Source organism: Bartonella sp. CL100XZDX (assembly GCF_042195375.1).
In the GTDB taxonomy this organism is placed as follows: Bacteria; Pseudomonadota; Alphaproteobacteria; order Rhizobiales; family Rhizobiaceae; genus Bartonella.
The window spans coordinates 1-46,084 of record NZ_JBHIOH010000062.1 but is presented as its reverse complement, the minus strand read 5'-3'; the positions used below and the strand labels follow the sequence as shown (position 1 = coordinate 46,084).

Genomic DNA, 46,084 nt, shown 5'->3' with positions numbered 1-46,084 from the left:
CCATTTTCTTGCAGGTGGAGAGGTAAGACGCATAGAGAAGACGCGCCAAAAGCTTAAGTTTTTGATCAAGACGTTTTGCTCTATGGAAAGGGCAACAGTGCTTTTAAAGAGCTTGGGGTGGAGGGGGGAAATTGAAAGAAAAGAGGGACATCTATTTATTTACGAGACCGTTATTTATTTACGAGACCGCTAAGGACAGTTTCTCTCTCTGGATGAAAAAGGTTTTGTGCAATTTGGTTATGGAATTGTGAGAGGTGCTGGTATTCATGCGGCGGCTTGCCAAATAATTAATCCTTATCATTTTGAGGCTTTATCATTTTGGGGGGGCCAGATTGACAACGAGGCATTGAGGCAAAGGGGTAGATTTTAAGGCAAAGAGATTGAAAATTTTTGAGGAAAAGGTAAGCGTAGGGCGTGTACGTCGTGTGCTTGAGGAAGCTTTAGATAAGGGCGATGACTGAGGTTGATCTGGGACTGAGGTTGATCTTGGCCGCGTGTTTGGGCTTTCAATAGAGCACCCTTCCTTGGGAAAAGGAAATTGTGCTATCTCTCAAGTGGACTCTTCTTTACTTGCACACCCTTGGGGCTTTGGTATTGAGGGCTGATGTTAACATTTGGCAGCTTTCTCATAAAAGCTTTATGGAAGATGAAAGTTTTGGCTTTGAAAAAAAATATCGAAAAAATCAATTTGGGCCGGTTTTGTTGATGATTCAAACCGTCATAAAGACAAAGCAACCTCGTTACGATTTTCTTGCACTCGTTTGCTTCTTCTTTGGAAAGCAGCTTATCTTCCTGAAAATAAAAAGAGCACTTAGAATTTTAGAGTCAGAGACCCAAATTTGTGCAATAGAAGAAGATATTTTTATGAAAATTTGATCGAGGAGAAAAGAGAAGCCTTAAGACAGCAGAGGATATATTGTGGGGAATAAAAACATGATGTTTGAAGTTGATGAAAAAAAAAGCACCCCTGATATTGTCTTTATAAAAGATGAGGGATACAAACGCTTGATATTGATGAACCCTCATCCATTGTGAGGACGAAAGCTTCGGTTCATGAAAATGGCTTGAAAATTGAAACAAATGAGGGATAAAAAATGAGGGGCAATGGAAAAAATGTATCATTGGATGAAGAGTTACGGTCTTTTTCGCTGGAAGAAGCGTTTTTGACAAGCAAAAATTATAAAGTCATCTTTTGCATTGCTTTCATTATTACCGCTTTTAAAGTGGCACTCGTTATATTTTTTGAGTGGGATTTGACAGTGTGGTCGAATTATATCCTGTTCATTTTAACATTAATATTGGGTTTTATATCAATGCTTCTTTTTGTGCTCATTCCTGTTGCCTTTGTGGTCCGCATCATCTTTACGCGTTTGTTGAAAAAAAAGATTGATAAGTTGGATCAAGCACTCTGGAAGCAGAGAAAAACCGCTTCTCAACAAAACAGCGCGTGAAGGGAGGGCAGAAAATGAATACTGGTCTTTATATATTCTCATGCGTTGTAGGAGAGACCTTCTATTCGTGCGATGTTTGAAGGTGATGGAAAAAAATGCACCCCTGATATTGTCTTTATAAAAGATGAGGGATACAAGCGCTTGATATTGATGAACCCTCATTCATTGTGAGGACGAAAGCTTCGGTTCATGAAAATGACTTAGAAATTGAAACAAATGAGGGATAAAAAATGAGGGGCAATGGAAAAAATTCACCATTGGATAAAGAACCACGGTCTTTTGCGCTTGAAGAAGCGTTTCTGACACGCAAAAATTATAAAGTCATCTTTTGTATTGCTTTCATTGTGGCAGCTTTAAGAATGGCTCTTCGCTTCGTACCCATGTTGCTTGGGTGGAAGTTGGCGGAGTGGGAAGGGGATGTCGTGGCAGCTCTCTCGTTAATTATGGAGCTTATATCATGGTTTATTTTTTTGTTCATCCCTGTTGCCTTTGTGGTTCGTATCATTTTCACGGTTCTGTTGAAAGAAAAGATCGATATGTTGGAGCAAGCAATCTGGAAGCGGAGAAAAACCGCTTCTCAACAAAACAGCGCATGAAGGGGCAGGGAAAATGATAGATATTAAAATAATGGATATTGTTGTTGTACTCTCGTGGGGTGTGGGCTTGACGCTTTTCACGCTGCTTTCTGCTGTGGTCATGATGTTTATTTGGGCATTGTATTACTCTACTTTCAAGCGGGTGAGACTGTATTGCCAAGTGACAAAAGAATTAAGCCGCGTGCTTGAACAACCTGTCGCTTTTGAGCCGTCTAGTGGAGCAACGCCGATGATTAAGCCGTTATCTGAGGAAAAAGAGTTTTCTCTTTCTGATGAGGAAATCTTAACGATGGAAAGTGCAACGGCGCTTTTAAAGAGTTTGGGGTGGAAGGTGGAAATTGAGGGAAAAGGGGATCATTTGGCCACCTATTATTTACCAGATCGTGAAGTGCAGTTTCTTTATAATGCTGAGAAGGGGTATCCGCGATTTGATTGTGCAATTGCAGTGGTTTCTGGTATCCATGCGGCGGCTTGCCAAACAATAGACCCTTATAATTCTGGAGGCTTGATTGCTCTTGAATTGAGTTTTGATGTGAAGGGGTTGGAAATTTTTGAAGAAAAGGTAAGCGTTGGATGTTTACGCCGTGTACTCGAGAAAGCTTTAGATGAGGCAATGACTGAGGTTGATCTTGGCAAGATGCTTCACTCTCAATATAGAATCCTGCCTTGGGAAAACAAAACTGTGGTCTCTCGGTTGGCTTCTTATTCCCTGCGTTATCTTGCGGCTCTGGCTTTGATGGGTGATGTTGAAACCTTACACTCTTATCAGAAAAGCTTTATGGAAGGTGAGAAGCTGGGCTTTGAGGCAAGCATCGAAGAGGAGCATCTGGAACGCGCAATGGTGATTGCTCAGGCGGTAGAAAAGACAAAGCAACCCAGTTACGATTTGCTTCAACAGGCGGCAAAGGATTTTTCCATGGAGGTAGAGAGCTATGAATATTTTAGAGCTACAGATCCCAGTTTGTGCAATAGAAGAAGAGATTCTTATGAAAAATTGATCGAGGAAAAAAGAGAAGAATTAAGGCAACAGGGATATTTTGTTTACGAAAAGGACGCGATTTGTGAGGTTGATGGAAAAAACTATCGTCCCGATATTCTTTACATAAAGGATGGGGAGTTAGAATATATGGATGTAGAAATTAGGATTGATGAAAAAATTTATTGAGAAAAATAAAGAGTTTAGATAAGTTAAAAAGAGCTTAAACCTAAAAATAATGCGTAAAAAGCGCGAAGCGTAAAAGCAGAGGGGAACAATGCAGGAGAAAAAAGCAACATTTGAAGAGTCTTTCTTTTCATTTAGAAAATTTATGGTGTCTTCAGTGGAAAGGCGTAAAGGGGTGGGAAGGTGTAAAATAATAGGGTGCCGCTTTTTTATCATGTTTTGTACATGCCTTATCATGATGGCTTTAGAAGTTCCTGCGGGTGCAAAATCTCTGGTACAGCCGTTGCAATGGACAAGATGGGAAGAAATTGGTTCTCTTATTTTTCTCTTACCAGTGTTGATATGGTTTTGTCTTCTCACACCCCTTCCTATTTTGTGGGGGATTTGTCGTTTTAAAGAGCGTAAATTGGAAAAAATAAAGAAAAAACTAAAAGAAAAAATAAAGCAGCAAGAGATTAATCAATGAGGTTATACGCATGAGGGGTGAGATCGCGTTTTTTATTTTGTTTCTGCCGGTTGGATATTTTCTTCTAAATGCAGTTACAGTTTTTGCCATTTTTGTGAATATGATTATTGTGGTGCCTTATTATTCTTTAATCAAGCGTTTGAGGCTCTATTACAGAGTGAAAAAACAAAGACGTTTGATGAAAGAACATCCACAGCGTTTTTGTTTCTTTGAAAAAAGCGGAAAAGAAAAAGAGAGAGTGCCGCAAAACTTAGCACTAGAAACACAGATAAGTTTCTATTCGTTAAAAAAATGGCTCGCTTTTTCACGCAAAGATTATATCCTCCACGCATGCCTCTCTTTCATCATTATGTTTTTCAAAGCTTATGTCTATGTGATTTTCTCTAAAGGGATAGCTGCTAAGGTAGATGAGAGCAGATTTGAATATATTATCATTCTCTTGTTTTTCTGGTTTTTTTTATCGGTATGTATTTTTGCAACGATCCCTGTTGTTGTGATCCTTCGTGAAATTTTAACTCATCGGTTGAAAAAGAAAATTCAGCAATTGGAAGAAGTGACTGAAGCAACCCAATCAATCAATTTATAAAGGGAAGGGGATAAAATGCATTACGAAATAGCGGCATTTTGGACGGTGATTTTGATCATTCTGCTGGGGGGTGTTTTTGATTTTTTCTTAACAATACCCATTGTGGCACTGTATATTTCTTTTATCAAGCGTTTGATCTCGTATTACAAGGTTACCAAACAATTAAACGCAGCGCTGAAAAAGCGCATGTAGTGCTCGTGTCATGGGGGAGGCGTAAGTTTTAGATCATGCCATTGCTTCACGGCTTGGGAGGAGGGCATCGATTGTTTTTCTCATTTTACGCTGATCTCTGGGGGAAAAGGGCTGTTGGCAATGAATAGGCTGATGATAGGTTTGTAATAGGCTTGTATAGGCTTTAATGGGGCGGTTTATCGGAAGTTTGCTTGTTTTCTGTGAATTTGCAAAATCGTAAAAACGTGGAACTGTAAAGGCGCAGATGTGTGGTTGGTGAAAAGCTGTGAGGGTTTTGAGGTGGTTGGGGTAAAGAGGGTGCCAATGGAGGGGCTGGATTGTGAAATGCGTCAAAATTGGAATGGAGGAATGGAGGGCGCGCTGGTGTCATGGGGGAGGCGTAAGTTTTAGATCATGCCATTGCTTCACGGCTTGGGAGGAGGGCATCGATTGTTTTTCTCATTTTACGCTGATCTCTGGGGGAAAAGGGCTGTTGGCAATGAATAGGCTGATGATAGGTTTGTAATAGGCTTGTATAGGCTTTAATGGGGCGGTTTATCGGCAGTTTTGTTGTTTTCTGTGAATTTGCAAAATCGTAAAAACGTGTAACTGTAATAGGGTGTGTGGTTGGTCAAGGGCTGTGATGGTTGTGAGAGGGGGATAAGCCCGTGTGAGAAGGGTTAGAAAAACGTTTGGTTTTGGAGCTGTTGATATAGGCATGCTGTTTAGAGGCGTAAGGGAGGGGATTGTTCGTTCTCAAAGCCTATGATGTAAGAGAGTATGGGCTATTCAAGAGGGTGTTCGGGTATGGATAGAGATTGAAGGGGCACTGCTTCTTTGCAAAGCAGAGGTATTGATCATAAGTTTTGTTTATTCATATGTTTTTTTATGGCATCCAGTACCTGTTGGCTTATCTCCTTATGGGTCAGCCATCGTAAACCTTTGGGCGTTGTTTTTTGTCCTAATTGAATGGGGATAAAATCAACCTTGTTTTTGCGCGCGCACTCGAGGATCATTTGATCATGCATGTTGGAACCAAAAATATGAAGAATACATGGCGGTTTAGGCAAAAGAGCCAACTGCTCAATTAATGCGCAAGAAAATGCATAGGCGGGCGAATGAATCCATAATATGCAATATTTTAGATCATGCCATTGCTTCACAGCTTCTAAAAATTGCGCCTTTGATGCCGCACAATCATAATCCAACGACACACACAACTGTTTGTTGTGCAATGCCTCAAGCTGGACTTTATGGGAAAGAAAGCGTGCAGCAATAATCACTTCTTGCGGCTTTAGTGATTGATACAAAGGGGCAAGCATCCCTGTGCCCCCTACCACTAAATAACGATAGTGCGCATCCTTTTTTTTCATGCCCCCTCCCTTATTACTTTAAATCCCACCTCTTTGCTTTAAAAATGTGTACATTTCATCAGCAAGTCTTTCACAACGTGTTTGTACCTCTTCACTTGTAACTTTCCAAGTACGACCTTCATCATCTGAGGAAAAATCTTCGTTGGAAGAGGCGATTTGACATTGGAGTGTATAACCATAAAGCGTGTGCACCACCGGAACTAAATGCTCACACGGTTGTGCGCATTTTTTGGCCGTACTCCCATGAGAGATAAGCCCAACAGGTTTATTTAAAAAGGCATTATAGCTCAAATTATCAAGAGCATTTTTTTAAAACACCCGAATAAGACCCTTGATAAACGGGGCTTGCTAGAATAACGCCATCAGCCGCTGCAATAGTTTTTACAAACTCACGGACCGCAGCACTTGGATTAGCCTCTACCCGCTGATGATAATCGGGATCTGTCATCGGCAAGGGCTGTTCACGCAAATCAACCCACTGAAGTGATGCACCCCGCTTTATGAGGCAATCCGCTAAATAATTGGCTAAAGTTCTTGTTAAGGAAGGTTGACGCACAGACCCCAAAATAATTGCTATATTCAACAGGATTCTCCTTTATCTTTTCCCCACAAGCCTATAACGCAAGGCTTATAAAGAAGTGTGAGTAAAATGGCGCGTATCAATGCTGTTTATAAAGAGCAATTGTGCTGATATCGCATAGTTATAGAATCAATCCATGCTAACAAGATTGTTGACAAAACAACACCTCAAATTTGCAAGGGAATGTTAGTGCTTTCATTAATATTAAAATGCTTGATCTCAAGAATTGCGGCTGTCTCTCTGTCTTAGAAGCGCTTTTATGAATATATTCTAAGCTATTGGCTTGCAAGATCCCCAACGAAAAATGGAATATATCGTCATATTTTGATTTATAATGATCATTGATCCTTTTTAATTGGAATAAGAAAGTTGTAAGATTTTCTCATTTCAAATGCTCTTATTGCGCGATCATTTGCAAATCAATGGAAGTTCCTTTTTTCATGTCTTAAGTGGGGGGTCCGAAAACAATTGAGAAAAGAATAAAAATGCTTCTGTCTTTTCAAGGAATAAAGGCTATCGTAGAAGCTAGATAGGGCTGTTTTTGCGGCAGGGGTGGGGTTGTTGCAGGGAGCCTTAGGCTAATGGGGTTGTCCGTGTTGAGGAACGAGTTATGGCGTAGCTTGTTGCAAGGGAGGGTAAGGCTATTGTAGAGGCCGCAGGGGGCGTATATGAATGGTGCCGGATTACATTTTTTATTGAAACAATGGTGGTGATAGAGTTTATAGTAAGGGGATATATTCATGGGAGCGCTATTGTTATCCCCTTCATGGGGGCTGTTCATGAAATGGGGGTGATGCGCGTTGGTTTGCAAGTGTTGAGAGATTTCTTTAAAACAAGCACGTGAATTGGCAAAACTATTGGCAACATGAATATGCAATACGAGTATTTTCTGGGGTGTTCTGTTTGACGATAATGGATGCAATTGTGCTTTGAGAGATTATGCGTGTCGTTATAAAGTTAGGGACAAACAGTTGCATAAAAGGGAAGAGCAAATGAAGGGGGAAAATTCCACATTTTATAACAAACGGTGCTCTCTTTTTTTGGAAAATCATTTCGTTCTTATAAAGATCATATGATTATTTGTCTTATTTCTATCCTTATTGGGATAGGTTATAAAGCTCTTTTGATCCCATTAGAAGTCAAGTGGCCGTTGAGTGTATCACAGGATAGCACTCTTTTGGCGCTTTTTGTGCTGCGTGAAGTTATCATGGTGGTTGTTGTTGCCTTGATGCCTGTTTTATTGGTGCTTTATCTCATCTTAATGTATTTGTTGAAAAAAAAGATTCAGCAGTTAGAAGAGGTTATCCAGCAACGGGGTCACACAACCGATCAACAAAATAATCCGGTAAAAAACAATAGAGAAAAAATAAGCAGTTTTTTTATTGTATACTTTTGGTTGATATTTCTGCTAGAGGCCTTTTTTCCTGCGGGTGTTGTCATGCTCATTTTAGAATTTTACTATTTTGTTTTCAAGCAGGTGAGAACGTATCGTAAAGTGAGACGGGCATTAAAACGCGTAAGATAAAGAGAGTGACAAGGCGCTTTTGTAGCTATCGTGAGGGGGAAGAGGCAATGTTTGGAAGCTCGTGACACAAGAAAGAGGGGATGGTTGAAGAATCATTAGACAAAGAGGAGAGCCTATTTTCGTTTGTAATGAGGAGGATGCTCTTAATCATTGGGAAGAGTAACCGCGCTTTTAGAAAGTTGGGGGTTTTTGTTGAAAACAAGGGAAGCGCCATGCATCGCACTTTTCGTGGTTCTTAAAAGAGCGGGCATGAGATAAAGAAATGCGTTTTTCATAAAAAAAGGAAGAGCAATGAAGGGGAAAAATTCAGCATTTTATAATGGACTGCGCCATTTTTTCGAGAAAGATTATTTTTCTGTGCGAGAGCATGTTGTCATTTGTTTTCTCTCTCTCATTATTGAGCTATGGAACAGGATTTTCTTTCTTGAGCTATGGAACAGGATTCTCTCTCTCTCATCCTTGGATAGCAAAGAGTACAGCATTTTTTTCTCTTGAGTTGTGGAACAAGATTTTCTTTCTCCTATCCTTGGGTAGCAATGGGGAACGGACAGGGTGGTGGGATACACCTCTTTTTCTCTCTCTGTATGCGTTTTGGAAAGTTATTATAGTGTGTGTTTGGGTCTTGTTTCCAGTTCTGTACATACTCTTCATAACATTGTGGCTTTTGTTGAGAAAAAATACTCAAAAATTGAAAGAAATAAACCAGCAACGGGGTAAAATAACCGATCAAAAGGATTGGTATAAAAAAGGCGATAGAGAAAAATGGAGTGATATTCTTGTTACAATATTCGGTCTCGTGCTTCTGTTCGTGACACTGTGGGTTGCTTGTATTCCTATGATGATTTTACAACTTTATTATGGTGTCTTTAAGCAGGTGAGAACGTATTGCTGCTTAAGAAAAGAACTGAAAAACGTCTTGCAAGAACAGGATACAGCGTTTGAGAAGTCATGAGAGGGAAAAAATAATGAAGAAATTATGAGAGATTCAGCCTTTATAGGGATTGCTCTCTATACCATTTTGCCTCTGATATTTTTTGGTGCTCTTTCATGAGGTGTCCGTAAACCTTGCTCTAAGGAGCAGTGTTGAGGGTGGCATTGAGTGAAAGAAAAGCCGATTATGGATTAGTATTGATTTAAGGGAATAAGAGCCCTTGGGGTTTAGAGCCTAGAGTGAGTGCTTGGGACTTACTTTATCGTTTGAGGCGTGAGGAAGGAACGGTTTTGCTTGTAGGGGTGCGCGGTATATGGGTTGTTTTCGTATTTTTAGGAGCCTTGTTCATTCAAGCTTTGAAATGAATCCTATTGAAGTGGGGTTGCAGGGTGATTTTCTTGAAAATAAGAGAATTTTTGGGAAGAAAAAGCTGAATTGTGACTATTGTTTATAGATTGGTACGGTTTGAAAATCTTTATTGTTTGCAATGTGAGGAAGGTAAGAGGGTGGCAAGGTAGCAGGAATATTATAATTTTTATTATGACGCAAACCATAATGGTCTGTGTACTTTTCTTTATTCCGGTGGTATTTGGGTTTTGCATCATCATAATGCGTAAATTGGAAAAAAATCCAGAAACGAGAAGAGGCAATCTCTGTGTGATAGCAAATAGCTCTCTGTCGCACGGGTCTTTTCAAAGAGTGAGAGGGGAATACATGAAGGAGCAAAATTGGGCATCAGAGCAAGAAACGCATAAAGGAGCGCATTCTTTTTCGCTCCAGCACGTGTTGCTCTCAGCAAAGGATTATAAAATTATCTTTGCTATTGCGGTTCTCATTATCATGTGGAAAATGGTTCTAGAAATACCAGGTGTATTGAATTGGCAGCTGACAGGGTGGCAATATGTTGTGCATGCCGTTCTCTTTAAAACAACGGACATCATAACGGTTTGTGTTATTATTTTTATTCCGGTTATGTTACGGCTTCGCACCAAAGTGACGGGTGAGTTGCGAAAAAATATTCAGAAACTAGAAGAAGCAATCTCTGTGCGAGAGCACATAAGCTCTCTGTCGCACGGGCTTTTTTAAAGACTGAGAGGGGAAAAATGAACAGTGATCCTATAGTCGTATTTTTATTAGATCCCGGATTCTGGGTGATGATTGTTATTTGCATGATCATTATCATGCTTATTTTAGCTCTTTATACCTCTGTCTTCAAACGGATGAAAATGAATTTCCAAGTGAAAGGCGAGCTGGAAAGAGTGCTTAAAGAAAATGATCTTGCAACGCAGCAGTTTTGGAAAGATGAAGCTGTGGTGCAGAAGAGGCGTTTGCAACTAAAGGAAAAAGAGTTCTCTGCCGATTATGATGATGATGAAATTCTCACGATAGAAAGTGCAACAGGGCTTTTAAAAAGCTTGGGATGGTCGGTGGAAATCGAGGGAAAGGGAGATTATTTGGCAACCCTCTTTTTACCAGATCGTGAAGTGCAGTTTCTCTATAACGAGAAACGAGTGGAAGAATTTTCGCCTTTTGATCGCGGACTTTTAATTATGAGCGGTATTTTTGCGGCGGCTTGTCAGACGATTAATCCTCATAATTCTGGGGTTGTGCCAACGGTATTTATGAATTTTGTACCCAATGGATTGGAAATTTTTGAAGAAAAAGTGAGCGTCCAGCTTTTAAAGAAAGCACTCGATAAAACTTTAAAATGGACAATGGAAGATGATTCTTTGCATGAAATGTTTCGCTCTCAATATGGTATTCCCCCTTGGGAAAAAGACTCTTTATCTTGGGCAACGAATGATGACATAGAGCTTGCACCTTATGCTTTGCTGCATCTTGCTGCTCTTGCCTTACTTGGCGATGTTGAGACTTTAGCTTCTTATGACGAAAGTTTTACGGCAGGGGAGAAGCTTGGCTTTGATGAAACCATTGAAAAAGTCCATTTGGAACGCGCGATGGTGATCGCTCAAGAAGTGAAAAGGGAAGGAAAGTTCAGTTACGATCTACTGGAACGGGTTGCTGAGAAGTGGTCCATAGCCATGGACTATCAGCTTTTCAGAGTGAGATCCCCTAATACGTGTAATCAAAAACGTGCTTTTCATAAAAAATTAGTCGAGGAGAAAAAACAAGAATTAAGGGAACAAGGATTTGATGTGAGTGATGAACAGTTCGTGTTTGAAGCAGAGGGGGTAAAACATGCTCCTGATATTACTTATATTAAAGATGGTGAACCTGCATTTATGGATATAAAAATTGATTAGTGTTGTACTCTCCTGTTGAAGGAAAGCACTCTTATTTAAAAGATGTGAAAGCGCCATGATTGAGACGCTTTCACATCTTTCTTACCAGAGCCAAATAAAGGGCTCAAAAAATCAAGAATAATAGCCAAGATTTTAAAAAATAGACTGGAAATGGCTTGATCCTCAAGAATAGGGGGAAAAATCAATTATAAATTCTACTCTCTTCTTTAAGACTGTTCTGTTGTTTTGTTAGAAAATGCTCATAAATTATCGCTTATTCAAGTGCCTTATTCAAGCGGTATGAGGGAAAGGTCCATTGACTAAAGCGCTATGGGGGGAGCTTTAAGGGTTAGAGCCTTTGTCATTTGAGGGGAGAGGAAGGCAAAAATGGCATTTTTGAGCAGTGTTAGGGTCTTTTTCCTTTGAGGTGTTTTTTGTCTTTAAGAAGTTCTTGCCAATGAAGCAGCGCTTGTTAAGCTGCAACAACGTTTCAGTATGGTGATCTTGATACAAAAATTTATATGGTATTTTTGTGTTTTTCAGTCTGCTTCATGGAGATCTGTAAGCCAATCCGATGATGTAGGGGATGCATGGTCATTTTCTTGAAAACAGAGGAATTTTTGGGAAGAACAAGAAGAATAAAAGGAATTGCGGCTTCTCATTGATTAAAGCGCTATGGGGGGAGCTTTAAGGGTTAGAGCCTATGGGGGAGCTTTAAGGGTTAGAGACTTTGTCATTTGAGGGGAGAGGAAGGCAAAAAATGGCATTTTTGAAGGCAGTGATATTTGGCCAATAAAAATAAAAACACAATAAAAATTAAACTAAAAAAGGCCCCATTTAAAAAGGGCCTTTTTATTTAAGTTTTACAATATATACAAAATGTATATAACTTTACTTTAAGAACTTTTTGTATCTTATACTCTAGTAGAAACAAGTTGTATGAAATATATAATAATTGATCCTAAAAAACTAGCTATTGCATTCAATAAACTTTTTCCTTTCTCGTATATATCGTTTATTGATGCTTGTTCTGATGCGCTTCTATTACTGACTCTCAGTATATTCAATGTATCCGATGTGTCCCTTACTTGTTTAACAAACTGTAAATTTGTTTTCTCAATAGTATAAGGTGCAACAATAGGAGAGGGCTGTTTATTGACTATACGATCAGATTTTTGAATCGCGAGAGCTAAACCACTTGTGATAGCCCCCGCTATGAAAAAATATCTGATATTCATAGTTTTTCTCCTATATTTATTTCGATAAATAAATATCGATACGTATCATATATAAATTCGATTTAAATAACTATAGTAAAAATACAACAATCACAAAAAAGAATAAACTTTGTCTACATTTTGACAAAATTTACCCTTAATTGCCTTAATGAATTCTTTTAGATTCGATTTTATGAAGGCGTAAAAAGGTTTGAAAGCTCTGTAGGCAAGTGGAATCCCATAAGATGGGTGATACGGCAGTCGCTAGAAAACTTCCTTTTGTGCCTTTGACCAAGGATTCATAAAAATGAGGGTTCATAAAAATGAGATGCGATGAAAATTGAGTAAAACCTTTGAAGGGAAGGATTTACTCTATTGAAGGCGGAGTGAATCCTCTTATGGATTGGATACTGCCTTATGAGGGTTCGGCGGTATCCGTTGAGGGGAAGGATGCACTCTTTTGAGGGCTAGAGTGCATCCTCTCATGGATTGGATACTGCCTTATGAGGGTTTGGCAGTTTCCGTTGAGGGGAAGGATGCACTCTTTTTGAGGGCTAGAGTGCATCCTCTCATGGATTGGATACTGCCTTATGAGGGTTTGGCAGTTTCCGTTGAGGGGAAGGATGCACTCTTTTGAGGGCTAGAGTGCATCCTCTCATGGATTGGATACTGCCTTATGAGGGTTTGGCAGTTTCCGTTGAGGGGAAGGATGCACTCTTTTTGAGGGCTAGAGTGCATCCTCTCATGGATTGGATACTGCCTATGAGGGTTTGGCAGTTTCCGTTGAGGGGAAGGATGCACTCTTTTGAGGGCTAGAGTGCATCCTCTCATGGATTGGATACTGCCTTTATGAGGGTTCGGCGGTATCCGTTGAGGGGAAGGATGCACTCTTTTGAAGGCGGAGTGCATCCTCTCATGGATTGGATACTGCCTTATGAGGGTTTGGCAGTTTCCGTTGAGGGGAAGGATGCACTCTTTTTGAGGGCTAGAGTGCATCCTCTCATGGATTGGATACTGCCTTATGAGGGTTTGGCAGTTTCCGTTGAGGGGAAGGATGCACTCTTTTGAAGGCGGAGTGCATCCTCTTATGGATTGGATACTGCCTTATGAGGGTTTGGCGGTTTCCGTTGAGGGGAAGGATGCACTCTTTTTGAGGGCTAGAGTGCATCCTCTTATGGATTGGATACTGCTTTATGAGGGTTCGGCGGTATCCGTTGAGGGGAAGGATGCACTCTTTTTGAGGGCTAGAGTGCATCCTTTTATGGATTGGATACTGCTTTATGAGGGTTCGGCGGTATCCGTTGAGGGGAAGGATGCACTCTTTTGAGGGCTAGAGTGCATCCTTTTATGGATTGGATACTGCTTTATGAGGGTTCGGCGGTATCCGTTGAGGGGAAGGGTGCACTCTTTTTGAGGGCTAGAGTGCATCCTCTTATGGATTGGATACTGCCTTTATGAGGGTTCGGCAGTTTCCGTTGAGGGGAAGGATGCACTCTTTAAGGGCTGGAGTGCATCCTTTCCATGGATTGAATGCACTCTTTGGAGGCTAAAGTGCATCCATAGGGAAAGGCATATTCCATAAGAAACAGAGATAACCAAAAGATTTGTTTTTATATTTTTATTGATAGGTTGCTGTATTTGCGAGGGCTATTCATTCTTTATTCTCAATATTTAAGATGATTATGTGATAAGGGTTGTTCGTCAATACAATCGTAAAAGACGCTGAGCATTTTTATAAAAATTAAGATATTTTTGTGCCTTTTTCTTGTTTTTTTTGTGTTTACACAAGATATGCACGGCTTTTCAACAGTTTGTTTTTTTAGCTTTGCTAATGGCGTTGGCTAAACACTTCAATTGTTTTAACTGCTTCAATACCGCCTTAAAAAAACAGTGCTTTATAATATGACAAAATAAGCTGTATAACTTTTGATTCTTACGCGATGCTAGAAAAAGGGGAATGTTAGGAGAGATGTTGTCTATATTCTTAGCTTATCTCTTAAGGTAGGAAGATTAACATACTTTCCGGATCTATTTTTATTTGGCCGGATCTATTTTTATTTGGTTTGACGGTTAAAGAGCAATAGCTGAATGGAATCACGCTTGCTTCATGTTTTTATCCTCACGCTTTAGATTTTTTCTCATAGAGATTTTGTTTTTAATGGGGGATTTTGTTTTTAATGGGGTTTTACGCGAATCATGTAAAACAGAATGTTCTAAATAGAATATATTTGTGTTGCACATTTACGTACTTGTTTAAAAAACATTATGTTGTCTTATCATCACAATGATGTTGATGAATGGGGATGTTGATGAATGGGGATGTTGATGAATGGGGATGTTGATGAATGGGGATGTTGATGAATGGGGATATTGATGAATGGGATAATGGAGAAATCTCTTGCGAAGTGGATAAGCCCTTCTTTAAAATCTCATAAGGGGAAAGCCTGCACTATCATACTATTCGCGCCTCATGTGATGACAGCCTTTGGCTCTTGAGCGTGTTCATAAGAGGCATTTTGATTCTTTATCTTGCTAGTGTTTTATTTCATATGTCTCTCATGTTTGTAATGTGGAAAAGACAAGGTGTTGATTGATGCAACATGAAATAAATTTGAAATGAGAGAATCCCTATGATATCCGGGTCTCTTAATTTTATATGGATAACTGGAAATTATTATTATAAATCAAAGTATTACCGTGATACATCAACCTGTTGGTGGACTATGCGATAAAGAAAGTTATCCAGTAGTTAAGTCATTCTGTTATGTCGTAAAACACTGTCATTTGAAGTTTGGTGATATGAAGCAGGCTTCTTTGGATATGTTTTAAGTGTTTTTTTAAGGGCGTGGTGAATCTTTAAGACAGAGCAAGCTTCTGTTGCGCCTTGAGTTTAGCTGAAAATCCCTGAATGGAAACCAAGAGGAAATGGAAGCCAAGAGAGAAGTGTATCCAAGCTGTTTGTAAATCAGATTGAGTTAAGAATCTTTGTTCTTTGAGAATGAAACGCAAGTCAATTTGACAAAAGAATGATCTATTTTGCGGGTAGACCTTATGGAGGAATATAACAAAGCTCATAAGGAAGTGATTTAAGACAATACAGTCATAAAAAAGTACAGTTATAAAAAAAAGTCCTCCGTCGCAATTAGAGGAGCAAAGAGCAGGAGAATTTTAACATTGACTCGCAGGACGTGTCAAAAAAGAATAAATTCAAAAGGCCGTACTAAATACAAAAAATCATACTTAAAGAACCTACCACATTATAATTAGCAGAGAATTGAAAAAATAGCAATATAAAAAATACTTTTTACAAAAAATTTTGTCATTTTGCATTAAAACTTAACACTTTTTTCAATTGAATATTTGTTTTAAGACTCGATATTAATTAAACTATATTTAAAAATATTATGATACATGCAAGCATCTTGATAATATTCTTCAATCAAAAACGAATTAAGAGCCCCTCATGATTATAGGACTGATATGGGGGAAGGCTTTTTTTTTAAGAGTGTGGGGTGTATCTTAAGTATGTGTGGGGGGTGAAGTATTGTCCTTTTGGGTGTGGGGGGCAAGGTAATGAAAATGGGGGCGAGAGCTGCTCAATGCTTGAGCCCGTGTGGGGGAGGTTTCTTTAGAGGGGCGGGGGCAACATGGGAGGCCGCTTAAAATGGCGAGGAGGGGGATTATTCAAAATGTTTATGGTTTGCATATCCCCAATGAAATGCGAGCAAGTCTAAACAATCTCGTAAATGATCGGCAAGGGAGTTTTGTTTGCGTTTTGAAGAACTTAATTCTTTTATCGCTTGTCCATGGCCAATAACGCGTTCAAGCAGTGAATAGCCAAGAATACCCAGTTGAACTTTGATTGTTCTTAAATGATTGGAGGCTTCTATTTGACGTTCAATGGGGTGTATGTACCCTTGGCTACAGGAAACCTTTTCACGGGTGTAGTCAAGGCTCATGTGGAGATCGGCTTGGCTTTGACGCCAGTAAAAATAAAAACGTTCTGCCGCTTTATATTGGGCTTTGCTGAGATGTCCTTTCGCATATAAAAGTGCAATGGGATGGCTTTGTGCATTGGCAATGGCATTGATGGTGCGCGGGTTGCTGGAACTTTCTCGATGATTGGGTTTAAAATAAGGATTACGCGTTTCAACAGGGATTTCTTGCGTCTTTAAATGACCAATGTGCTTTTCTTGATTTTGATGATTAAGCGGGCAGGTTTGCATATTTTTTTTCTGCTTATGGGTCATAGCATCTCCTTAAAAATTTTAATTTTGCTTCTTTATGTTTATGCAAAGAAACGGGATTGTGCTGTTGTATGCTTGTTGAGGGATACGTTTTTATGTCTGCTTTTTGCGTGAGGGGAAGTTTCAAAAAAAGGGTGAGGGGTCGCTTTCTGTGGGTGTTGTCATCGTTTTATAGGAGAGGGGTTTATAGGGGAGGCTGTATGGGAGAAAAGTGTATTGTCTCGCGTGGATTTGCTTCTTGAAAGGATTGGCATTTTTTTTGCATGATGGGCGTTACCTTTAATTTTACTGCTGTGGGGGATATTGATGCCGCATGATTTGGTTTTTTTGCCGTGGTTGGGGTTTTCTGCTTTGTTGCTCTTGTCTTTGTTTCTATTTATGCGGCAATGAGGTTTTTCGGGGTTACAAGGAAGGACTTTTTTAAGAGTGGGGTGCTTGCATTCTTTGTTGGCGTGAGCTCTAAGTTTGTTTATGCGCAAGCTGAGCATTTTGGTTTGGCTCAGGTGTGGTTTTCAAACAGTTAGGTCTTTTACATTCTTTTTGGCGTTGTCTTTGGTCTTATCCTTGGTCTTATTTATCGTGGGGCAAAGCGTCTTGGGTTTAGGCTTTCATTCTTTGCAAAGGATTGATCTTTTGCTGCATTTTTGGCATGGTCTCTGATTTTTACTTAATAAAGGAGCGGGGCGTATGGTGGTTGCGCGGGACATGTTTTTGAAGGGGCTGGTGTTTTGCTGCGTTGTTGGAGCTGTTGTTGGATTGGCATATAACGGAGCCAAGCATATGGGGGGTCGCTGGTTTGTGATCTTTAACAATGGGGTGTTTGCGGGCATTATTGGACTTGTTCCTTTTTTTGCTTTGGAGGGGGGTACGCTGTATGCGTGTACTGTTGGGGTGGTGCTTAAAAAAATGAGCATTTTTCTGTCCCACGGGCGTGGTCTTTGATGTTCTTTCTGTGAGGGGTATTTGATGTCGAACGATTTGATGTTTTTGCAGTGGTTGGCACTTTTCTGCTTTGTTGCTCTTGTCTTTGTTTCTATTTATGCGGGAATAAGGTTTTTCGGGGTTACAAGGAAGGCTTTTTTAAAAAATTTGGCGTTGAGCTTCATTATTATCGCTGTCTCTAAGTTTGTTTATGGGCAAGCTGAGCACTTTGGTTTGACTTGGTTGTGGTTCTCAAACAAGTGGGTCTTCCACATTCTTTTTGGCGTTGTCTTTGGTCTTATCCTTGGGCTTATTTGTCTAGGGGCAAAGCGTCTTGGTTTTAGGCTTTCATTCTTTGCAAAGGATTGATGTTTTGCTGCATTTTTGGCATGGTCTCTGATTTTTACTTAATAAAGGAGCGGGGCGTATGGTGGTTGCGCGGGACATGTTTTTGAAGTTTCTGGTGTTTTGCTGCGTTGTTGGACTTGTTCCTTTTTTTGCTTTGGAGGGGGTACGGTGTGTGCGTGTACTGTTGGGGGGCTTAAAAAGAATGAGCATTTCTCTTCCCCACGGGCGTGGTCTTTGATGTTCTTTCTGTGAGGGGTATTTGATGTCGAACGATTTGATGTTTTGGCTGTTGTTGGGGTTTTTCTGCTTTTTTGCTCTGGCCTTGATTTTTATTTATGTGGGAGCAAAGCGTCGCTCTGTTACAGGGTGGATGTTTTGGAGATGGGTGGTGCTTTATGGCGTTGTTGCCACCTACCTTGGTTTTATTTATGTGGGCGTGGGCAGGCGCGCTGTTGACGGGGAGCTGCTCTTGAAGGGGGCGGTGTTTTCTTGCATTTTTGCAACTGTCCTTGGTTTGGTGCATCTGGGCGTCAAGAGCATGCCTGTTGCTTGGCAAGTGTTCTTAAAGGCGGTTATGTTTTGTTGTATGATGGGCTTTATCCTGTGGTTTGCTGCTGTGGGTGTCAGAGATATGGATAGCATAAGGGCGGTATTCTTAAAGGGATTGATCTTGTCTGTATTGTTGAAAGTGCTCTTGGGGTTCTTTATACGCGAGCAAAGTGATACGGTGTTACAGAGGTCGTTGCGTGCTTTGAATTTTGTGCTGTTTTCCTGCATTTTGGGTACTCTCCTTTGTTTTACCCGTCTGGGAGCAGAGAATCTAGGGTTGAGCTGGCTTTGGTTCTCGAAGGATTGGGTGTTTTTATTCATTTTTGGATTTACCCTTCCTTTTGTTTGTGAGGGAGCAAGGTGTGCGCGTGTTCTATGGGCTTGGTTTTTGAGGTAGCTGGTGTTTTTTTGCTGTTGTTGGTGGTTTCCTACCTTTTTATTGTTGTCGTTATTTGTACTTATAAAGTTTCCAAGCGCTTCGATATTCCGTGGTGGCGGGCGGCGTTTTATTGTATTTTTGGTGTTTCCCTCTTTTTGAAGGAAGTGCTGTTTTACGGTATTTTAGGAGTCGTCCTTTTTTTAGCTCTTTTGGGGATGGAGAGTATGGACATACCGTGGGGACTATTGTCCTTGATAGGGATCGTGTTTGCTGCACTGTTGGAGTGGTTCTTGATTTTGCATATGAGAGGGCGACAAGATGGAGTGGTGACGCGTTGTTTGTGGTTATTGAAGGGGGTGGTGTTTTGCGCCATTGCTGGAGCGATCCTTTTTTGTTTGCCTTTGGGAGCAGAGAATCTAGGGTTGAGCTGGCTTTGGTTTGCGAAGGATTGGGTGTTTTTCATTATTTGTGGATTGATCCTTCCTGTTGTTTCTGTGGGAGCAAGGCGTGCGCGTGTGAAGGCGGAGGCGTTTTTAAAGAGAGTGGGGTTTATGGGGTATTACAGATAACGTCGAGGGAATGATTGTTCAAAAGAACAGCGATAGCGGTAGGTTTGGGGATCAAACCAAAGCCCTATTTTGCCTTCAAAATCACCAGAACGTTGTTTGGCAATATTCATAATAACGCCTGGGCGTTTTGCTAAATCTGCTTTTTCTTGTGCTAGAGAGGCGGCAAAGATTTTATCTTCCAACGACCGATTGCGCCAAATGGTGATGATGTTAAAGGCATTGGCACCAATTTCTGAGGCGCCTTTAATGTCTTCTGTGCTGGGGATATCTTTATCCAGACCGCCTTTGCGGGCATGGGCGACAAGGTGAATATGCACACTGTTTAAAACAGCCCAATCAACCATTTTATAAACCGCTTGTTCTTGTCTTGCATAATCATCAGAGGCAATGCCAAGCCGCATCAAACTGTCGATGATAAATTGATCGCAGCCATAGCGCGCACGGCAATAGTCAAAGACTTCAAGCAAGGTATCTACGCTCGATTTGCCAACATGCTCATAAAGAATAAGCCCTTCGTCTAAAAAATGAAGAATCCGTTCAATCGTTTCTTTTGTAGGCTGTTCTAAGCCGCCCGTTTGTTTGGTTAAACGGCGAAGTGATTGTTCTCCTTTCATTTCTAGAGAAGCTAAGCAAAGGCGACTCTTTTGTGCAATCCAATGGGGAATACAGTCTGATAATAATTGGCTTTTACCTGCACCACTCGCACCACTCCAGAGCGTTAATTCTGCTGGGCGGAAATGCAATTTGTCCTTCAGTTTAGGATAGGGAACCGTATAACCAAGATGTTTTTCAGGCTCTGGCCAAAAAAGCCCAATCACTTGATCTTTATAGTCTGAGGCGCGCCGTAAACCTTCTGGTGCAAAGCTTTGTGCTGAGGAAAAGGCAGCTTTTATGGTGGCTTTATCGATCCCTGCGGTTAAACAATCATTGGCATCTTTGCGAGGTAAACGGACACGGTAGCAACGGTGGCGTCCAAGCCTGCTGGCAATCTCACGGGCTGCTTCTTCTCCGGGCGGATCCATATCGGTGGCTAAAAAAATCGTTTCAAAAGATTCTAAATGATCAAATTCATTTTCAATCCAGTTGTGTTTTCCTCCACTGCCTCCTCCAAAGGGAACAGAAACCGCCGGATATCCATAGGCGGCTAAGGATAGCGCATCAATTTCTCCTTCAGTGATAACAATGGTACGGTTTGTTGAAGAGAAATTGGGGAATGGCGCCTGCTGGGACGCGTGCGTGGCTGCCTGCTGGGATGTGTGCGGGGATGCCTGCGTGGAGGCGGGGTTGGTTGAGGCAGTGTTTTGGGGTGCCTGCGTGGAGGTGAGGTTGGTTGAGGCGGTGTTTTGGGGTGCCTGTGTGGAGGTGGGGTTGGTTGAGGCGGTGTTTTGGGGTGCCTGCTGAGGTGCGTGCTGGGTTGCCTGTTGGGATGTGTGCAGGGATGCCTTTGTGGAGGTGGGGTTGGTTGTGGCGGTGTTTTGGGTCGCCTGTGTAGAGGTGGGGTTAGTTGAGGGTACCTGCTGAGGTGTGTGTTGGAATACTTGCTGAGGTGTGTGCTGGGTCGCCTGCTGGGATGTGTGCGTGGAGGCGTGGTTGGTTGAGGGTACCTGTTGGAATGTGTGCGGGGATGCCTGCGTGGAGGCGTGGTTGGTTGAGGCGGTGTTTTGGGATGCCTGTGTAGAGGCGGGGTTAGTTGAGGGTACCTGCTGAGGTGTGTGTTGGAATGCTTGCTGAGATGCGTGCTGGGTTACCTGTTGGGATGTGTGCGGGGATGCCTGCGTGGAGGCGGGGTTGATTGTGGCGGTGTTTTGGGGTGCCTGTGTGGAGGTGGGGTTGGTTGAGGGTACCTGCTGGGGTGTGTTTTGGGGTGCCTGCTGAGGTGCGTGCTGGGTTGCCTGTTGGGATGTGTGCAGGGATGCCTTTGTGGAGGTGGGGTTGGTTGTGGCGGTGTTTTGGGTCGCCTGCTGGGATGTGTGCTGGGTTGCCTGCTGGGATGTGTGCGTGGAGGGGTGGTTTGTGGGGTAAAGGGCTTGCCAACCAAATAAAATCGGTTCACATTGGGAGGCTGTTGGTTTTGTTTTTGCTCCCGTTTGCACAAGCCGTTCTTTGACTAAAGCAAGGGTGCCGTCGGGTTTATAAAAGGGGAAAATGATTTTTTCGCCATTTTCTCCTATGCGGTAACGCTTTATAATCTCTAGAGGAATGCGGCGTTCTTCATGGAGATAGGTTTTTACAAGATTCTGCGGGCTCTGCCCTGTAGGAACCGGTGGACGGCGATAGGAACGATGGGGCGCCATAAAGGGTTTGGGGCGTGTCAGATTGAGAGTCGCGCGTGCTTCTTCTAAGGCTTGAGAGAGGCTAATGCCTTTGACTTCACACCAAAGGTCTAAAAGATCTCCTCCTGTGCTTTCTGCAAAATCATACCAAAGTCCTGCTTTACTACCACTTAAGCAAATCGATAAACTTTGACCAGCTTCACCACGTGTGTTGCCTACAATCCAATTGTTGCCTCGTTTGTGCCCTTGGGGAAGAAGCATTTCTGCTATTTTATCGGCTTGTGAGATAAGTTTTTGTTTGATTTCAAAAATTGTGCTCATGGTCATTCGTGATATTATTGTCGTTTTTCTCAAGATGTGGGAGGTGAGGATTCTGTTTTTGCTGTTCTCACCATTCGATCTGATCGTAAAGTCCCGTGATGCTATGGGGCTTGCCAGTTTACTTTGAGAGCTTCTTTGCCGCTCTTTTCTTGCCAATAGTCGCGAAACCTCTTGGCTTGCCAAAGGGCTTGACTCTCACTCAAACCTTTTTGAAATGGCTGTGTTGATGTCTGCTTGCCAAGAGCATGGGAAGTGGTGTTTTGAGAAAAAGGAGGAAGGCGGAAAGGAGGAAGGGGGTGAAAGGAGGAAGGGGGTGAAAGAAGGAATGATGCAAGAAGGTGGGGCGGATGCCTGTGAGGGTGTGGTGCATGCTGGAATCCTGTTGGGGTGTCTGTTGGGGTGCCTGTGTGGAGGGGGTGGGTTTGTTGCCAAAGAGTTTGCTGTTCATTGAGTTTTTCTGAAATGGCTGTGTTGGTGTTTGTTTGCCAAGAGCATGGGAAGTGGTGTCTTGAGAAAAAGGAGGAAGGCGGAAAGGAGGAAGGATGCAAGAAGGGTGGGGGTGGATGCCTGAGGGTGTGGTGCATGTTGGAGTGTCCTGTTGGGATGCCTGTGTGGAAGGGGTGGGTTTGTTGCCAAAGAGTTTGCTTTTCATTGAGTTTTTCTGAAATGGCTGTGTTGGTGTTTGTTTGCCAAGAGCATGGGAAGTGGTGCCTTGAGGAAAGGAGGAAGGCGGAAAGGAGGAATGATGCAAGAAGGGCGGGGTGGGTATGCCTGTTTTGAGGGTGTGGTGCATGTTGGAGTCCTGTTGGGGTGCCTGTGGATGTCCTTGTGTGGGGAAAACGCTTTTGTGATGAGAGCAAAATGGTCGGTGTTGACGCGTTTTGCTGTGTGAATCGCCTATCCAAGTGTTGTTTTGCCGCCCTTTGTTTTGTTCTGTGTTATTTTGTCCGATGCTGTTGTGATTTTGAAACATTTTTATCCCCGCGCGTGCTTGAAAAATACGTTGTTTTTGTGATGTCAAAAATTGTCATTATAGTTGATCAAACTGCGGTAAAGGGTGTCGTTGTTCTCAGAGATGAAAGATGAGGAGCTTCCCTGTTTTTGCTGTTCTTGCCGTTCGATCTCACGGCGAAACCAGTTGCGCCATGTGGCTTGCCAGTCTACTTTGAGAGCTTCTTTGCCGCTTTTGGCTTGCCAATAGTCGCGAAACTTCTTTTCTTGCCAATGGGCTTGGCTTTCACTCAAACCTTCTGAAACTGCCGCCTTGATGTCTGCTTGCCAATGCTCAGGAAGACGGTGCCCTTTGGCAACTGAGGAAGTGGTTTTTTTGTTGGTGCAAAGCGGGATGGAGGCAGAAAGATTGCTGGGGGGAAGAGTGGTGGCGGATTTTGTTTTTTCCCCCGTGACAATTTGCGCGATAGGGGCGGAGGTAAACTCGGCTTGGGGAGCAGTTAAAGAGGGGGCGTTTTTTTGCTCCGCTTCTTCTTGTGGAGGGGAAGAGAGAGGTGAATCAAGAGCCGATGAGGGGGATGGATGATCGCTTTGTTCAAAGTTCTCTTCGAAGGAAAAACAAGGCTCTGTCTCATCAAACAAAATTTTCTTTTCTAAAACACCGTAAGGTGTTTCCTTTTCTTCTGTCTTTTGAGCTTCTGAGCTTTGTGCAGCATCTTTTGGACTTTCGTTAAGCAGTTGTTGCATCTCTGCATTGATTTTTTTGCGTTTTTTTGCCGAAGAACGACCCGCAAAGGATTTTTGTTCAAGCAATTTTTCACGCTCTTGAAAAATATTTTCGCAACGCTTGTTCCATAATCCATTGGCTAAATTTAAAATCTTACCCTCTTGGATGAGCATTTCTAAAACATTAACAAAAGTTCGCTTGTCACAACCACAAAGACGCGCTAAACGTTCTTTCGATATTTCTAAAGGTCGTCCACGGGCATACATTTCATTGAGAAGAATCGTATAGATTCCAATTTCGTGTGCGCGCATCCCACGTACACCTCCTAGAAAGTCATTTTGATACCAACAAACATATGGAAGCCTAGACGATTCATAATGAGGAGTTTCTTGTTGATTAGCGTGTTTCATACTGCAATCTACTTTCTTCTTTTTTATACATTTTTATTGATGATAAAAGCTCAAATAAGGATTTAACTTGTGTTGCTTTTGGCTCTGTTCGATGATGACTAGAGGCTTCTTTACGACGCTTATAAATGATTGGCTGTGCTTGAAGAGCATGCAAACTTACGATTTAAGATTGCGGTGATGGAAAAAATAAAGAATACCACACATTCTCAACGTACTTGCTTTTGGGCAGAAGCTTTGGAGAGTGGTCTTTTATATCCTGTAGGGTGGTTAAAGTGTTTTTATGATCCAAAAATAAAAAAATTTCCCCCGAAAAAGTAAAATTTGTTTCCTTAATTTTATCCTTTTTAGAGGATAATGCAAGCTCGTTTTATAAAAAGGACGTGTTTTTTTAAAAAGACGCGCTATATGGTGAAATTATGAATATCGATGGTTGGCGTCAAAGATTAAGAATCGCTTTGGAAAAAAGTGGGCGGTCAAAAAGATCTATCTCCCTCGCTGCCGGTAAAGGCGCGGGGTACCTTCATTCTATTCTTTCTGAAGGAAAAGAACCAACAATCGAATCTCTCTCGCGAATTTGTCACGAAATTAATATCAGTATGAATTATATTCTTTATGGAAAAGGGGCTAGCCCTGAAGATAAAGAATTTATAGAGCTTATTTCGAAACTCTCTCCGCAAGAGAGACAGGCGATTTTAACTCTTTTGCGGCGGCCAATTGACGAAGCTTCAAAATAACTTCCTTCTGTGCTTTTGAATCAAGGCGACTCCAGTATTTTATTAATATTATATCACTCATTTTATCTCTCCTGTGTGTTTATAATTGCAATTTTGTAAGAACAAATAGAGAACAATAAAGGGACATGAGGGGAATAAAGAACAATAGATTTTTATTTACATATGTCATTTGAACCCCGTAAAGATTTAAAATATATCTTTTATGAAGGATAAAATGGTTGACATCTCTCCTATAGAGGATATAAGACTAACGCTATATTTAGTCTTGTCAAGACAAGGCTATGCTTTATCAACTATCTAAAGGGGGAAATCATGAAAAATATTTCATTCGTTAAAGAGGATGAAATCATTATCGTTTTATGCGAAGAGGAAAATCCTGGTACTTATGAAGGACCAATCGACGAAATCGAAGAGGTGCTCGAACTGATTGAAGAATGTGAAACTGTTTATAGAGTTTTACGACTCGATCTGACAACTTCTCATGCTGAAGATGTTACGGAACAAATCGCTGATTTTTATGTCGAAAATCATGAAATGAATGAAGAAAATACACAATTGCAGCCCTTCATTTTGAATAGTGAAGCTTATCATGCTTGTTTAAATGAAAGAGCGGCTTGCGATTATGAAGATAATCTCTATGGATCTTATGAAAAACAGCATCGTTTACGCCCATGTGATGTCTTGACAGATTATTGGTGGTAAACATGCCAAGTTATCTCAAGACTTCTTATCAAGGGATTCCGCTTTATTATGCTGGAAATATGCGAAATTTAATCAGACTCGAACCACAAAAACACAACGCTATACTTTTTATATCGCAAGAGGTGGCTCAGTCTATGGCAAAAAAATTGGAGGAAGAATATTGCCGCCATGATTTTTCCGTCGTGCAATAGCAGGGTTGAAAAAGGAAGCCGCAATGAAAGGGCCCAAGTGCTTTTTCATTGCGGTGACAATGGTGTGCATTATGCTTTCGTTCTTGGAAGGGAAGCTTAGGGGAAGCTTAGGGGAAGCTTAGGGGGGCTTTTGGGGAAGCTTAGGGGGGCCTTTTGGGGAAGCTTAGGGGGGCTTTTGGGGAAGCTTAGGGGGGACTTAAGGGAGCTTAGGGGGGAGCTTTGCGGGGGGGTTTTAGCCGACATGGGAAAGGGGGGCATGAAGAAAAGAGCCTATATATGAGAAATTGCGGACGCTTGTGTGGGGGGGGAAGTTGCTGGCTGGTTCATTGGGGGATAAGGCAATGGTGGGGCAGCTCGTCATTCAGTGACTTGGAGTGACACGGAAAGCATGCTGGAAAATAAAAATGAAGGCTTAGGGGGAAGAGAAGCAGCAGTACAAACAGGTTCCAACCTATAAAAAGGCACGTTCAAGGGGGAAAAGAGCCGGTTTTTGTGTTTTCGGGGCACGCAAGTAGGGAGCTTGGAATGATACGTAAAGCATGCTGGAAAATGGAAGAAGGTGTTTGACGGGGGAGGTCGTTAAAGCTTGTTTAGACGTATTGGGACAAAAACGGGGGGATTTTGGGAGCTTTTGTGGTGCGTGCTGGGAGAGCGCCGCAATGAAAGGGCCCAAGTGCTTTTTCATTACGGTGACAATCGTGTGCGTTATGCTTTCGTTTTTGGAAGGGAAGCTTAGGGAAGCTTAGGGGGGAGCTTTGCGGGGGTTTTCTTAGCCGACATGGGAAAGGGGGGCATGAAGAAAAGAGCCTATATATGAGAAATTGCGGAGGGGGGATGTTGAGGGGGGCAGCAGTTTTTGTGTTTTCAGCGGCACAATATTGAAGGATGCATTGAAGGATGTTGTCGCCTTTAGTCCGTGTGAGGGACACAGGCTTTAAAAATATGAATGTTTCAAAGAGGATATATTGCAAAAAACACTTTAAAGATGAAGGGGAGAAAGGTCATGCCAATTATTATCGATTGTATTCAAGGAACAGAAGAATGGCAGAAAGTGCGTAATGGTTTGATTACGGCTTCTTTGTTTGAGATGGTTATGGCACAAAAAAAACAGGGGCAAAAAACTTCACGCTATCAGAGTGTGATGATGAAATTGGCGGGAGAAAGAATTACAGGAAAAACCGTTGAGGAAGGAACAACGCTTTCTCAGCGACGTGGAACAGAATTAGAACCAATCGCACGACAGCTTTATGGGGAACTTACACATACAGAACCTGAATGTATTGGCTTTGTTTTGGCTGATGATCGCGGACAAGGGTTTTCCCCCGATGCTTTTGTGGGAAAAAATGGCTTATTAGAAATTAAAACAAAAAAACCTGAAATTTTGATCCCTCATTTCATGCAAAAGAATTTTCCAGCAGAACATAAAGCACAATGTCAAGGGGGATTATGGATTTCTCAACGCGAATGGGTGGATTTAATGCTCTATTGGCCGGATATGCCTCCTTTGATTAAACGGGCTTATCGTGATGAAGCGTATATTTGCAAGCTTGAAAATGAAATTAGCCGTTTTAATGAGGCTTTGGAGAAGATGGTACAGCAAATTAAGAGTGTTGGGACAGGTTTTCATCTAAGGACAGAAATTGCTTTGAAGGAGGGGGAAGAAAGGGTGCTTGGAATGAAGACAAAGCGTCTGCTGGAGGGCAAAACAAGAATGAGGCGGGCAAGAAAGGGATCGTGTGCAGCGTTGAGGAGAGGCAAAGTTCTATAAAAAGGAAAGAGCAGAGGGAGAAAAGAGCCGGTTTTTATGTTGGAGGAGGGTGCCAAACAGGGGGCGCAGGGAAGTGGGGAGCGTAGCGAACTTAAGGGACATGAATGTGAAAGCATGTTGGGAAATGGGGGGAAGAAAGGGTGCTTGGAGCGCATGCAAGGCGTATGCTAGAGAGGAAAACGAGAATGGGAGTAAGGCCAAGTGCTTAGAGGTATGGAGGTGTGATTTTGGGAGCTTTTGTGGTGCGTGCTGGGGGAGAGCGCCGCAATGAAAGGACCCCAGTGCTTTTTCATTGCGGTGACAATGGTGTTTCGTTTTTGGGGGAGGGCTTTGGGGGAAGCTTAGGGGAGCTTTTGGGGAAGCTTAGGGGGGGCATGAAGAAAAGAGCCTATATATGAGAAATTGCGGGCGCTTGTGTGTGTGGGAGGGGGAAGTTGCCGGCTGGTTCATTGGGGGATGATAAGGCAATGGAGGGGCAGGTCGTTATCCTGTGACTTGGAGTGACACGGAAAGCATGTTGGAAAATAAAAATGAAGGCTTAGGGGGAAGAGAAGCAGCAGTACAGACAGGTTCCAACCTATAAAAAGGCACGTTCAAGGGGGAAAAGAGCCGGTTTTTGTGTTTTTGCGGCACGCAAGTAGGGAGCTTGGAATGATACGTAAAGCATGCTGGAAAATGGAAGAAGGTGTTTGACGGGGGAGGTCGTTAACGCTTGTTTAGACGTATTGGGACAAAAACGGGGGGATTTGGGGAGCTTTTGTGGTGCGTGCTGGGGGAGCCGCAATGAAAGGACCCCAGTGCTTTTTCATTGCGGTGACAATGGTGCGCGTTATGCTTTTGTTTTTTGGGAAAGAGTCGTTTGAGGGGCGTTTTTTTAGCCGATATGGGAAAAGGGGGCATGAAGAGCCTATGCATGAGGAACTGTGGGGGACGTGTTGGGGACAACCGGTGGTTTAGGGAAAAAAGGGGGAAGCCAATGGGAGGGGGGCTATTCTTTGGGGTGTGTCAATTTCAAAAGCCGCTCATAAAGCATTTTGGAGATTAAGTGCGTCATTGAAGCCATTGATTTTGTAGCCATTGAAGCGCATGGTTTAAAGGATGGAGGATTTGATGAAGCCAATGGAGGCTGGGGGGAAAAATTGAGGCTTATAGAGAAGGCTTATAGGGGCAAGAAGAGAGAGGCAAAAGAAGAATAAAATGGTGCTGCGAGAGAGGATTGAACTCTCGACCTCTCCCTTACCAAGGGAGTGCTCTACCACTGAGCTACCGCAGCCCTTTTCAATCTTTGCGCTGTCTTGTGCCATATTGTCAGAAAATAGGCAAGAGAACATTTGTATATTCTTGCAAGAAAACGTATCTTATGTCATGACATATGTTTCTTATATGCTTAAATATTTAAGGTTATGAGTTGCTTGGATAGAAGCTCAACACTGTTTAAAAGGTTGCGCAATGACACAAATGTATCAAAAACAAAAACAAAATGAAATGAATCATCAAGATGAAAAAGCAAAACGACGTCAAGAAAGATTGGCGCAACAATTGCGTCAAAACCTGAAACGTCGAAAAGAACAATGCCGAAAAAGAGCACAAACAGAGCTCTAAAATGCAAAAAGCTCTAAAATGCAAAAAAATGTTTTTTAGTGAAGCTTTGCAACCAAACTTCTCAATAATTTGTTCTCATATTTAGAATGCGTTCTAAAACGATTAATAAAGCATAACTTCCCGAAGGGGGACAATCCTTTGGAAGGGCAGGCACAAAGGAAAAGAGGGAAAACACTATGGATTCTATTCAAATTGTTGGGGGAGAAAAACTTAAAGGAACAATTCCTATATCAGGAGCAAAAAATGCTGCCTTGCCTCTTATGATTGCGGCGCTTTTGACAGAAGAAACGCTTACTTTAGAAAATATTCCTCATCTGGCCGATGTCGAATTGCTTATTCGTATTCTCAATAATCATGGTGTGGGATATGCCGTTGATGGACAAGAGTTTAACGATGAATGTGTGAATTCAAGAACAATTCATTTTACGGCGCAAAAAATAGCCACAACACGGGCGCCATACGAACTGGTGAAAAAAATGCGTGCAAGCTTTTGGGTTATCGGACCTCTGCTTGCACGATGCGCAGAGGCTTATGTTTCGCTTCCTGGAGGATGTGCTATTGGAACAAGACCTGTCGATTTTATCCTTGAAGGACTCAAAACTTTAGGCGCACAGATTTCGATCGAAAATGGATATGTTCATGCAAAAGCGCCAAGGGGCTTAAAAGGTGCTCACTATCGTTTCCCTAAAGTCACTGTTGGGGGAACCCATGTGCTGCTGATGGCGGCGACAACGGCAAAGGGAACAACCGTTCTTGAGAATGCGGCTTGTGAGCCAGAAGTGACAAACCTTATTCGAACCCTGAATGCTATGGGGGCTCAAATAACCGGTGAAGGAACAACAACGCTTACAATTGAAGGGGTGAAAAAACTTAAAGGGACAAAAATACGCGTTATTGCTGATCGAATCGAAGCGGGGACATATGCAATGGCTGTTGCTATGACAGGAGGAGATGTCTTTCTTAAAAATGCAAATCCTAATCATCTCACAAAAGTGCTTAAGGTGCTCCAAAAAACAGGACTCGAGATTCAAATAGAACCTCAAGGAATTCATGTTAAGCGAAATCCAAAGAACACCAAAATTATGCCCGTTGATATTAAAACAGGACCTTATCCTGCTTTTCCAACCGATCTCCAAGCCCAATTCATGGCGCTCATGACACGGGCTGAAGGAACCGCGCATATTACAGAGACGGTTTTCGAAAATCGTTTTATGCATGTTCAAGAACTCAATCGCTTAGGAGCACAGATAAAGCTTGATGGGCAGACGGCAACCGTCTATGGAACAGAGAATTTGCAAGGGGCTCCCGTTATGGCGACGGATTTGCGTGCTTCTGTTTCTCTTGTGATTGCAGCGTTGGCGGCAAAGGGGGAAACAATCGTCAATCGTGTCTATCATCTTGATCGTGGATTTGAGAGATTAGAAGAAAAATTAGTCCGTTGTGGCGCAAAAATCCAACGTATCACAGTGTAAAGCTTTCAAAGATATGCCCAAAAGAATGGCTTTGAGAGGTTGCTTGGGGGGTGGCTGTTTGTGTGGGCGGGCCATGCTTTAAGGTTGCGCTTTGAGGGTGTTTTAGCACAATGCTTGGCTTTTAGGGGTGCTGGGCTTGGCTTGTGAGGCTGGGCTTTTGGGGGGTGGCTTGTTTGTGTGGGGCGGGCCATGCTTTAAGGTTGCGCTTTGAGGGTGTTTTAGCACAATGCTTGGCTTTTAGGGGCGCTGGGCTTGGGCTTGTGGGGCTTGGCTTTTAGGGGCGGCTGGGTTTGCTGGCGCATTTTTAATGATTTACTCTCTTGTTTGTGGAATTTTGGAGCCGTATATTCTTGATGGTTTTCTAAATAGCTCTTTCAAACCTCCACCTTTCAAGGGTATGTCAAGGGGATGGCTTTTGTGGCTGCTTTTTTCTTTTCGTAATGGTTGTCTTTTTTGAAGAATTTTGCCCCTCTAACAAGGGGGTAGAGATTATTGTCTCAGTGTCGTTTACGGTGCTTATAACACGGGGTTGAGGGAACCGCACGAAATTACAGAGATGGTTTTCGAAAATCGTTTTATGCATGTTCAAGAACTCAATCGCTTAGGAGCACAGATAAAGCTTGATGGGCAGAGGGCAACCGTCTATGGAACAGAGAATTTGCAAGGGGCTCCCGTTATGGCGACGGATTTGCGTGCTTGTTGTTTCTCTTGTGATTGCAGCCCTCTTATCTTGTTACATTGGCGGCAAAGGGGGAAACAATCGTCAATCGTGTCTATCATCTTGATCGTGGATTTGAGAGATTAGAAGAAAAATTAGTCCGTTGTGGCGCAAAAATCCAACGCATCACAGTGTAATTCTCTTCGAAGGTATTCGGTCTGCCTTTAAGGGGTTTGATCTCAAGAAGCAAGCTTTGTTCATTTTCTCAATAAACGCGGGGCTTATCTCATGGTTTTGGAGCTTTTACGAGCGGGTATAAAAGTTTGAGAGGCGGGTGGGGCTCATAAAACAAACAAATAGAGACTGTTTTTAAATTTTATTGCTAATTTCATGAAATTACTTTATACCTTAAAGGGTAACTTTGGTCGTCTACGCAACGATCAAGAGGGATTCAAAACCCCTAAAGTTCAGTACATAAGATTAGCCTACTCTTGTGGGTTTCCCGGGATTCCGGGAGTTTTTGCCATGTCCAGGTGCGATGAGCACTAAAAGCAAAAAAGCTGACTGAACTCAGTGTTTTTGACTCCCGGAATACCAATGCGAGGGCGCTCGCAACCGGCAGGGGAGCTTGAAGTGAAAGCTAAAAATCCACACTTTAACGACATTTCGATAGGCAGAAAAATTCGCTTTAAAAGAACAATGATCGGAATGTCGCAAAAGCAATTAGGCAGTCAGTTAGGTGTGACTTTTCAACAAATCCAAAAATATGAAAAAGGCTCTAATCGTATAGGAGCTGGGCGTTTACAGGAAATTGCTGATATTCTCAATGTTCCCATTTCTTTTTTCTACTCCGATCTCTCAACAAAAGAAAATGTCTTGTATTGCTGTGATGAAAGGATTTCAAGTAAAGAAGAGCATATCCTTTTGAAAAGTTTTAGAGAGCTTAAACCTAAAAAGCAGAAGGCAATTTTGTGTTTGATTGTCTCATGAGATAAAAACACTGTTTTAAATTTTATTGCTGGTCTCCAGAAATTATTTTATGAACAAGCACCAGGGTTCTCGTCGTACAATGTGGTTGAATGGTGGAACCCAAAGCCTGAAAATCCAAGATGAAACATTAGCCTGCTTTATAAGTATCGCGAGATTCCGGGAGTTTTTGCCATGTCCAAGTGCGCTCTAGCACTAAAAGCAAAAAAAGCTGATTCGAACTCAGTACTTTCAGACTCCCGGAATACGCATAAGAGGCGCTCGCAACCGGTAGGGGAGCTTGAAGTGAAAGCTAAAAATCCACACTTTAACGATATTTCGATAGGCAGAAAAATTCGCTTTAAAAGAACAATGCTGGGAATGTCGCAAAAGAAATTAGGCAGCCAGTTAGGTGTGACTTTTCAACAAATCCAAAAATATGAAAAAGGCTCTAATCGTATAGGGGGTGGGGCGTTTACAAGAAATTGCCGATATTCTCAATGTTCCTATTGCCTTTTTTTACGCTGATCTCTCAACAAAAGAAAATGCTTTGTATTACTGTGATGAAAGAATCGGAAGTAAAGAAGAGCATATCCTTTTGAAAAGTTTTAGAGAGCTCAAACCTAAAAAGCAGAAAGCAATTTTAAGATTAAATTTTCGTTAGAATCAAAAAAAAATTAAAGAGGCTCTTGCTAAATAATAAATTATTATATAAAGCTTTTTCTAGAGAAGGGGGTTAACATTTCTCCTCCCCCCCCCCCGCAGAAATGTCCAAATAAAACCTCCTTCTCATCATTTTAAAAATCACGAAAAATTTTATCCTTTATCCTTTTAAAAAGAGTGACTTATTTGTGCTAGAAAAGTTGCTGTATTAGGCAAATTGGAGGGCGGGGTGTTTTTAGGATTTGGGAAGGGCTTGAAAAATCATCTTGCCAAATAGAGTTCTCAAAAGGAAATCTTGGAGAGCAATCATCCAAAGGGCGCACAGTGGAGAGCGATCATCAAAGGGGCGGCTTTAAAAGAAGCTACCAAAAATCCGGAACTTCAGGCTTTAAATGAGGACCAATCCGTACCGCTGAGACCTTTTCTGCTAAACCGGTGCGATCTGAAATCTCAACCGCTAAACCACAAAGGGTGGCAGGACCACACGCCGGTTCAAAACGGTCTTGCTTCGTCTTATAAAGAAAACGGTGTAAGGGTTCTTCTTTATCCATTCCAAGAGAGGAGTTATAATCTCCACACATGCCTGCATCTGTTAAATAGGCGCTCCCACCTTCTAAGATCTGCGCGTCAGCCGTGGGAATATGCGTATGTGTGCCAACGATAACACTCACACGACCATCAAGAAAATGGCCTAAACATTGCTTCTCGCTTGTCGTTTCTGCGTGAAAGTCAAAAATAATCGTGTCGGCTTGCTCCATCAACGAACAGGCAAGAAGAATATTTTCCGCTGTTTCAAATGGATCTTCTACTTTGCACGGCATAAAAACGTTGCCCAACAGATTGGCGACAAGAACACGGGCGCCATTTTTTGCCGTAAAAACACCAGCACCTTTTCCGGGAGTTTCTTTCGAAAAATTGGCAGGGCGTAAAAAACGATCACTCTCATGGGCATACTGCAATGCTTCTTTGTGAGAAAAAGCATGATTGCCCGTGGTGACAACATCAACACCGGTCATCAAAAGATCTTGATATGTCTCTTGCTTAAGACCAAAACCACCAGAGGCATTTTCACCATTTACCACAACAAAATCAAGCTGCCATTTCTCAATCAGTTGAGGAAGGTGTTTAAAAACAGCTTTACAGCCTGTGCTACCAACAATGTCACCTAAAAATAAAAAACGCATAGGCGCTTTAATCACACTTTAACATTTTAAGAAACCTTTTTCTGTAAAAATTCCTTGTACCTGTAGATCATGTTCTGCTGCGGGAATAGAGAAAACTTCCTGACATGAAAACCCTATGCCCCATAATGTCATTTGATGACCTTGTTTTTCAAGAGCTTCAACAGCACGGTCATAGTATCCTCCTCCATAGCCAAGACGGTGACAGTGACGATCAAACGCAGAAAGCGGAACAATAATATTATTGGGGACAACAACCTCATTGTCGGCACTGGGACCAAAGGTGCCAAAACGCATGGGCTCTAAAATCGTGCTGGGCGAAAATGCACGGAAAATCATGGTGGTGGAATCAAGAACTGCTGGTAAGGCTAAATGCCCACCGCGTAACGCTACAGCATCCAGTAAAGGACGCGGGTCAATTTCCGATTTAATGGGCCAATAGCCTGCTAAAATGAGGCGTGAAAAATCGGTTCCCTTCTTTTCAAGGTATTCAATAAAGTGGCAACAAGCACGCTGCGAAAAGAGTGCGCGCTCTTCTGTTAAAAGAGCATCACGACGCGATAAACCGCTTTTGCGTTGCTGTGTGCGAAGAGATGAAGCAGATTCACAGAGGGGATTTTGTGTCATTGTCTCGTCAATTGTTTTATAAGATGCTGATATTTTATCCATTGTTGGCGTTTTGTAAATCTCTGTATGGACAAGAGCTGTGCTCATGAAAAAAAGCATGAAAAAAAGTGTGTGCTCTTTATAGGGGGTATCTTGGTGCGATAAACCGCTTTTGCGCTGCTTGCGTGCGAAGGGATGAAGCAGATTCACAGAGGGGATTTTGTGTCATTGTCTCGTCAATTGTTTTATAAGATGCTGATATTTTATCCATTGTTGGCGTTTTGTAAATCTCTGTATGGACAAGAGCTGTGCTCATGAAAAAAAGCATGAAAAAAAGTGTGTGCTCTTTATAGGGGGTATCTTGGTGCGATAAACCGCTTTTGCGCTGCTTGCGTGCGAAGGGATGAAGCAGATTCACAGAGGGGATTTTGTGTCATTGTCTCGTCAATTGTTTTATAAGATGCTGATATTTTATCCATTGTTGGCGTTTTGTAAATCTCTGTATGGACAAGAGCTGTGCTCATGAAAAAAAGCATGAAAAAAAGTGTGTGCTCTTTATAGGGGGTATCTTGGTGCGATAAACCGCTTTTGCGCTGCTTGCGTGCGAAGGGATGAAGCAGATTCACAGAGGGGATTTTGTGTCATTGTCTCGTCAATTGTTTTATAAGATGCTGATATTTTATCCATTGTTGGCGTTTTGTAAATCTCTGTATGGACAAGAGCTGTGCTCATGAAAAAAAGCATGAAAAAAAGTGTGTGCTCTTTATAGGGGGTATCTTGGTGCGATAAACCGCTTTTGCGTTGCTTGCGTGCGAAGGGATGAAGCAGATTCACAGAGGGGATTATTTTGTCAGTGCTGTCTGTTTTATAAAATAAAGCCCCTCGTCATTTTTATTTCTTGAAAAGAGAGTATCGTCATTGGTCTTATGTAAAAGGACGCTCTCAATTTTAGCTGGAAAAATTTGATGCAAAAAAGTTATACAAATAAAGGGTGATCCACAACAGCCGATGGAAAAAGCTGATCCCGGGAACCTATACAAATAGGTGGGCGCCATATGAAAAAGCCCACGGGCTTGATCAGGGACAGCTCCCTTGGAGATCATTAAGGTCTCAGGAATACGTTATTTCCTGTCGAGAAGCGCAGAACACCCTCCTTAATATAAAACAATTTCAGAGTTTCTGCTAGGGATAAAATAACCTCGCTCTCTTCTTTTTCATAAAGTATTTCAGGAGAGATTGATGATATTGTTGGTGGTTGCTCGAAATGGCTGTATGATGGATGGCTTATTCAAAGTAAAAAAGCAAAAAATATGAGTGGGGGTGGGTGTTTGAGTGACGTAGAACGGTTTATTGGCAATGGCTTGATTGGCTCTTTTGGGACAATGCTTGATTTTTATGTTTCGCGGGAATACTTGGAGGAGCTTTGAAGGGAATATTTCTTATTCAAGGATGTTGGTTGAACTGGTGTTGCACCTTTGAAGTTTTTGCCTTGTGAAGCCATATTTCAGGGCTGTTTTATCAACTTTGAGGGGGGGAGGAGAGCCGATACGGTATGTGCTGCTATGGTTGAAGCTTAAAAATAAAAAACAGATGATGATAGTTTATCAGAGGCGCTAAGCGATGTTGTAAGCTTTTTTAAAAAAGTATTTTTTGAGGATCGTGTTTACAATTTTTTTTTATCCATGATGGAAGGTGTGAAAAGAAGAAACGGCTGAAGAGGACTCAAGCGTGAAGCGTTTGCTTGCTATGAGAAGAAATTCTGAAGGAAGTATATTGGAAATGTTTGGACGCTGCCTGTAATACAAAAAAAAGTCCAAATTCAAAAAAGGCACTGTCAATTGTGTGTGGGTGTGGTTATAAGCAGGGGGCTTTTAATTTATTGAGTGGAATGTGAAGCCGGCTTGCGTCTTATCTAGGTTTGAAAGCATGCCGTAAAGTGTCTTGTTCTTGAATGGTTTTAAAGAGCTTGGGGTGATTGTTCGTCTAACAGAGCTTGCACGCGCTTTTGAATCCTGCGCATTTGTGGAGTGTAATCCAATGCTGTTTCATCAATCTTAAGAGCCAAGTTTTGGACGCTCTGTTGCTTCCATGGTAATGGCTAAGTTTCAAAAAAAGGCACTGTCAATTGTGTGTGGGGGGGTGTGGTTATAAGCAGGGGGCTTTTAGTTTATTGAGTGGAATGTGAAGCCGGCTTGCGTCTTATCTAGGTTTGAAAGCATGCCGTAAAGTGTCTTGTTCTTGAATGGTTTTAAAGAGCTTGGGGTGATTGTTCGTCTAACAGAGCTTGCACGCGCTTTTGAATCCTGCGCATTTGTGGATAGTAATCCAATGCTGTTTCATAAGCTTTAAGAGCAAGTTTTGGACGCTCCGTTGCTTCCATGACAACGCCAAGTTCAAAAAAAGCACTATAATTGCGCGGCTCAAGTTCAAGAGCATGGTTGAGATCAAGCAGGGCAAGCTTGAAATCGTTCAGTTGAATGTGAATCCAAGCACGCCTTACCCAAGCTTCAGAATGAGTAGGTAAAAGTGCAAGAGCATTGTCAATATAATCAAGCGCAAGTCCATAATCATCGCTGTTGAGTGCATTTTCAGCCCATGACATTAAAAGATCAATCGTCTCACTCCCCGATTGGGACCATAAATGTTGAAGTTGTTGACTGATCTTTTTCGCTTTAGCAACATCAGCACAATATTTCAATTCTTTGAGTAAACGTGAAATTTCTGCTTCTTTGCGTTGCTTAACTCTGTCAACATGGGAAAGCTGCTCTTTGTCAAGATCTTCAAGAATAACCGCCGAGGAATCAGAATCGGAGGGCGTTGAGGAAGGGGGAGGAGAATTGGGAATAAGATCATCTAATGGTAAAAGCGATTGTGGAGAAGGCCGATCTTCAGGAAGAGAAGGAGGATTTTGCCCATAGCTCGAGGGAACAAAACAAAAAACGCCAACAAAAAAAAGAAAAAACGCGCGCTGAAAAATACAGAAAAAACGCAGCTGAAAAAATCGAAAGGCTTTAAAAAAAATAAAAGAATCCATAAAAACAAGCCCCCAAAAGATAAATCACCAAATATTATCAAATACTAGACTTGTAATCAACGGACTTATAACCAAAAAAACGCAAGGAAAAATTTTTAAGCCTACAATCAAAGTAGGCATAAAAACATTGACCTTAAAGAAATTAGCCCTAAAAGAATTAGCCCTGACGTGCTCTAAAACGTGGGTTCGTTTTATTCAGAATATAAACACGACCCTTACGACGCACCAAACGATTGTTACGGTGGCGCTCTTTTAGTGCTTTAAGCGAATTTTTAATTTTCATCATATTCACCGTTTAAATAGTTTACGTAACACAATACTATAATACAACACTAAAATATAATACCACAACCCCAATAGACTGCTTACTCTATGAGCATTGCATTGCGATATCGTACTTGCATTATAACATCACACGATACACTTTTTCACTGTGATCACAAAAAGAAAAGCGCACTCTTAAGGTACGCATTAACACACTTCATTAGCACAACGATAAGTGAAAATTGCAAAAAAGTAGGAGAGATTTAACAAGAAGTCTTATTCTTGTCAAGGGTATATCCCTTACAAATTCCTTAGGGTGTGTTAATGGTTGCCTTGAAGGTAAAAATTTTCTCGTAAAAAAAGGACACAAAAAAGCACAAAGAGTGGAAAAAAGTAAAAGCCTTTTCAGCTTTAAACAAATAAGCTCTGTTAGGGAGTGTTGAAAGATCAGGAGCGCTGTTGAGCCGTTGGATTGTTGAAGTTGGTGTGGTTTTTTTGTCGTTAAGGGCAAGGGGGGGCTTCTTAAAACGCAAGGGGCTTGTTTGTGGGGGCTCGTGAAGCCCTGTCAGGTACGTGCGCCGGCTGAAATGCTTGAAGTGGGGGGAAGAGGGGGAGCCGTTGGATTGTTGAAGTTGGTGTGGTTTTTTTGTCGTTAAGGGCAAGGGGGGGCTTCTTAAAACGCAAGAGGCTTGTTTGTGGGGGGCTCGTGAAGCCCTGTCAGGTGCGCGTGCGCCGGCTGAAATGCTTGAAGTGGGGGAAGAGGGGAGCCGTTGGAATTGTTTCTTGTATTTGTGTACGCCGTGCCTATAGTTTCAAACGTCCCCTTATGAAAAATCTCATACTCTCAATATGGGCCTTCAATAACTGGGAATCACATTAAATACGTCTAGAAATATGAAAATAAGGATTATGGTATTTTAATACCACGTTTTTCACGATTTTTTTTATTTATTAATTTCTTTATTCCATTTTTGAATTGCTAAGTTTAGTCCTGTAAGCGCTTTACGGTACAGTTTTCGATATTTAATGGTAGAATAAACAAGCCAAACGGATAATGTTATTATTGCACAACCGACAATGATCCCTAGAATGCGTCCTAATATTATAGCTTCAGTCATTTTCTCTCCTTATTGTATTTTGATTAGCAACCGCTTCGTCTAGTTGTTTCATTACTTTTTTCAGTTTCTTCTTTACTATGATCCGTAGCACCAAAAAGATTGGTATCGAACCGTACAGAATTAATGCGCATATCAGCCCGATTGCAGTTGCTACATTCATCTGAGGTTTATCCGCACTGCCTAATATTGAGAGGAAAATGTATAAACAGACGCTTATAAAAATTATGAATATAAACTCTCTCAGTGAAACAACACCAGCCTTTAATGTTTCCTTAACTTCTTTTTGGATATCGAGGACTAAGTCCCATTGAGAAGATGTATCATTTTGTTCTTTTAGTGATGCATTCGATAGGTTTGGTTTTGTCATGTTGATATTCGTTTGTTTCTTGAGGGTTTTGTCTTTTGATAAAGCGAATAACTCAGTTTCTCAGACTATTTTTATGAAATGAAAAAAGATTTCTGTACTTGTTAAAATGATAATACGAATGACTTGCTACGTCTGTAGCGCATCTTCCCTTTATTATTATGAGGCATGTACAATTTTTCGTGCCGCTATATAAAAGATTCGTTTTGTGAGTACAATTATATTTTATCACTAAACTACAGGCGAAGAGGCATTTAATATTGAAGTGTTTAGCCGGTTGAATTTACTTAAGAAAAACTTGATTGTTGACAGATCGGCACAGGAATCTTCGTCCTTGAGCGCGGTTAGGCGCTCAAATTTGAATAACGTAATTTTATAGGGGAAAGAACGAAGGCGATAGACATAACGAAGGTGACAAATATTACAGATATTAAAGTGAGTGATATTTTAAACGGTTGTTGTTTAGAGTGTAAGCTAAATTTACGGTTTTCTTTCGGTGTGTAGTTGTATGTTTATCTGCTATTTTAAGCTTTATTGCGAAATGAAATAAGGAGAGACGCTTCAAGCTCTAGAAAATACGACACAGGTAATATCGCCTTATGAGGGGAGAGAGGATATTGCTATGATGGATAAGCTTAGTACTGTAATTATATCTTTGACATGAAACTCAAGGGGTGGTGCGGAGCGCGGCGCTTGGCACTTTTGTGAAAGAATGAACACAAGAAGGGAGACTAGAGGCAATGAGAACGCATTGTTAGAATGCTCTCTATAGGCTGCAAGAGGTAAGTTTATCCTCTAAAGGTTGGAATTAAAAGGCCTAAAGATTGGCATTAAAAGAAAAATGAAGGGGCTGCGTATGTTATGGGGGAATATTTATGCGGTGGAAGGTGGAGGGGTGATGAACTTGGGGGCTGGTGAATTGCTTTTAGTCGTGGGGGGATGTTTTTGAGAAAAGGAGGAGGAGCTGTTGGATTGTTGATTGGTGTGGTTTTGTGTCTTTGAGGGTGGGGGCATGGAAGAGAAGGAGCTTGTAGGAGGGCTTTCACGCCCTTTCAGGGCGAATTAAAAGGTTAGGGGCGCTTTTCAAGCCGCGGGATATCGGTGTGGGGTGAAGCTTTTGTTATGGGGGAATATTTATGCGGTGGAAGGTGGAGGGGTGATGAACTTGGGGGCTGGTGGATTGTTTTTAGCCGTGGGGGGATATTTTTGAGAAAAGGAAGGGGAGCTGTTGGATTGTTGATTGGTGTGGTTTTGTATCTTTGAGGGTGGGGCATGGAAGAGAAGGAGCTTGTAGGAGGGCTTCACGCCCTTTCAGGGCGAATTAAAAGGTTAGGGGCGCTGTTGAAGCCGCGGGATATCGGTGTGGGGTGAAGTTTTTGTTATGGGGGAATATTTATGCGGTGGAAGGTGGAGGGGTGATGAACTTGGGGGCTGGTGAATTGCTTTTAGTCGTGGGGGGACTTTTTTGAGAAAAGGAGGAGGAGCTGTTGGATTGTTGATTGGTGTGGTTTTGTGTCTTTGAGGGTAGGGCATGGAAGAGAAGGAGCTTGTAGGAGGGCTTTCACGCCCTTTCAGGGCGAATTAAAAGGTTAGGGGCGCTTTTCAAGCCGCGGGATATCGGTGTGGGGTGAAGCTTTGTTTTTTCAGTTCATTGGGGGATAGTGTGAAAAAGCATTTGTATGTATGTGGGCTTAAGATTTTTTGGCTGGTCCCAATAATTGGATGACGTGCCCCATTTTGCGGTGGGGGTGAACAGTGCTTTTGCCATATAAATGGATCGAGGTGTGCTCTTGCTTTAGAAAATATTTTAACGTGCTAAAATTGTTACCAAGAAGATTGGTCATTTGGCAATCGCTATGGCGATAGGGACTGCCTAAGGGAAGCCCGCAAATAGCACGGATATGCTGTTCAAATTGTGAAGTTATGCATGCCTTTTGTGTCCAATGACCAGAATTATGGACACGCGGCGCTAATTCATTCACTAAAAGATGACCATCCGTTAAGACAAAAAACTCAATACAAAGAACACCAACATAATCGAGGGCATCCATGACTGTTAAGCTGATTTCTTGAGCTGCTTTTTGCACGTCAAATGGAATATGTGATGGAACAAAGGATTTATGAAGAATTCCGTGTTTGTGTTGGTTTTCAGGGCAATCATAAAAAATATGTTCCCCTTGTTTTGTGCGGGCAGAAAGAACCGAAATTTCCGATAAAAAAGGAACTATTTCTTCCAAAATACAAGGCTGTTCCTGAAAAGTCCTTAAGGCTTCGTCAAGGGTTTGTTCATTGGGGTGATCAAGTTTGATCTGGTTTTTTCCGTCATAACCAAAACGACGCGTCTTTAAAAGACCACGTCCGCCTAAAGTATCAAGAGCGGAAAGAAGAGAAGAAGAATTGTCAATAGCGTGCCATGACGCGGTGCCAATCCCTTGATCACGCAAAAATTGCTTCTCAAAAAGTCGATCTTGCGTGATCTCTAATGCTTTGGAAGAAGGATAAACAGGCTTACTCTTTTCTACATATTGAACCGTTTGAAGAGAAAGATTTTCAAATTCATAGCTGACAACATCACATTGAGAAATAAAATGATCTAAAGCTGATGTATCGTCATAGGAGGAAACAATATGGTTGTTTGCTGTTTGAGCGGCTGGGCAATCGGCCTCAGGGCAAAAAATAACGGTTCGAAATCCTAATTCTGCGGCCGCTATGGCGAGCATCCGTGCTAATTGTCCGCCCCCGATTAAACCAATGACGCTGCCTGGAGGTAACATGGTGGAGGGGGTGGCGTTGGCTGAGGGAGTAGCGTTTGAGGAGGGAGTGGTGTTGGCTGAGGGAGTAGCGTTTGAGGAGAGGGTGGCGTTGGCTGAGGGGGCGGCGTTGGCTGAGGGAGTGGTGTTGGCTGAGGGGACGGTGTTGGAGGAGGGGGCGGCGTTGGAGGAGAGAGTAGTGTTGGCTGAAGGGGCGGCGTTGGAGGAGAGAGTGGTGTTGGCTGAAGGAGCGGCGTTGGCTGAAGGGGTGGTGTTGGAGGAGAGGGTGGCGTTGGCTGAAGGGGTGGCGTTGGAGGAGAGAGTAGTGTTGGCTGAGGGGGCGTTGAAAAACGGTGCCATTTTAAACCTCCGTTACAGGCGTTTGGGCGACATTGGCTGTTTGTTGTTGACGCCAATCTTCTAATCGTTGGGCGAGATCATGGTCATAAACGGCCATAACGGCTGCGGCTAAAAGTGCTGCATTAATTGCGCCTGCTTTGCCAATTGCTAATGTGCCAACGGGTATCCCTGCTGGCATTTGCACGATTGAAAGCAAAGAATCTTGACCAGAAAGAGAATGAGAATGCACTGGAACGCCAAAAACAGGAAGAGGAGTAAGGGCTGCTAACATACCTGGAAGATGCGCTGCACCCCCCGCTCCGGCAATTAAAACTTTAAACCCTGCTTCTTTTGCTTCTTTTGCAAATTGATAAAGGCGTTCAGGAGTTCGGTGTGCTGAGACAATATGCGAACTATGAGAAATACCAAGACTCGTCAAAATATCTGCACTATGGCACATCGTTTGCCAATCCGATTGGCTCCCCATTAAAATCGCGACATCACATGATTTTTTCATCATTCACTATCCTTTTCAAAGGTTCAATGCGATTCTTTATCATTATTTTTTAAAGTTTTATATTCTCTTTGCAAAGCCAATTGATGACAGAGAAACAGTTATTTTTTAAATAAGGTGGAAAGCTAAAAATTTAAAGGGGGAGACCAAGAGATGAAAAACTAAAGTATTGAAGGCATGAAGCACTTCTTTTTTTGGGGGGAGATGAATTTTGAGGAGAGGTGTTAAGGGGTGGTGTTGGATCCATGAGGCTGTTAAGCTTGCGGCATTGTAAAAGGGAAAAATATATTGGGAAAAATACATTGATTATAAGTTTTTTAAAAAAATGTCTTACTTTTTATTTGCTAAAATAAACAAGATCACCATATGATATAAAATCTGTTGCAATTTGAAACATTGCTTATGAGAAAAAGAGATTTTTATGGCGAAAATGCGTTGCAAAGTGAGGATATTCTTTTGAGAAATAAAGAGATGTATATCTCTCGATTTCAAAGCCTATTTATTTTGTTGTTCAAGTGATTCTTTTGTGAGTGGGGGGATATAATCTTTATAATTGTCAATATATCTTTAACAATGGCTGATATTAAGGGGAAGCGAATAATCAACGCTTTTGTGCTTTTAACGCTTTTGTTGAGATCTGTTTCTTAGCGATTATATCGTTTTTTCCCTTAAATATAAGGGCAATATCAATCGCGAATGACGAATTGTGAATAATAAATCCATGGTCTCTTTTTTGCCCAATTTTGTAATATGGTGAACGCTGAAATAAATAAGAGTTAAACAACGGATGTAAAGGAGATTTAAAAGCTATGTTTCTTCCATTTTTAATCGCTTTAGGTACTGCTGTAACGACTATGTGTGGTAAAAAAAATATAAGTTATGCTTTGTGGGCAATTTTATTCGTTGTCATTCTTCTCACTTTCAATCATCACGCAACTTCTACTTTAAATTTATCTTTTTGAGAGAATAGCCATGGAACATGTTGAACAAAAAAACCCTCACTTCGTCATCTTTATGAATACGCTAGGACTCTTTGGGTTATCCATTGTCTTGGTGGTGGCTTTTTATTATCAATTGGTAAAGTTTGAGTTACCTTGTCCCCTTTGTTTGCTGCAGCGCGTTGGATTGATACTGGCAGGTTGTGGGTTCTTGCTCAATATTCACCATAAGGTGAAAAATACCCATTATGGTATGGTTATTCTCGGTTGTATGGTAACCAGTGCTGTGGCAGCACGACAAGTGTTTTTGCATATCACACCCGATGATTTAGGATATGGTTCAACGTTCTTTGGATTGCATTTTTATACTTGGGCTTTCATTATTTCTGTCCTTTGTATCTTTGCTGTCTCATTTGTCATGATTTTAGGCGAATTGGCACACAAGTTCAAAGAATTTTCTCCTTTTCCAGTCTTGAGTAAAACAGCAAGTTTCTTATTTGTATTTTTGATTGCGGCAAATTTGATTTCTACCATACTGGAATGTGGTGGTGGGCAATGTGCCGATGATCCTGTAAGGTATGAGTTGTTATCAAGTTGGTTCCCTTCATAGTTTCGAATTTGTTTAATAATCCCTCATCGTAATTTTTATTGTTAAAGAGGCGGAATATTTAAAAATCCGCTTCTTTTTTATTTATTGGGAAGACATTTTAGCAAGATTGTTCGATAATCTGATCTTTTATACTAACGCTGGCTTTTATGAGCGCTGGCGATTGATATTTTTTTTAGCGAAGACTTGTACTGTGCACCTTTTATGCTGTCTTTTGAGAGAGATGAAGGGATTGATTGGCTTGGAGGCGTTTGTAGAGAAGCCCCGGACTGCTGAGCCACGTGGGTTAAGAAGCCTCGTTTTTTTAGAGCATTAACGATAAAAAATTTTTGTTCTTGATTTTTCGTAATATTGTGTTAAATAGGTTTTTGTATTCATTTTGGTGCTTCTAAAGCGTTTTTATTGCTTCTAGAGGGATTAATTTAAAATTTTGAAAGTTATGTGAATAATTTTCTGCAGAGGTTTGTTTATTAGAGGCAAACCTTTTTTTTTATCTAACTTTTAGATGTTTTCTTTCAGTGTGAAGCCTTTTTTTAGAAAAAGGTAAGCGTCTTGATGATGCCTCTTTTTTTATTAATATATTGATTTATAATGATAAATAACCATTCTTAACGTAAAGCACTTCGCTGAATATAATAAAATTTCTCATCACCAGTTCTCTTATATTAAATCAATTAAAATTACTTGCTTGTAAATCATAAGCGGGGGGCATGTGGGGCAAAACTGTACAAGAAAGGCATGCCTTTAATGAAGAGTCTCTTGAACCGAAGGCTGTCTGCAACATTGGGAGCTGGCAGAGTTTTTGTGATGATGCCGGCCTCGTTCTTCCATAAGCGTAAACTTGTTTCTCCATAAGCGTAAAGATAAGGGGGGCTGAATGGATTTTATACACTTCATGGGGGCTTTAACCATTCCTTTACGGGCGGCGTTTTGCAAAATGGGTGTGACGAGCGTTGAGAGATCTTTCTTTAAAATAAGCGTGTGAATATGCAACGCAAGTCTATTCCTTTTGGTGCGTTTTGTATTACGAAAAAATATTGACTTATAAGGATAAGTTATCGTTGCGAATGTTGAATGAGAAAAACGAAAAGCTTCTCTCATCTCAAACTTTCTTATAGTCAATTAATTAAATGTACTCTTCTACGTTACAAAAAGCACTGGATGTAAATAAAAATTCTTTTAAAAGTCGTAAAAAGCTTCTTACAACCCCTTTTGATCGCTAGAATTTGTCGAAAAATTTTATGCTGGTTAATACAAATAATAGGGCAGTTTATATCTATGATTTAAGTGAAAATAGGGGGGATTTAGATGAAAAGGGAGGCGAGATTTTAATGACAGTTGTTGAATACGTTATTGTGTAATGCATTTTTTACAGATTTTCTGCTTTCTGTAAATACGTAAAAGCGTAAAAACGGGAATATGTAAAAAAGGAAGCAGGGACTTTATGCGTGGTGTATGATTTTATCATGGTATGGAATGTGGAGAGAAGATTGGGGGGGATGAAGAGGCGGGGGTGTTGACGAGAGAGGAGGGTGTGGGGGTGGGGAAAGTTGCTTTTGAAGTGAGATTGACCGGTGCTTTGTGTGATCTTACTTTAGGATAGCGAAGGGGCAAGAA

59 protein-coding genes, 1 tRNA gene, 1 other RNA gene and 3 pseudogenes are annotated in these 46,084 nt (G+C 41.6%); 42 read left to right on the top strand and 22 right to left on the bottom strand.

What is annotated here, in order from left to right; all coding sequences use genetic code 11:
- The 8 genes and pseudogenes from ACFILU_RS06865 to ACFILU_RS06830 form a co-directional block, all read left to right on the top strand.
- Positions 1-193 (top strand): annotated as a pseudogene (locus ACFILU_RS06865) (hypothetical protein); the annotation flags it as partial.
- Between the two features lie 446 nt (positions 194-639).
- Positions 640-876 carry a hypothetical protein gene (locus ACFILU_RS06860; RefSeq protein ID WP_375675347.1) on the top strand — a complete coding sequence of 79 codons (237 nt, stop codon included), beginning with the start codon at positions 640-642 and terminating at the stop codon, positions 874-876.
- A 218-nt stretch (positions 877-1,094) separates the two neighbouring features.
- Positions 1,095-1,451: a hypothetical protein gene (locus tag ACFILU_RS06855; RefSeq protein ID WP_375675345.1), complete on the top strand. Its 357-nt coding sequence runs from the start codon at positions 1,095-1,097 to the stop codon at positions 1,449-1,451.
- A gap of 230 nt (positions 1,452-1,681) precedes the next feature.
- Complete coding sequence (locus ACFILU_RS06850; RefSeq protein WP_375668638.1) at positions 1,682-2,047, top strand: hypothetical protein; 366 nt, start codon at positions 1,682-1,684, stop codon at positions 2,045-2,047.
- A gap of 13 nt (positions 2,048-2,060) precedes the next feature.
- Positions 2,061-3,212 (top strand): DUF6990 domain-containing protein, encoded by a 1,152-nt coding sequence (locus ACFILU_RS06845; RefSeq protein WP_375675344.1) that lies wholly within the window; start codon positions 2,061-2,063, stop codon positions 3,210-3,212.
- Between the two features lie 88 nt (positions 3,213-3,300).
- Entirely contained in the window at positions 3,301-3,675 is a 375-nt protein-coding gene (locus ACFILU_RS06840; RefSeq protein WP_375675342.1) for a hypothetical protein, read from the top strand.
- A 10-nt stretch (positions 3,676-3,685) separates the two neighbouring features.
- Positions 3,686-4,261, top strand: coding sequence for a hypothetical protein (locus ACFILU_RS06835; RefSeq protein ID WP_375675341.1), 576 nt, complete (start codon positions 3,686-3,688; stop codon positions 4,259-4,261).
- A gap of 511 nt (positions 4,262-4,772) precedes the next feature.
- On the top strand, positions 4,773-4,958 hold the full coding sequence (locus tag ACFILU_RS06830) for a hypothetical protein (RefSeq protein WP_375675339.1): 186 nt from the start codon (positions 4,773-4,775) through the stop codon (positions 4,956-4,958).
- Between the two features lie 331 nt (positions 4,959-5,289).
- On the opposite strand, the gene ACFILU_RS06825 is transcribed toward ACFILU_RS06830, so the two are convergent.
- Genes ACFILU_RS06825 through ACFILU_RS06815 form a run of 3 tightly spaced genes read right to left on the bottom strand, consistent with a single transcriptional unit; the run spans position 5,290 to position 6,388 of the window.
- Complete coding sequence (locus tag ACFILU_RS06825; protein WP_375670612.1) at positions 5,290-5,805, bottom strand: short-chain dehydrogenase; 516 nt, start codon at positions 5,803-5,805, stop codon at positions 5,290-5,292.
- An 18-nt stretch (positions 5,806-5,823) separates the two neighbouring features.
- Positions 5,824-6,096, bottom strand: coding sequence for a hypothetical protein (locus ACFILU_RS06820; protein ID WP_375675337.1), 273 nt, complete (start codon positions 6,094-6,096; stop codon positions 5,824-5,826).
- Between the two features lie 4 nt (positions 6,097-6,100).
- On the bottom strand, positions 6,101-6,388 hold the full coding sequence (locus ACFILU_RS06815; RefSeq protein ID WP_375675335.1) for an NADPH-dependent FMN reductase: 288 nt from the start codon (positions 6,386-6,388) through the stop codon (positions 6,101-6,103).
- Between the two features lie 1,069 nt (positions 6,389-7,457).
- Between ACFILU_RS06815 and ACFILU_RS06810 the strand changes: the two genes are divergently transcribed.
- The 3 genes from ACFILU_RS06810 to ACFILU_RS06800 all read left to right on the top strand — a co-directional run bounded on the left by ACFILU_RS06810 (position 7,458) and on the right by ACFILU_RS06800 (position 9,206).
- Positions 7,458-7,910 carry a hypothetical protein gene (locus ACFILU_RS06810; protein ID WP_375675334.1) on the top strand — a complete coding sequence of 151 codons (453 nt, stop codon included), beginning with the start codon at positions 7,458-7,460 and terminating at the stop codon, positions 7,908-7,910.
- Positions 7,911-8,334: 424 nt separating this feature from the next.
- Positions 8,335-8,862 (top strand): hypothetical protein, encoded by a 528-nt coding sequence (locus ACFILU_RS06805; RefSeq protein ID WP_375675332.1) that lies wholly within the window; start codon positions 8,335-8,337, stop codon positions 8,860-8,862.
- Positions 8,863-9,080: 218 nt separating this feature from the next.
- On the top strand, positions 9,081-9,206 hold the full coding sequence (locus ACFILU_RS06800) for a hypothetical protein (RefSeq protein WP_375675330.1): 126 nt from the start codon (positions 9,081-9,083) through the stop codon (positions 9,204-9,206).
- Positions 9,207-9,282: 76 nt separating this feature from the next.
- Here the strand turns inward: ACFILU_RS06800 and ACFILU_RS06795 are convergent, their stop codons facing one another.
- Positions 9,283-9,525 (bottom strand): hypothetical protein, encoded by a 243-nt coding sequence (locus ACFILU_RS06795; RefSeq protein ID WP_375675328.1) that lies wholly within the window; start codon positions 9,523-9,525, stop codon positions 9,283-9,285.
- Between the two features lie 30 nt (positions 9,526-9,555).
- Here ACFILU_RS06795 and ACFILU_RS06790 point away from each other — a divergent pair, with 30 nt between their 5' ends.
- Both ACFILU_RS06790 and ACFILU_RS06785 read left to right on the top strand, forming a co-directional pair.
- On the top strand, positions 9,556-9,927 hold the full coding sequence (locus ACFILU_RS06790) for a hypothetical protein (RefSeq protein ID WP_375667244.1): 372 nt from the start codon (positions 9,556-9,558) through the stop codon (positions 9,925-9,927).
- 17 nt (positions 9,928-9,944) lie between these two features.
- Entirely contained in the window at positions 9,945-11,105 is a 1,161-nt protein-coding gene (locus tag ACFILU_RS06785) for a DUF6990 domain-containing protein (protein WP_375675326.1), read from the top strand.
- A gap of 893 nt (positions 11,106-11,998) precedes the next feature.
- Here the strand turns inward: ACFILU_RS06785 and ACFILU_RS06780 are convergent.
- Positions 11,999-12,322 carry a hypothetical protein gene (locus ACFILU_RS06780; RefSeq protein ID WP_273790865.1) on the bottom strand — a complete coding sequence of 108 codons (324 nt, stop codon included), beginning with the start codon at positions 12,320-12,322 and terminating at the stop codon, positions 11,999-12,001.
- 463 nt (positions 12,323-12,785) lie between these two features.
- Between ACFILU_RS06780 and ACFILU_RS06775 the strand changes: the two genes are divergently transcribed.
- The 5 genes from ACFILU_RS06775 to ACFILU_RS06755 all read left to right on the top strand — a co-directional run bounded on the left by ACFILU_RS06775 (position 12,786) and on the right by ACFILU_RS06755 (position 14,797).
- The gene (locus tag ACFILU_RS06775) at positions 12,786-12,938 is read left to right on the top strand and encodes a hypothetical protein (protein WP_375675325.1); all 153 of its coding nucleotides are present in this window, start codon (positions 12,786-12,788) and stop codon (positions 12,936-12,938) included.
- A gap of 20 nt (positions 12,939-12,958) precedes the next feature.
- The gene (locus tag ACFILU_RS06770; protein WP_375675323.1) at positions 12,959-13,117 is read left to right on the top strand and encodes a hypothetical protein; all 159 of its coding nucleotides are present in this window, start codon (positions 12,959-12,961) and stop codon (positions 13,115-13,117) included.
- Positions 13,118-13,183: 66 nt separating this feature from the next.
- Entirely contained in the window at positions 13,184-13,369 is a 186-nt protein-coding gene (locus ACFILU_RS06765; RefSeq protein ID WP_375675322.1) for a hypothetical protein, read from the top strand.
- Positions 13,356-13,628, top strand: coding sequence for a hypothetical protein (locus ACFILU_RS06760; RefSeq protein ID WP_375675320.1), 273 nt, complete (start codon positions 13,356-13,358; stop codon positions 13,626-13,628). The genes ACFILU_RS06765 and ACFILU_RS06760 overlap by 14 nt, the downstream gene beginning before the upstream one ends.
- 1,046 nt (positions 13,629-14,674) lie before the next feature.
- Complete coding sequence (locus ACFILU_RS06755; protein ID WP_375675318.1) at positions 14,675-14,797, top strand: hypothetical protein; 123 nt, start codon at positions 14,675-14,677, stop codon at positions 14,795-14,797.
- 1,184 nt (positions 14,798-15,981) lie between these two features.
- Here the strand turns inward: ACFILU_RS06755 and ACFILU_RS06750 are convergent.
- Positions 15,982-16,551 (bottom strand): hypothetical protein, encoded by a 570-nt coding sequence (locus ACFILU_RS06750; RefSeq protein WP_375675317.1) that lies wholly within the window; start codon positions 16,549-16,551, stop codon positions 15,982-15,984.
- Positions 16,552-17,235: 684 nt separating this feature from the next.
- Here ACFILU_RS06750 and ACFILU_RS06745 point away from each other — a divergent pair.
- The 5 genes from ACFILU_RS06745 to ACFILU_RS06725 are packed head-to-tail and all read left to right on the top strand — an operon-like array spanning position 17,236 to position 19,314.
- A complete protein-coding gene (locus ACFILU_RS06745; protein WP_375675315.1) occupies positions 17,236-17,490 on the top strand; it encodes a hypothetical protein in 255 nt (84 codons plus the stop codon).
- Between the two features lie 24 nt (positions 17,491-17,514).
- Positions 17,515-17,838, top strand: coding sequence for a hypothetical protein (locus ACFILU_RS06740; protein ID WP_375675313.1), 324 nt, complete (start codon positions 17,515-17,517; stop codon positions 17,836-17,838).
- Positions 17,839-17,896: 58 nt separating this feature from the next.
- On the top strand, positions 17,897-18,055 hold the full coding sequence (locus ACFILU_RS06735) for a hypothetical protein (RefSeq protein ID WP_375675311.1): 159 nt from the start codon (positions 17,897-17,899) through the stop codon (positions 18,053-18,055).
- 24 nt (positions 18,056-18,079) lie between these two features.
- Positions 18,080-18,763 (top strand): hypothetical protein, encoded by a 684-nt coding sequence (locus ACFILU_RS06730; protein ID WP_375675309.1) that lies wholly within the window; start codon positions 18,080-18,082, stop codon positions 18,761-18,763.
- Entirely contained in the window at positions 18,742-19,314 is a 573-nt protein-coding gene (locus ACFILU_RS06725; protein ID WP_375675307.1) for a hypothetical protein, read from the top strand. The genes ACFILU_RS06730 and ACFILU_RS06725 overlap by 22 nt, the downstream gene beginning before the upstream one ends.
- On the opposite strand, the pseudogene ACFILU_RS06720 reads toward ACFILU_RS06725, so the two are convergent.
- Positions 19,308-21,908 (bottom strand): annotated as a pseudogene (locus ACFILU_RS06720) (toprim domain-containing protein); the annotation flags it as partial. The gene ACFILU_RS06725 and the pseudogene ACFILU_RS06720 overlap by 7 nt on opposite strands.
- Positions 21,909-22,450: 542 nt before the next feature.
- On the opposite strand from ACFILU_RS06720, the gene ACFILU_RS09595 reads away from it, so the two are divergent.
- Together ACFILU_RS09595 and ACFILU_RS09590 are read left to right on the top strand one after the other, a co-directional pair.
- Positions 22,451-22,573, top strand: a complete 123-nt coding sequence (locus ACFILU_RS09595) for a hypothetical protein (protein ID WP_404977451.1) — start codon at positions 22,451-22,453, stop codon at positions 22,571-22,573.
- Between the two features lie 17 nt (positions 22,574-22,590).
- A complete protein-coding gene (locus ACFILU_RS09590; RefSeq protein ID WP_404977450.1) occupies positions 22,591-22,800 on the top strand; it encodes a hypothetical protein in 210 nt (69 codons plus the stop codon).
- A 125-nt stretch (positions 22,801-22,925) separates the two neighbouring features.
- Here ACFILU_RS09590 and ACFILU_RS06710 read toward each other — a convergent pair whose 3' ends face one another.
- Complete coding sequence (locus ACFILU_RS06710) at positions 22,926-23,996, bottom strand: DUF1376 domain-containing protein (protein WP_273790853.1); 1,071 nt, start codon at positions 23,994-23,996, stop codon at positions 22,926-22,928.
- Positions 23,997-24,412: 416 nt separating this feature from the next.
- On the opposite strand from ACFILU_RS06710, the gene ACFILU_RS06705 reads away from it, so the two are divergent.
- From ACFILU_RS06705 to ACFILU_RS06695, 3 genes are all read left to right on the top strand, one after another.
- Positions 24,413-24,730: an XRE family transcriptional regulator gene (locus ACFILU_RS06705; RefSeq protein WP_273790852.1), complete on the top strand. Its 318-nt coding sequence runs from the start codon at positions 24,413-24,415 to the stop codon at positions 24,728-24,730.
- Positions 24,731-25,042: 312 nt separating this feature from the next.
- Positions 25,043-25,432: a hypothetical protein gene (locus ACFILU_RS06700; protein WP_375660820.1), complete on the top strand. Its 390-nt coding sequence runs from the start codon at positions 25,043-25,045 to the stop codon at positions 25,430-25,432.
- Positions 25,433-25,434: 2 nt separating this feature from the next.
- A complete protein-coding gene (locus tag ACFILU_RS06695) occupies positions 25,435-25,623 on the top strand; it encodes a hypothetical protein (protein ID WP_273790850.1) in 189 nt (62 codons plus the stop codon).
- Here ACFILU_RS06695 and ACFILU_RS06690 read toward each other — a convergent pair.
- Positions 25,565-25,693, bottom strand: a complete 129-nt coding sequence (locus ACFILU_RS06690) for a hypothetical protein (RefSeq protein WP_375643531.1) — start codon at positions 25,691-25,693, stop codon at positions 25,565-25,567. The two genes, ACFILU_RS06695 and ACFILU_RS06690, sit on opposite strands and share 59 nt — an antisense overlap.
- Positions 25,694-26,626: 933 nt before the next feature.
- Between ACFILU_RS06690 and ACFILU_RS06685 the strand changes: the two genes are divergently transcribed.
- The 4 genes from ACFILU_RS06685 (at position 26,627) to ACFILU_RS06670 (ending at position 28,587) form a co-directional block, all read left to right on the top strand.
- Positions 26,627-27,391 (top strand): lambda exonuclease family protein, encoded by a 765-nt coding sequence (locus ACFILU_RS06685; protein WP_273790849.1) that lies wholly within the window; start codon positions 26,627-26,629, stop codon positions 27,389-27,391.
- A gap of 227 nt (positions 27,392-27,618) precedes the next feature.
- The gene (locus ACFILU_RS06680) at positions 27,619-27,789 is read left to right on the top strand and encodes a hypothetical protein (protein WP_375675303.1); all 171 of its coding nucleotides are present in this window, start codon (positions 27,619-27,621) and stop codon (positions 27,787-27,789) included.
- 361 nt (positions 27,790-28,150) lie between these two features.
- Entirely contained in the window at positions 28,151-28,348 is a 198-nt protein-coding gene (locus tag ACFILU_RS06675; protein WP_375675301.1) for a hypothetical protein, read from the top strand.
- Between the two features lie 77 nt (positions 28,349-28,425).
- The gene (locus ACFILU_RS06670; protein WP_375675300.1) at positions 28,426-28,587 is read left to right on the top strand and encodes a hypothetical protein; all 162 of its coding nucleotides are present in this window, start codon (positions 28,426-28,428) and stop codon (positions 28,585-28,587) included.
- Between the two features lie 2 nt (positions 28,588-28,589).
- Here ACFILU_RS06670 and ACFILU_RS06665 read toward each other — a convergent pair.
- Positions 28,590-28,664 (bottom strand) — tRNA-Thr (locus ACFILU_RS06665).
- Between the two features lie 176 nt (positions 28,665-28,840).
- On the opposite strand from ACFILU_RS06665, the gene ACFILU_RS06660 reads away from it, so the two are divergent.
- The 5 genes and pseudogenes from ACFILU_RS06660 to ACFILU_RS06640 all read left to right on the top strand — a co-directional run bounded on the left by ACFILU_RS06660 (position 28,841) and on the right by ACFILU_RS06640 (position 32,617).
- Positions 28,841-28,993 (top strand): hypothetical protein, encoded by a 153-nt coding sequence (locus tag ACFILU_RS06660; RefSeq protein ID WP_273790845.1) that lies wholly within the window; start codon positions 28,841-28,843, stop codon positions 28,991-28,993.
- Between the two features lie 176 nt (positions 28,994-29,169).
- Positions 29,170-30,465 carry a UDP-N-acetylglucosamine 1-carboxyvinyltransferase gene (gene murA / locus ACFILU_RS06655; protein WP_273790844.1) on the top strand — a complete coding sequence of 432 codons (1,296 nt, stop codon included), beginning with the start codon at positions 29,170-29,172 and terminating at the stop codon, positions 30,463-30,465.
- Positions 30,466-31,012: 547 nt separating this feature from the next.
- Positions 31,013-31,320: pseudogene (locus tag ACFILU_RS06650) on the top strand (UDP-N-acetylglucosamine 1-carboxyvinyltransferase); the annotation flags it as partial.
- A 436-nt stretch (positions 31,321-31,756) separates the two neighbouring features.
- Positions 31,757-32,113: a helix-turn-helix domain-containing protein gene (locus ACFILU_RS06645; RefSeq protein ID WP_375674001.1), complete on the top strand. Its 357-nt coding sequence runs from the start codon at positions 31,757-31,759 to the stop codon at positions 32,111-32,113.
- Between the two features lie 171 nt (positions 32,114-32,284).
- Entirely contained in the window at positions 32,285-32,617 is a 333-nt protein-coding gene (locus ACFILU_RS06640; protein WP_375675299.1) for a helix-turn-helix domain-containing protein, read from the top strand.
- Between the two features lie 497 nt (positions 32,618-33,114).
- On the opposite strand, the gene ACFILU_RS06635 is transcribed toward ACFILU_RS06640, so the two are convergent.
- The 10 genes from ACFILU_RS06635 to ACFILU_RS06590 all read right to left on the bottom strand — a co-directional run bounded on the left by ACFILU_RS06635 (position 33,115) and on the right by ACFILU_RS06590 (position 39,322).
- Positions 33,115-33,936 carry a TIGR00282 family metallophosphoesterase gene (locus tag ACFILU_RS06635; RefSeq protein WP_375675298.1) on the bottom strand — a complete coding sequence of 274 codons (822 nt, stop codon included), beginning with the start codon at positions 33,934-33,936 and terminating at the stop codon, positions 33,115-33,117.
- A gap of 18 nt (positions 33,937-33,954) precedes the next feature.
- Positions 33,955-34,560, bottom strand: coding sequence for a 5-formyltetrahydrofolate cyclo-ligase (locus ACFILU_RS06630; RefSeq protein WP_375675349.1), 606 nt, complete (start codon positions 34,558-34,560; stop codon positions 33,955-33,957).
- Between the two features lie 118 nt (positions 34,561-34,678).
- Positions 34,679-34,855 (bottom strand): hypothetical protein, encoded by a 177-nt coding sequence (locus ACFILU_RS06625; protein WP_375675296.1) that lies wholly within the window; start codon positions 34,853-34,855, stop codon positions 34,679-34,681.
- A 31-nt stretch (positions 34,856-34,886) separates the two neighbouring features.
- Positions 34,887-35,063, bottom strand: coding sequence for a hypothetical protein (locus tag ACFILU_RS06620; RefSeq protein ID WP_375675296.1), 177 nt, complete (start codon positions 35,061-35,063; stop codon positions 34,887-34,889).
- A 31-nt stretch (positions 35,064-35,094) separates the two neighbouring features.
- Entirely contained in the window at positions 35,095-35,271 is a 177-nt protein-coding gene (locus tag ACFILU_RS06615) for a hypothetical protein (protein ID WP_375675296.1), read from the bottom strand.
- A 257-nt stretch (positions 35,272-35,528) separates the two neighbouring features.
- A non-coding RNA gene (gene ssrS, locus ACFILU_RS06610) (6S RNA) lies at positions 35,529-35,689 on the bottom strand.
- Between the two features lie 1,098 nt (positions 35,690-36,787).
- Positions 36,788-37,573 carry a tetratricopeptide repeat protein gene (locus tag ACFILU_RS06605; protein WP_273790840.1) on the bottom strand — a complete coding sequence of 262 codons (786 nt, stop codon included), beginning with the start codon at positions 37,571-37,573 and terminating at the stop codon, positions 36,788-36,790.
- Positions 37,574-37,730: 157 nt separating this feature from the next.
- Complete coding sequence (gene ykgO, locus ACFILU_RS06600) at positions 37,731-37,856, bottom strand: type B 50S ribosomal protein L36 (RefSeq protein WP_004863016.1); 126 nt, start codon at positions 37,854-37,856, stop codon at positions 37,731-37,733.
- Positions 37,857-38,781: 925 nt separating this feature from the next.
- Positions 38,782-38,955 (bottom strand): hypothetical protein, encoded by a 174-nt coding sequence (locus ACFILU_RS06595; protein ID WP_273790839.1) that lies wholly within the window; start codon positions 38,953-38,955, stop codon positions 38,782-38,784.
- Complete coding sequence (locus ACFILU_RS06590; protein ID WP_375675294.1) at positions 38,948-39,322, bottom strand: hypothetical protein; 375 nt, start codon at positions 39,320-39,322, stop codon at positions 38,948-38,950. Before ACFILU_RS06590 ends, ACFILU_RS06595 begins: the two co-directional genes overlap by 8 nt.
- 1,119 nt (positions 39,323-40,441) lie before the next feature.
- Between ACFILU_RS06590 and ACFILU_RS06585 the strand changes: the two genes are divergently transcribed.
- Positions 40,442-40,582, top strand: coding sequence for a hypothetical protein (locus ACFILU_RS06585; protein WP_375675293.1), 141 nt, complete (start codon positions 40,442-40,444; stop codon positions 40,580-40,582).
- Positions 40,583-41,010: 428 nt separating this feature from the next.
- Here ACFILU_RS06585 and ACFILU_RS06580 read toward each other — a convergent pair whose 3' ends face one another.
- Entirely contained in the window at positions 41,011-42,093 is a 1,083-nt protein-coding gene (locus tag ACFILU_RS06580) for a 5-(carboxyamino)imidazole ribonucleotide synthase (protein WP_375675291.1), read from the bottom strand.
- Here ACFILU_RS06580 and ACFILU_RS06575 point away from each other — a divergent pair.
- The gene (locus ACFILU_RS06575; protein WP_375675289.1) at positions 42,092-42,493 is read left to right on the top strand and encodes a hypothetical protein; all 402 of its coding nucleotides are present in this window, start codon (positions 42,092-42,094) and stop codon (positions 42,491-42,493) included. The genes ACFILU_RS06580 and ACFILU_RS06575 overlap by 2 nt on opposite strands.
- On the opposite strand, the gene purE is transcribed toward ACFILU_RS06575, so the two are convergent.
- Complete coding sequence (purE, locus tag ACFILU_RS06570) at positions 42,431-42,928, bottom strand: 5-(carboxyamino)imidazole ribonucleotide mutase (RefSeq protein ID WP_273790836.1); 498 nt, start codon at positions 42,926-42,928, stop codon at positions 42,431-42,433. The two genes, ACFILU_RS06575 and purE, sit on opposite strands and share 63 nt — an antisense overlap.
- Before the next feature lie 803 nt (positions 42,929-43,731).
- Between purE and ACFILU_RS06565 the strand changes: the two genes are divergently transcribed.
- From ACFILU_RS06565 to ACFILU_RS06555, 3 genes are all read left to right on the top strand, one after another.
- Entirely contained in the window at positions 43,732-43,884 is a 153-nt protein-coding gene (locus ACFILU_RS06565) for a DUF5993 family protein (RefSeq protein ID WP_273790835.1), read from the top strand.
- Positions 43,885-43,894: 10 nt separating this feature from the next.
- Complete coding sequence (locus ACFILU_RS06560) at positions 43,895-44,470, top strand: disulfide bond formation protein B (protein ID WP_375675287.1); 576 nt, start codon at positions 43,895-43,897, stop codon at positions 44,468-44,470.
- Positions 44,471-45,177: 707 nt separating this feature from the next.
- Complete coding sequence (locus tag ACFILU_RS06555) at positions 45,178-45,300, top strand: hypothetical protein (protein WP_375675285.1); 123 nt, start codon at positions 45,178-45,180, stop codon at positions 45,298-45,300.
- The last annotated feature ends 784 nt before the right edge of the window (positions 45,301-46,084 follow it).

What these genes read in the sequence shown, in the direction of transcription:
- ACFILU_RS06860 (WP_375675347.1), top strand. Translation starts at nt 640, where the DNA reads ATGGAAGATGAAAGTTTTGGCTTTGAAAAAAAATATCGAAAAAATCAA.
- ACFILU_RS06855 (WP_375675345.1), top strand. Translation starts at nt 1,095, where the DNA reads ATGAGGGGCAATGGAAAAAATGTATCATTGGATGAAGAGTTACGGTCT.
- ACFILU_RS06850 (WP_375668638.1), top strand. Translation starts at nt 1,682, where the DNA reads ATGAGGGGCAATGGAAAAAATTCACCATTGGATAAAGAACCACGGTCT.
- ACFILU_RS06845 (WP_375675344.1), top strand. Translation starts at nt 2,061, where the DNA reads ATGATAGATATTAAAATAATGGATATTGTTGTTGTACTCTCGTGGGGT.
- ACFILU_RS06840 (WP_375675342.1), top strand. Translation starts at nt 3,301, where the DNA reads ATGCAGGAGAAAAAAGCAACATTTGAAGAGTCTTTCTTTTCATTTAGA.
- ACFILU_RS06835 (WP_375675341.1), top strand. Translation starts at nt 3,686, where the DNA reads ATGAGGGGTGAGATCGCGTTTTTTATTTTGTTTCTGCCGGTTGGATAT.
- ACFILU_RS06825 (WP_375670612.1), bottom strand. Translation starts at nt 5,805, where the DNA reads ATGAAAAAAAAGGATGCGCACTATCGTTATTTAGTGGTAGGGGGCACA.
- ACFILU_RS06810 (WP_375675334.1), top strand. Translation starts at nt 7,458, where the DNA reads ATGATTATTTGTCTTATTTCTATCCTTATTGGGATAGGTTATAAAGCT.
- ACFILU_RS06790 (WP_375667244.1), top strand. Translation starts at nt 9,556, where the DNA reads ATGAAGGAGCAAAATTGGGCATCAGAGCAAGAAACGCATAAAGGAGCG.
- ACFILU_RS06785 (WP_375675326.1), top strand. Translation starts at nt 9,945, where the DNA reads ATGAACAGTGATCCTATAGTCGTATTTTTATTAGATCCCGGATTCTGG.
- ACFILU_RS06780 (WP_273790865.1), bottom strand. Translation starts at nt 12,322, where the DNA reads ATGAATATCAGATATTTTTTCATAGCGGGGGCTATCACAAGTGGTTTA.
- ACFILU_RS06775 (WP_375675325.1), top strand. Translation starts at nt 12,786, where the DNA reads ATGGATTGGATACTGCCTTATGAGGGTTTGGCAGTTTCCGTTGAGGGG.
- ACFILU_RS06770 (WP_375675323.1), top strand. Translation starts at nt 12,959, where the DNA reads ATGGATTGGATACTGCCTTATGAGGGTTTGGCAGTTTCCGTTGAGGGG.
- ACFILU_RS06765 (WP_375675322.1), top strand. Translation starts at nt 13,184, where the DNA reads ATGCACTCTTTTGAAGGCGGAGTGCATCCTCTCATGGATTGGATACTG.
- ACFILU_RS06760 (WP_375675320.1), top strand. Translation starts at nt 13,356, where the DNA reads ATGCACTCTTTTGAAGGCGGAGTGCATCCTCTTATGGATTGGATACTG.
- ACFILU_RS06755 (WP_375675318.1), top strand. Translation starts at nt 14,675, where the DNA reads ATGAATGGGATAATGGAGAAATCTCTTGCGAAGTGGATAAGCCCTTCT.
- ACFILU_RS06750 (WP_375675317.1), bottom strand. Translation starts at nt 16,551, where the DNA reads ATGACCCATAAGCAGAAAAAAAATATGCAAACCTGCCCGCTTAATCAT.
- ACFILU_RS06745 (WP_375675315.1), top strand. Translation starts at nt 17,236, where the DNA reads ATGGTGGTTGCGCGGGACATGTTTTTGAAGGGGCTGGTGTTTTGCTGC.
- ACFILU_RS06740 (WP_375675313.1), top strand. Translation starts at nt 17,515, where the DNA reads ATGTCGAACGATTTGATGTTTTTGCAGTGGTTGGCACTTTTCTGCTTT.
- ACFILU_RS06735 (WP_375675311.1), top strand. Translation starts at nt 17,897, where the DNA reads ATGGTGGTTGCGCGGGACATGTTTTTGAAGTTTCTGGTGTTTTGCTGC.
- ACFILU_RS06730 (WP_375675309.1), top strand. Translation starts at nt 18,080, where the DNA reads ATGTCGAACGATTTGATGTTTTGGCTGTTGTTGGGGTTTTTCTGCTTT.
- ACFILU_RS06725 (WP_375675307.1), top strand. Translation starts at nt 18,742, where the DNA reads ATGGGCTTGGTTTTTGAGGTAGCTGGTGTTTTTTTGCTGTTGTTGGTG.
- ACFILU_RS09595 (WP_404977451.1), top strand. Translation starts at nt 22,451, where the DNA reads ATGCAAGAAGGGTGGGGGTGGATGCCTGAGGGTGTGGTGCATGTTGGA.
- ACFILU_RS06710 (WP_273790853.1), bottom strand. Translation starts at nt 23,996, where the DNA reads ATGAAACACGCTAATCAACAAGAAACTCCTCATTATGAATCGTCTAGG.
- ACFILU_RS06705 (WP_273790852.1), top strand. Translation starts at nt 24,413, where the DNA reads ATGAATATCGATGGTTGGCGTCAAAGATTAAGAATCGCTTTGGAAAAA.
- ACFILU_RS06700 (WP_375660820.1), top strand. Translation starts at nt 25,043, where the DNA reads ATGAAAAATATTTCATTCGTTAAAGAGGATGAAATCATTATCGTTTTA.
- ACFILU_RS06695 (WP_273790850.1), top strand. Translation starts at nt 25,435, where the DNA reads ATGCCAAGTTATCTCAAGACTTCTTATCAAGGGATTCCGCTTTATTAT.
- ACFILU_RS06690 (WP_375643531.1), bottom strand. Translation starts at nt 25,693, where the DNA reads ATGCACACCATTGTCACCGCAATGAAAAAGCACTTGGGCCCTTTCATT.
- ACFILU_RS06685 (WP_273790849.1), top strand. Translation starts at nt 26,627, where the DNA reads ATGCCAATTATTATCGATTGTATTCAAGGAACAGAAGAATGGCAGAAA.
- ACFILU_RS06660 (WP_273790845.1), top strand. Translation starts at nt 28,841, where the DNA reads ATGACACAAATGTATCAAAAACAAAAACAAAATGAAATGAATCATCAA.
- murA (WP_273790844.1), top strand. Translation starts at nt 29,170, where the DNA reads ATGGATTCTATTCAAATTGTTGGGGGAGAAAAACTTAAAGGAACAATT.
- ACFILU_RS06640 (WP_375675299.1), top strand. Translation starts at nt 32,285, where the DNA reads ATGTCCAAGTGCGCTCTAGCACTAAAAGCAAAAAAAGCTGATTCGAAC.
- ACFILU_RS06635 (WP_375675298.1), bottom strand. Translation starts at nt 33,936, where the DNA reads ATGCGTTTTTTATTTTTAGGTGACATTGTTGGTAGCACAGGCTGTAAA.
- ACFILU_RS06630 (WP_375675349.1), bottom strand. Translation starts at nt 34,560, where the DNA reads ATGACACAAAATCCCCTCTGTGAATCTGCTTCATCTCTTCGCACACAG.
- ACFILU_RS06625 (WP_375675296.1), bottom strand. Translation starts at nt 34,855, where the DNA reads ATGAGCACAGCTCTTGTCCATACAGAGATTTACAAAACGCCAACAATG.
- ACFILU_RS06620 (WP_375675296.1), bottom strand. Translation starts at nt 35,063, where the DNA reads ATGAGCACAGCTCTTGTCCATACAGAGATTTACAAAACGCCAACAATG.
- ACFILU_RS06615 (WP_375675296.1), bottom strand. Translation starts at nt 35,271, where the DNA reads ATGAGCACAGCTCTTGTCCATACAGAGATTTACAAAACGCCAACAATG.
- ACFILU_RS06605 (WP_273790840.1), bottom strand. Translation starts at nt 37,573, where the DNA reads ATGGATTCTTTTATTTTTTTTAAAGCCTTTCGATTTTTTCAGCTGCGT.
- ykgO (WP_004863016.1), bottom strand. Translation starts at nt 37,856, where the DNA reads ATGAAAATTAAAAATTCGCTTAAAGCACTAAAAGAGCGCCACCGTAAC.
- ACFILU_RS06595 (WP_273790839.1), bottom strand. Translation starts at nt 38,955, where the DNA reads ATGACTGAAGCTATAATATTAGGACGCATTCTAGGGATCATTGTCGGT.
- ACFILU_RS06590 (WP_375675294.1), bottom strand. Translation starts at nt 39,322, where the DNA reads ATGACAAAACCAAACCTATCGAATGCATCACTAAAAGAACAAAATGAT.
- ACFILU_RS06585 (WP_375675293.1), top strand. Translation starts at nt 40,442, where the DNA reads ATGGGGGAATATTTATGCGGTGGAAGGTGGAGGGGTGATGAACTTGGG.
- ACFILU_RS06575 (WP_375675289.1), top strand. Translation starts at nt 42,092, where the DNA reads ATGGTGGAGGGGGTGGCGTTGGCTGAGGGAGTAGCGTTTGAGGAGGGA.
- ACFILU_RS06580 (WP_375675291.1), bottom strand. Translation starts at nt 42,093, where the DNA reads ATGTTACCTCCAGGCAGCGTCATTGGTTTAATCGGGGGCGGACAATTA.
- purE (WP_273790836.1), bottom strand. Translation starts at nt 42,928, where the DNA reads ATGATGAAAAAATCATGTGATGTCGCGATTTTAATGGGGAGCCAATCG.
- ACFILU_RS06565 (WP_273790835.1), top strand. Translation starts at nt 43,732, where the DNA reads ATGTTTCTTCCATTTTTAATCGCTTTAGGTACTGCTGTAACGACTATG.
- ACFILU_RS06560 (WP_375675287.1), top strand. Translation starts at nt 43,895, where the DNA reads ATGGAACATGTTGAACAAAAAAACCCTCACTTCGTCATCTTTATGAAT.
- ACFILU_RS06555 (WP_375675285.1), top strand. Translation starts at nt 45,178, where the DNA reads ATGTGGGGCAAAACTGTACAAGAAAGGCATGCCTTTAATGAAGAGTCT.